At 53.1% G+C, this 57,671-nt stretch carries 45 protein-coding genes and 1 pseudogene (2 of these 46 running past the window's edge); 21 read left to right on the top strand and 25 right to left on the bottom strand.

Annotation, left to right across the window (positions count from 1 at the left end):
• Positions 1-1,643 carry the 3' portion of a gamma-glutamyltransferase gene (gene ggt / locus OGV57_RS22100; RefSeq protein WP_048218792.1) on the top strand. 103 nt of this gene lie to the left of the window's left edge, so only the last 1,643 of its 1,746 coding nucleotides appear in the window; its start codon lies off the left edge, out of view; the stop codon is at positions 1,641-1,643.
• A gap of 44 nt (positions 1,644-1,687) precedes the next feature.
• On the opposite strand, the gene OGV57_RS22095 is transcribed toward ggt, so the two are convergent.
• The 6 genes from OGV57_RS22095 to yhhY form a co-directional block, all read right to left on the bottom strand.
• Positions 1,688-2,722: a phosphotriesterase family protein gene (locus OGV57_RS22095; RefSeq protein WP_003023461.1), complete on the bottom strand. Its 1,035-nt coding sequence runs from the start codon at positions 2,720-2,722 to the stop codon at positions 1,688-1,690.
• Positions 2,719-3,690: a DMT family transporter gene (locus OGV57_RS22090; RefSeq protein WP_286531731.1), complete on the bottom strand. Its 972-nt coding sequence runs from the start codon at positions 3,688-3,690 to the stop codon at positions 2,719-2,721. The genes OGV57_RS22095 and OGV57_RS22090 overlap by 4 nt, the downstream gene beginning before the upstream one ends.
• A gap of 53 nt (positions 3,691-3,743) precedes the next feature.
• Positions 3,744-4,505: a glutamine amidotransferase gene (locus OGV57_RS22085; RefSeq protein ID WP_046671270.1), complete on the bottom strand. Its 762-nt coding sequence runs from the start codon at positions 4,503-4,505 to the stop codon at positions 3,744-3,746.
• Between the two features lie 15 nt (positions 4,506-4,520).
• Positions 4,521-5,735: a PfkB family carbohydrate kinase gene (locus OGV57_RS22080; RefSeq protein ID WP_003023466.1), complete on the bottom strand. Its 1,215-nt coding sequence runs from the start codon at positions 5,733-5,735 to the stop codon at positions 4,521-4,523.
• A gap of 322 nt (positions 5,736-6,057) precedes the next feature.
• Positions 6,058-6,942, bottom strand: a complete 885-nt coding sequence (locus OGV57_RS22075) for a hypothetical protein (protein ID WP_003846191.1) — start codon at positions 6,940-6,942, stop codon at positions 6,058-6,060.
• Positions 6,943-6,988: 46 nt separating this feature from the next.
• Positions 6,989-7,477 (bottom strand): N-acetyltransferase, encoded by a 489-nt coding sequence (gene yhhY, locus OGV57_RS22070; protein ID WP_003846192.1) that lies wholly within the window; start codon positions 7,475-7,477, stop codon positions 6,989-6,991.
• Positions 7,478-7,893: 416 nt separating this feature from the next.
• On the opposite strand from yhhY, the gene OGV57_RS22065 reads away from it, so the two are divergent.
• The 5 genes from OGV57_RS22065 (at position 7,894) to gntU (ending at position 12,887) form a co-directional block, all read left to right on the top strand.
• Entirely contained in the window at positions 7,894-8,931 is a 1,038-nt protein-coding gene (locus tag OGV57_RS22065; protein WP_054528860.1) for an oxidoreductase, read from the top strand.
• A 123-nt stretch (positions 8,932-9,054) separates the two neighbouring features.
• On the top strand, positions 9,055-9,750 hold the full coding sequence (gene yhhW, locus OGV57_RS22060) for a quercetin 2,3-dioxygenase (RefSeq protein ID WP_054528859.1): 696 nt from the start codon (positions 9,055-9,057) through the stop codon (positions 9,748-9,750).
• Positions 9,751-9,879: 129 nt separating this feature from the next.
• On the top strand, positions 9,880-10,875 hold the full coding sequence (gntR, locus tag OGV57_RS22055) for a gluconate operon transcriptional repressor GntR (protein ID WP_003023473.1): 996 nt from the start codon (positions 9,880-9,882) through the stop codon (positions 10,873-10,875).
• Positions 10,876-11,016: 141 nt separating this feature from the next.
• Positions 11,017-11,547, top strand: a complete 531-nt coding sequence (gene gntK, locus OGV57_RS22050; protein ID WP_003023475.1) for a gluconokinase — start codon at positions 11,017-11,019, stop codon at positions 11,545-11,547.
• Complete coding sequence (gene gntU / locus OGV57_RS22045) at positions 11,547-12,887, top strand: gluconate transporter (protein WP_003023477.1); 1,341 nt, start codon at positions 11,547-11,549, stop codon at positions 12,885-12,887. The genes gntK and gntU overlap by 1 nt, the downstream gene beginning before the upstream one ends.
• Before the next feature lie 95 nt (positions 12,888-12,982).
• On the opposite strand, the gene OGV57_RS22040 is transcribed toward gntU, so the two are convergent.
• Both OGV57_RS22040 and yhgN read right to left on the bottom strand, forming a co-directional pair.
• Complete coding sequence (locus OGV57_RS22040) at positions 12,983-13,429, bottom strand: lipoate--protein ligase family protein (protein WP_003837860.1); 447 nt, start codon at positions 13,427-13,429, stop codon at positions 12,983-12,985.
• A gap of 1,032 nt (positions 13,430-14,461) precedes the next feature.
• Positions 14,462-15,055, bottom strand: coding sequence for an NAAT family transporter YhgN (yhgN, locus tag OGV57_RS22035; protein ID WP_003023480.1), 594 nt, complete (start codon positions 15,053-15,055; stop codon positions 14,462-14,464).
• Positions 15,056-15,246: 191 nt separating this feature from the next.
• On the opposite strand from yhgN, the gene asd reads away from it, so the two are divergent.
• From asd to glgP, 6 genes are all read left to right on the top strand, one after another.
• Positions 15,247-16,353, top strand: coding sequence for an aspartate-semialdehyde dehydrogenase (gene asd / locus OGV57_RS22030; protein WP_003837862.1), 1,107 nt, complete (start codon positions 15,247-15,249; stop codon positions 16,351-16,353).
• Between the two features lie 273 nt (positions 16,354-16,626).
• The gene (glgB, locus tag OGV57_RS22025) at positions 16,627-18,813 is read left to right on the top strand and encodes a 1,4-alpha-glucan branching enzyme (RefSeq protein WP_016151109.1); all 2,187 of its coding nucleotides are present in this window, start codon (positions 16,627-16,629) and stop codon (positions 18,811-18,813) included.
• On the top strand, positions 18,810-20,786 hold the full coding sequence (gene glgX, locus OGV57_RS22020; protein ID WP_003023487.1) for a glycogen debranching protein GlgX: 1,977 nt from the start codon (positions 18,810-18,812) through the stop codon (positions 20,784-20,786). Before glgB ends, glgX begins: the two co-directional genes overlap by 4 nt.
• Positions 20,787-20,800: 14 nt before the next feature.
• Positions 20,801-22,096, top strand: a complete 1,296-nt coding sequence (glgC, locus tag OGV57_RS22015; protein ID WP_003023489.1) for a glucose-1-phosphate adenylyltransferase — start codon at positions 20,801-20,803, stop codon at positions 22,094-22,096.
• Entirely contained in the window at positions 22,096-23,529 is a 1,434-nt protein-coding gene (gene glgA / locus OGV57_RS22010) for a glycogen synthase GlgA (protein WP_003023490.1), read from the top strand. The genes glgC and glgA overlap by 1 nt, the downstream gene beginning before the upstream one ends.
• A 19-nt stretch (positions 23,530-23,548) precedes the next feature.
• Positions 23,549-25,996, top strand: coding sequence for a glycogen phosphorylase (gene glgP, locus OGV57_RS22005; RefSeq protein ID WP_003023492.1), 2,448 nt, complete (start codon positions 23,549-23,551; stop codon positions 25,994-25,996).
• A gap of 90 nt (positions 25,997-26,086) precedes the next feature.
• Here the strand turns inward: glgP and glpD are convergent, their stop codons facing one another.
• Positions 26,087-27,595 carry a glycerol-3-phosphate dehydrogenase gene (glpD, locus tag OGV57_RS22000; RefSeq protein WP_032950409.1) on the bottom strand — a complete coding sequence of 503 codons (1,509 nt, stop codon included), beginning with the start codon at positions 27,593-27,595 and terminating at the stop codon, positions 26,087-26,089.
• Positions 27,596-27,793: 198 nt separating this feature from the next.
• Between glpD and glpE the strand changes: the two genes are divergently transcribed.
• From glpE to OGV57_RS21985, 3 genes are all read left to right on the top strand, one after another.
• Positions 27,794-28,120, top strand: a complete 327-nt coding sequence (gene glpE, locus OGV57_RS21995) for a thiosulfate sulfurtransferase GlpE (RefSeq protein ID WP_003023495.1) — start codon at positions 27,794-27,796, stop codon at positions 28,118-28,120.
• A 170-nt stretch (positions 28,121-28,290) separates the two neighbouring features.
• Complete coding sequence (glpG, locus tag OGV57_RS21990; RefSeq protein ID WP_003023496.1) at positions 28,291-29,121, top strand: rhomboid family intramembrane serine protease GlpG; 831 nt, start codon at positions 28,291-28,293, stop codon at positions 29,119-29,121.
• A 95-nt stretch (positions 29,122-29,216) separates the two neighbouring features.
• Positions 29,217-29,975, top strand: a complete 759-nt coding sequence (locus OGV57_RS21985; RefSeq protein ID WP_003023499.1) for a DeoR/GlpR family transcriptional regulator — start codon at positions 29,217-29,219, stop codon at positions 29,973-29,975.
• Between the two features lie 41 nt (positions 29,976-30,016).
• Here OGV57_RS21985 and malT read toward each other — a convergent pair whose 3' ends face one another.
• The gene (malT, locus tag OGV57_RS21980) at positions 30,017-32,722 is read right to left on the bottom strand and encodes an HTH-type transcriptional regulator MalT (protein WP_257663974.1); all 2,706 of its coding nucleotides are present in this window, start codon (positions 32,720-32,722) and stop codon (positions 30,017-30,019) included.
• 618 nt (positions 32,723-33,340) lie between these two features.
• On the opposite strand from malT, the gene malP reads away from it, so the two are divergent.
• Together malP and malQ are read left to right on the top strand one after the other, a co-directional pair.
• Positions 33,341-35,734, top strand: a complete 2,394-nt coding sequence (gene malP / locus OGV57_RS21975; protein ID WP_054528857.1) for a maltodextrin phosphorylase — start codon at positions 33,341-33,343, stop codon at positions 35,732-35,734.
• 9 nt (positions 35,735-35,743) lie between these two features.
• Entirely contained in the window at positions 35,744-37,831 is a 2,088-nt protein-coding gene (malQ, locus tag OGV57_RS21970) for a 4-alpha-glucanotransferase (protein ID WP_046671278.1), read from the top strand.
• Between the two features lie 96 nt (positions 37,832-37,927).
• On the opposite strand, the gene gntT is transcribed toward malQ, so the two are convergent.
• From gntT to gntX, 3 genes are all read right to left on the bottom strand, one after another.
• Positions 37,928-39,244, bottom strand: a complete 1,317-nt coding sequence (gntT, locus tag OGV57_RS21965; protein WP_003023507.1) for a gluconate transporter — start codon at positions 39,242-39,244, stop codon at positions 37,928-37,930.
• Positions 39,245-39,611: 367 nt separating this feature from the next.
• On the bottom strand, positions 39,612-40,187 hold the full coding sequence (nfuA, locus tag OGV57_RS21960) for a Fe-S biogenesis protein NfuA (RefSeq protein ID WP_003023509.1): 576 nt from the start codon (positions 40,185-40,187) through the stop codon (positions 39,612-39,614).
• A gap of 58 nt (positions 40,188-40,245) precedes the next feature.
• A complete protein-coding gene (gntX, locus tag OGV57_RS21955; protein WP_054528856.1) occupies positions 40,246-40,929 on the bottom strand; it encodes a DNA utilization protein GntX in 684 nt (227 codons plus the stop codon).
• A 37-nt stretch (positions 40,930-40,966) separates the two neighbouring features.
• Here gntX and bioH point away from each other — a divergent pair, with 37 nt between their 5' ends.
• Positions 40,967-41,737, top strand: coding sequence for a pimeloyl-ACP methyl ester esterase BioH (gene bioH, locus OGV57_RS21950; RefSeq protein ID WP_054528855.1), 771 nt, complete (start codon positions 40,967-40,969; stop codon positions 41,735-41,737).
• A 45-nt stretch (positions 41,738-41,782) separates the two neighbouring features.
• Here bioH and OGV57_RS21945 read toward each other — a convergent pair.
• The 6 genes and pseudogenes from OGV57_RS21945 to greB form a co-directional block, all read right to left on the bottom strand.
• A pseudogene (locus tag OGV57_RS21945) lies at positions 41,783-42,526 on the bottom strand (Rpn family recombination-promoting nuclease/putative transposase); the annotation flags it as partial.
• Between the two features lie 161 nt (positions 42,527-42,687).
• Entirely contained in the window at positions 42,688-42,924 is a 237-nt protein-coding gene (gene feoC / locus OGV57_RS21940) for a [Fe-S]-dependent transcriptional repressor FeoC (RefSeq protein ID WP_003023516.1), read from the bottom strand.
• A gap of 11 nt (positions 42,925-42,935) precedes the next feature.
• Positions 42,936-45,254: a Fe(2+) transporter permease subunit FeoB gene (gene feoB / locus OGV57_RS21935; RefSeq protein ID WP_032950396.1), complete on the bottom strand. Its 2,319-nt coding sequence runs from the start codon at positions 45,252-45,254 to the stop codon at positions 42,936-42,938.
• An 18-nt stretch (positions 45,255-45,272) separates the two neighbouring features.
• The gene (feoA, locus tag OGV57_RS21930; RefSeq protein WP_003023519.1) at positions 45,273-45,500 is read right to left on the bottom strand and encodes a ferrous iron transporter A; all 228 of its coding nucleotides are present in this window, start codon (positions 45,498-45,500) and stop codon (positions 45,273-45,275) included.
• Positions 45,501-45,875: 375 nt separating this feature from the next.
• On the bottom strand, positions 45,876-48,209 hold the full coding sequence (locus OGV57_RS21925; protein WP_054528854.1) for a Tex family protein: 2,334 nt from the start codon (positions 48,207-48,209) through the stop codon (positions 45,876-45,878).
• Between the two features lie 98 nt (positions 48,210-48,307).
• Positions 48,308-48,781: a transcription elongation factor GreB gene (greB, locus tag OGV57_RS21920; RefSeq protein ID WP_003023524.1), complete on the bottom strand. Its 474-nt coding sequence runs from the start codon at positions 48,779-48,781 to the stop codon at positions 48,308-48,310.
• A gap of 225 nt (positions 48,782-49,006) precedes the next feature.
• On the opposite strand from greB, the gene ompR reads away from it, so the two are divergent.
• Both ompR and envZ read left to right on the top strand, forming a co-directional pair.
• Positions 49,007-49,726 (top strand): osmolarity response regulator transcription factor OmpR, encoded by a 720-nt coding sequence (gene ompR, locus OGV57_RS21915; RefSeq protein WP_001157751.1) that lies wholly within the window; start codon positions 49,007-49,009, stop codon positions 49,724-49,726.
• The gene (gene envZ / locus OGV57_RS21910; protein ID WP_003837891.1) at positions 49,723-51,075 is read left to right on the top strand and encodes a two-component system sensor histidine kinase EnvZ; all 1,353 of its coding nucleotides are present in this window, start codon (positions 49,723-49,725) and stop codon (positions 51,073-51,075) included. Before ompR ends, envZ begins: the two co-directional genes overlap by 4 nt.
• Before the next feature lie 56 nt (positions 51,076-51,131).
• Here the strand turns inward: envZ and nadS are convergent, their stop codons facing one another.
• The 3 genes from nadS to pckA all read right to left on the bottom strand — a co-directional run bounded on the left by nadS (position 51,132) and on the right by pckA (position 53,543).
• The gene (gene nadS / locus OGV57_RS21905) at positions 51,132-51,428 is read right to left on the bottom strand and encodes a NadS family protein (RefSeq protein ID WP_003837894.1); all 297 of its coding nucleotides are present in this window, start codon (positions 51,426-51,428) and stop codon (positions 51,132-51,134) included.
• A gap of 52 nt (positions 51,429-51,480) precedes the next feature.
• The gene (locus tag OGV57_RS21900) at positions 51,481-51,798 is read right to left on the bottom strand and encodes a type II toxin-antitoxin system RelE/ParE family toxin (protein WP_003847996.1); all 318 of its coding nucleotides are present in this window, start codon (positions 51,796-51,798) and stop codon (positions 51,481-51,483) included.
• A 122-nt stretch (positions 51,799-51,920) separates the two neighbouring features.
• Entirely contained in the window at positions 51,921-53,543 is a 1,623-nt protein-coding gene (gene pckA / locus OGV57_RS21895) for a phosphoenolpyruvate carboxykinase (ATP) (protein WP_003023529.1), read from the bottom strand.
• 378 nt (positions 53,544-53,921) lie between these two features.
• Here pckA and OGV57_RS21890 point away from each other — a divergent pair, with 378 nt between their 5' ends.
• On the top strand, positions 53,922-55,640 hold the full coding sequence (locus OGV57_RS21890; protein ID WP_046671282.1) for a DUF4153 domain-containing protein: 1,719 nt from the start codon (positions 53,922-53,924) through the stop codon (positions 55,638-55,640).
• A gap of 109 nt (positions 55,641-55,749) precedes the next feature.
• Here OGV57_RS21890 and hslO read toward each other — a convergent pair whose 3' ends face one another.
• The 3 genes in view from hslO to yrfG are tightly spaced (at most 24 nt apart) and all read right to left on the bottom strand, a layout consistent with a single transcriptional unit that may run on beyond the window.
• Complete coding sequence (gene hslO / locus OGV57_RS21885; RefSeq protein WP_003023531.1) at positions 55,750-56,628, bottom strand: Hsp33 family molecular chaperone HslO; 879 nt, start codon at positions 56,626-56,628, stop codon at positions 55,750-55,752.
• A 24-nt stretch (positions 56,629-56,652) separates the two neighbouring features.
• A complete protein-coding gene (hslR, locus tag OGV57_RS21880; RefSeq protein WP_003837900.1) occupies positions 56,653-57,054 on the bottom strand; it encodes a ribosome-associated heat shock protein Hsp15 in 402 nt (133 codons plus the stop codon).
• A gap of 10 nt (positions 57,055-57,064) precedes the next feature.
• A protein-coding gene (yrfG, locus tag OGV57_RS21875) for a GMP/IMP nucleotidase (RefSeq protein WP_003023533.1) crosses the window boundary here: on the bottom strand, positions 57,065-57,671 show its 3' portion. The gene runs 62 nt beyond the window's last position; only the last 607 of its 669 coding nucleotides appear in the window; its start codon lies beyond the right edge, outside the window; the stop codon is at positions 57,065-57,067.

Genomic DNA, 57,671 nt, shown 5'->3' with positions numbered 1-57,671 from the left:
ACGGTGTCGAGGAAGATGTGTTCCATCCCGTTCGCGCGCAACAGGGGATGGTGGCTTCCGTAGATGCTTTAGCCACCCAGGTTGGGGTGGATATTCTGAAACAGGGCGGGAATGCCGTTGATGCCGCTGTAGCCGTTGGCTACGCGCTGGCGGTGACGCATCCGCAGGCGGGCAATCTGGGCGGCGGCGGGTTTATGCTGCTGCGTACCAAAGACGGTAACACCACGGCGATCGATTTTCGTGAAATGGCTCCCGCTGGCGCGACCCGTGATATGTTCCTTGATGAACAGGGCAACGCCGATGCGAAAAAGTCACTAACGTCGCATCTGGCATCCGGTACGCCGGGTACCGTGGCGGGTTTCTCGCTGGCGCTGGAGAAATACGGCACGATGCCGCTGAACAAAGTCGTGCGCCCAGCAATGAAGCTAGCGGAAGAAGGCTTTGTGGTTAACGACGCGCTGGCTGACGATCTGAAAACCTATGGCAGCGAAGTGCTCCCTAATCACGAGAACAGCAAAGCCATTTTCTGGAAAGACGGCGAGCCGCTGAAAAAGGGTGACAAGCTGGTGCAAACGAACCTAGCGAAAAGCCTGGAGATGATTGCCGAGAACGGTCCGGATGCGTTTTATAAAGGGGCAATTGCCGATCAGATTGCGGAGGAAATGCAGAAAAACGGCGGGTTGATGACCAAAGAGGATTTAGCCAGCTATAAAGCCGTGGAGCGTACGCCGATTAGCGGCGACTATCGCGGATATCAGGTCTTCTCCATGCCACCGCCGTCCTCTGGCGGTATTCACATTGTGCAGATCCTCAATATTCTCGAAAACTTCGATATGAAGAAGTACGGGTTTGGCAGCGCTGATGCCATGCAGGTAATGGCTGAAGCGGAGAAATATGCCTACGCCGACCGCTCGGAGTATCTGGGCGACCCGGATTTTGTGAAAGTACCGTGGCAGGCGCTGACCAACAAAGCCTATGCCAAATCGCTTGCCGATCAAATTGATATCAACAAGGCTAAGCCTTCCAGCCAGATCAAACCTGGCAAGCTCGCGCCGTATGAAAGCAATCAGACCACCCATTTCTCGGTGGTGGATAAAGACGGTAATGCCGTGGCGGTGACGTATACCCTGAACACCACCTTCGGCACCGGCATTGTGGCGGGTAACACCGGCATTCTGCTTAATAACGAAATGGACGATTTCTCCGCCAAGCCGGGCGTGCCGAACGTTTATGGGCTGGTGGGTGGCGATGCTAACGCGGTTGGGCCGAAGAAGCGTCCGCTGTCATCAATGTCGCCGACTATCGTGGTAAAAGACGGGAAAACCTGGCTGGTTACCGGCAGCCCTGGCGGGAGCCGAATCATCACTACCGTGCTGCAAATGGTAGTCAACAGCATTGATTTTGGAATGAACGTCGCCGAAGCGACCAACGCGCCGCGCTTCCATCATCAGTGGTTGCCCGATGAACTGCGCGTTGAGAAAGGGTTTAGCCCGGACACCATTAAGCTGCTGGAGCAGAAAGGGCAGAAAGTCGCGCTGAAGGAAGCGATGGGCAGCACGCAGAGCATTATGGTAGGACCGGATGGTGCACTGTATGGCGCATCTGACCCGCGTTCCGTGGATGATTTAACGGCGGGATACTGATTTTTGATTAATAGCCCGGTGTCAGGCACCGGGCGTTTTGTTGGCTATGCCGTGAGCAACCGCGCTGGGTTATCAATACAGAGCCTGCGTAGAGTATCGTTGTCTACTCCACGGGCGGCCAGATAGGCGAGGAAAACATTCGGGACAAATCCCCAACCGTTCCCCCCATTTTTTGCCCACATCTGTTTGAGAAAAACATCATGGCTTAAAACTATCTGATCGGCGTAACCCAATTCAATCAGATGTGCTACCGCATCTGCGGTTTCCTGAACGCCTGGGGCGATACCTTCTTTTGGGAAAGTGATGTCCAGGCCAATCATGTCAAATTCAAGCCATACGCCGCGATCGAGCATTTTTCGTTGATAGGCAACATCTTTTCCCGAAGGATCTGAATGCGCCAGCGAGACTTTTGCCGGAGAGACGTTCATCTCTTCAAGGACAATATCCAGCACCTCATCACCCAGCCGCAGCCACCCTGGCATATGGATATTCATCGCAGTATGAGGATTATTACGTTGTGCCAGAGAAGCCGCTCGCAGACTGTTGCGTTCCGCCTGCGTAAAAGCGGGTGATACGCCAATTTCACCTATCATGCCGGCGCGAATATCCGTCTCGCCTATCCCCTGATTCAGTTCCTTATCAATAAGTGAGGCTAACAACTCGACAGGTTTGTGGATCCTGGCACTTTCAAACTTCTCCAGATAAGGTCCTGATGAAGCTACGATGTTCAAACCGGTTTTTAATGCCACTTCTCGCAATGACAAGACATCTCGACCGATAGATTCAGAACCTGTCGCGTCGACAATCGTCCTGCCTCCCAGTGACATAAAGTTGTTGATTTCAAAGATGACATCATCAATTTCCTTTCTGTCCATGTTATCGGCGCAGCAGTAGGGATCATGTTTCAATCCCCACTGCAGATCAGCGCTGACCTTTTTCCCCACGAGTTGCTGTGAGAATTCATAATGCGGTTCGTCAACAACCGATGATAAATCGTTAAACAGATGCTCATGCGGTAGCGTCAGACCCATATCCGTGTGCGCCACTGGGCCTGTCACGGTTTGCAGGAAACCTTTCATCCTGACACCTCCATTTTTTGCGCCATTTTGGATGCTCTGTATTCGGGGATGGTGGTAACAATTGCGCCTATTAGCGCAAACAGCGTCCCAATGATCGTGACCAGATAGACCGTATTACCCAGTGACGGGATAAGTTCATCAATCAACACTGAGCCAAGCAATTGACCCGCGGTAGAAGCAACACCGAGCATCAACAGCCCTAAGCCTCTGACCAGAATCGCCATCAGCCCGATGGACAGCAGACCCAGCGGGCCACCGAGATACATCCACCACGTATCGGGTAACTGGACGGTGACATGACCTAATGCGACACGTATCGCCAGCGCAGCGCCCAGCACACAAAAGCCGACGATGAAGTTCCAGGTAATGGAAACCAGCATAGAGCCCGTTGCCTCGGCAACTTTGGCATTTCCAGCGGGCTGCCAGCCAGCGAGTAATCCTGCCAAAAATGGAAGGATAGCGAGCAGGATAAAGGAGGTTGAATGCCACTGTGGTGACACGACAAAAATCGTGGCAATAACAGCGAACAATGCGCCAGTAACGCGCCATGGCGTGAAGTATTTCTTCTCGTCCACACCGACGCCAAAACGGTCGCACAGCAGGCCGGAAAGGAGGAGGGCGGAAATTAATGCAGTTTGAAACGTGGCAACGCCCAACGCGCTGGCTGATGCCCCTTCCGAAAATACAACCATCGCCCCGCATAATCCGGCAAACCAATTCCACAAAGGGATTTTCCGCGTTTTTATCAGAGCTGGGATCGACGCGAATTGCTGGCGTGTTTCTTTGCGCGCAATAATAATAAAAAACATGACGACCAGACCACTGGCGAACGAGATTACTGCGCAAGCATTTCCATCCTGCAACCAGTGTCCCAATTGTCCATTAACGGCAGACTGCATAGGGGAAAGCATATCGGCTAAGATAGTTGCAAGCATCAGTAAGGGGGTTGAGTACTTATTCTTGTTCATACATCAATCCTTATATTTTATAAAAGGAGTAACTTTCGTTACTCCATTGTTTTTTATTTTCTGGCGATGAATTGAAGCGTGTTAACCCACAGGTCGGTATAAAACGACCAGGACATAAATTGCTGTGTTCCCCAGTGCGGCGAACAGTCGCTCATGAAGCAGGCGGTTTTACCCTGTTGGTATTCACCGAACACTAACAGCGGGTCATTATTTATTGTTAAAACAACATCGGCATCTTCTCTGGAGACAACCTGGTTATATCCAAGAAATGCCGGGTAGTCGGTGAATCCGTTAACGACAGGATGTTCAGGGGAAATAGCCTCAGCGTAGATACCCTCTGGTTTTTCTACCCGGTCATCGCCGTCAAGCATAATAACTGGCAAAACCTCGGCAAGAATGGTGTTCTTGTAATTAGCTTTTGCCTCAATACCCATAAATGACAGATAGCCGCCAATCATGAGCAGTCCACCACCATTTTTGACATACTCTTTAATTGATTCCAGAGCATTGGGCTTTATTTTTAGCTGATAGAACGTCTCGTTTTGCAACAGGAACGTATTGCTGCCGATATCGCTAATGACAATGACATCGTAACGGTTTAGGTCATCAATGCTTTCTGGAAATGCGATTTGCACGGTGTGAGCAGGCATGTAATCAACTTCTACTCCGCCTTTCTTTAAGCATTCCAGTAACCATGTGGCACCCTCTTCATATTTACTGGAGGTAAAACTGTCATAGCCTTTTGAATGGATCATGTGAATATGCCAGGATTCTCCAATAAAGAGCACCTTTAGTTTTTTCTGTGTATTATTCATAGTCTGCTCCTTGATTTAGTGAGTCGAGATAGTTTGTTTGTAATGCGAACCTTGAATGCGATGAAGAACGGATTCGTTTTCTGGCATGTCAGAGGCATTGGGTGTTTCAACAGCAAGCGAGGCGAATGCACTGGCGTAGCACAATGCAGATGCCAGTGATTTTCCTTTAGCAAGGCCAGATGCGAGTGCACCATTGAAGGCATCACCCGCTCCTGCGGTATTTTTTACAACTGCCGGGAATGCCGGAGAATAGATGAATTGTGTTCCGTCATAAGCGAGGGAGCCTTTGCTCCCTAGGGTGATAATGGTATTTTTGACGCCTTTCTGATGAATAATCTTTGCCGCACTTTTTGCCGACTCAATATCATTGACGGACATGTTTGCCAACAGACCCGCTTCGGTTTCATTTGGCGTGATATAATCAATATTATCAATAATGGTATTGACCATTTCATTGTATGGTGCTGGATTTATAATGACAGGGATATCATTTTTCTGTGCGAGACGAATGGTTTGGTGAAGCGCTTCGTAATTTGTCTCCAGTTGTACGAGAACAATATCTGAATGAACAATGGCTTCTTTTTGTATGGTGATTTCATCAGGGGAAATTGTCATGTTAGCACCGGGGTAGATAGCGATGACGTTATCCCCGGTATCTCCATTCACCATAATAGTAGCTGTACCTGTTTGTGTTTCTTTGGTCTGATAGATAACGCTTTTATGGATTTTTGATGAGTTTATAAAATTAATGGCGTAATCACTGAAATGGTCTGACCCTACTTTAGTAATAAAATGTACATCAGAATCGGCATAGCTTGCAGCTAATGCCTGATTGCATCCTTTACCTCCGGGCGAAAAAATAAATTTATCGGCAAGTAATGATTCGCCTGTCGAGGGGAGCCTCGGTAGGTAACTGATAATATCAACATTGAACGAGCCAATAACACATACATTATTCTTCATGGCAGAGAGACCTTTTTTTATTTTCTGCGCTGATTCATATTTTTCCAGCACATAAGCAATTTCGTTTTTTGCAACGTTATCAAGAGAGTCAAGGGTAATAAATGCACCACCATGACAGCGAGTGAGATATCCCTGTCCGGCAAGTTCATTGAGATCTGAGCGAATGGTTTCCTTTGTTACCTTGAGACTTTTCGCCAGATTTGAAACTTTTACAACTCCCGAAATACTGATTTCTTTCAATATTCTATGATGGCGTTCAAATTTCATTTTTTACCTCACCGTGGTTAAGTTAGTCCCAGGGGAAGTATATTGTTGTGATTGTCACCATAAAGTGATGGCAGAAACCAAAAAAAAACAAAAATGTAATATTAATATTATTAAAGTTAAGATAAATAGCGATGAAGATAGTAAGTAAAATAACCCTATGATTCAGGTGGTTGTTACGCCTGAAGATGACGGCGGAGGCGATGGACTGCAATCAACAACTTTATGCCAGGATTGGATGGCAATTCCGCTTTTGGATGTAACGACGGGGAAATTAAGGATAATGACCTACAGCCTTCTGAACGTTGCAGGCCTTATTCGTCCGTTAAGGAACATACTGTTGCAGTGATTCAGACCAGTGAAATATTTGGCTGCTTTTATCCTGCAGGTTCACGACCTCTAAATCATAAAATCCCTGCGTCTTTGCCGACCGCAATTTCAGGATGTACTTACTCTCGCTGATGTCGTGCTGCCTTGTGCCGTCTTTATTCCAGTCTCCGGCGATATCCGAATAGTAATAAACAAGGTCAGAAAACACGTTGATTATCTTGCTGTCTTTGATGGTGTAGAGTTCCAGCACTTCATAAAACGCCCCGCCGCCGGAGTAGGCATCGGAGTAGCCACCGCGCACCCCGAACGCCAGAGTATCGGGAGCGATCCGGTACGGTGCCAGATCCAATTTTGTATAATAAGCCAGCGGTCTGACGGACTCATCATCGCTCTCTTTCTCGGCAGCTTTATTCCACGCTGAGATCTGGTTTAATGGTTTTTCCGAGCGGGCAATCGGCTGCAGCTGTTGGTTCTGCCAGGAGAAAACGCCGAGATATAATTTATTGGCGCGTCCGTTGTTGTAGTTTTCCGGACAGGTGTTATCCGCGTACTTTTTTGCCTGCCCGGCATCGGCCTGATTGTCAGCAAAACAGGCGACGCCAATGTATTTCCCGTCTTTTCCCCAGGCTTTGGCGCCAGTGAGGATCAGATTATTAGGATTTTCGTTCGGCGCAACCCAGCCAATCCACTGGTTCTCTGATAATCCCTGTGGAAGTTCACCAAATCCTTTCGCAGGTGTTGCCCCTGCCATTTGCTCAGCAAAAATCTGTTTACCTTCAGTATGTTGAATAACGCCGGGTACGGCATCGAGATTTTGTACGGTAGTGGCAAAAGCTGGGGAGAGCGAGGCCAGTAAAACCAGGGGAACAAACTTTTTCACTATTGCGTCCTTTCAATAAACAGGGCGATAAGACTCGCCCTTAAATTTATTTCACGCGTGCCATAAAATACGCATCCACGTACTCGCCGTTGCGCAGGCCGTATTTCTTACCTGTCCCTTCGATCTCAAAGCCATGCTTTTTATAGACCGCAACCGCAGGTTCGTTATCCACAAACACTGTTAACTCGATACGGTCGACGCGCAGCCAGTTGTCGCACATGTCGATCATCGTACGGAGAAGCGCGCTTGCAACGCCGCGATTCTGCCAGCGGGCATCAACGCAGATACCAAAATCGGCTACATGGCTGCGGCGGGGGCGCTGAGCAACGTCGATGCAGAGATGTCCGACGACGATATCATCAATGCACGCGACCAGTTGTTTGATTCCGACCCGTTCGGTTAGTCGCTCTTGCCACATCTCCATGGAAGGATGAGGAACCTGTAGCGTGTTGTGATACACCTCTGGCTGGGCATGGATCTGACGAATTGCGTCGTAATCTTTCGGTTCAGCGTGGCGTATCACTATCTCACTCATTCCTTATCTCCTTCAGGGTTAATTGAGTCTTTACCCTCGCTGAGAAAGAAAATTCCGTCAACTGCATTTTTTTGCAAAAAGAAGTAGACAAGTGCGAATGAGAATGATTATTATTGCTCTGCGTTCAGGGGAACCCCTACGGAGAACCTGAAAGCACGACATTGCTCACATTGCTTCCAGTATTACTTTAGCCAGCTTTTGCTGGCTTTTTTTTTGGGGTTTTGTTTCAGCCTGGCTTACTTGTCATTTTGTCCCCGGGATGATGCCGGATGGCGCTTGCGCTTATCCGGCCTACGGCTGAGACCTGGGTTTTGTAGGCCGGATAAGGCAACGCCGCATCCGGCAAAGAATCCAACATTCAGTCTCCAGCCGCTTTGCGCTATGGTGTAGATAATCATCTTCAAAAGGACTGTCTCATGACCTTACACTGCGCATTTATTGGTTTTGGTAAAAGTACCACTCGCTACCATTTGCCGTACGTCCTCAACCGCAAAAATAGCTGGCATGTCGCGCACATTTTCCGCCGTAACGCCAGGCCGGAAGAGCAGGCGCCGCAGTATTCACATATTCACTTCACCAGCGACCTCGACGAGATCTTAAACGATCCGCAGGTGAAGTTAGTGATCGTTTGTACCCATGCTGACAGCCATTTTGACTACGCCAAACGTGCGCTTGAGGCGGGTAAAAACGTGCTGGTTGAGAAACCGTTCACGCCGACGCTGGCAGAAGCAAAAGTGCTGTTCGAACTGGCGCAAAGCAAAGGGCTGACCGTTACGCCGTATCAGAATCGCCGTTTTGACTCCTGCTTTCTCACTGCTAAAAAAGCGATTGAGAGCGGCAAGCTCGGCGAAATTGTTGAGGTTGAAAGTCATTTCGATTACTACCGTCCCGAGGCGGAAACTAAGCCGGGACTGCCGCAGGACGGCGCATTTTATGGCCTGGGCGTACACACCATGGATCAGATTATCTCGCTGTTCGGACGCCCCGATCATGTGGCCTATGACATCCGCAGCCTGCGTAATAAAGCGAACCCGGACGATACCTTTGAAGCGCAGCTGTTTTACGGCGACCTGAAAACCATTGTTAAAACCAGTCATCTGGTGAAAATCGACTATCCGAAGTTTATCGTCCATGGCACCAAAGGCTCGTTTGTGAAGTACGGCATCGACCAGCAGGAAACCAGTCTGAAGGCCAATATCATGCCAGGTGAGCCTGGTTTCGCTGCTGATGATTCCATCGGAATGCTGGAGTATGTCAACGATGACGGCATCACAGTAAAAGAAGAGGTGAAGCCGGAGGTGGGGGATTACGGTCGCGTCTATGATGCGCTGTACCAGACGCTGACCGCCGGTACGCCTAATTACGTCAAGGAATCTGAAGTTCTAACCAACCTGGAGATCCTCGAACGCGCCTTCGAACAGGCATCTCCGGCGACGATAACCCTCGCCAAATAGCCTGCACAGACTCCTCTGGGTTTATTCATATTTTTTGAACAGAGGAGTCAATTTTCACCCTCTATGATCCCAGGCGGATTGAGTCCACACTTACTCCATCGAAAACATCTGGGGGTGAACACAATGATCTATTTACGCCAAGCTAACGACCGCGGCCATGCGAATCATGGCTGGCTCGATTCCTGGCATACCTTCTCTTTTGCCAACTACTATGACCCGAACTTTATGGGGTTCTCGGCACTGCGCGTGATTAACGATGACGTGATTGACGCAGGCCAGGGCTTTGGCACTCACCCCCATAAAGACATGGAAATCCTGACCTACGTGCTGGAAGGCGCGGTGGAACATCAGGACAGCATGGGCAACAAAGAGCAGGTTCCGGCCGGAGAGTTTCAGATTATGAGCGCCGGGACGGGGATCCGTCACTCGGAGTACAACCCGAGTAATACTGAGAAGCTGCATCTGTATCAGATCTGGATCATGCCGCAGGAAAACGGTATTACGCCGCGCTATGAACAGCGCCGTTTCGATGCCGCTCAGGGTAAACAACTGGTGCTGTCGCCTGATGCCCGCGATGGCTCACTGAAAGTGTACCAGGATATGGAGCTGTACCGTTGGGCGCTGGTCAAAGATGAGCAGTCGGTACATCAGATTGCCGCTGAACGTCGCGTCTGGATCCAGGTCGTTAAAGGCAACGTCACCATTAACGGAACCAAAGCGACCACCAGTGACGGTCTGGCAATCTGGGATGAACAGGCAATTTCTATTCATGCCGACAGCGACAGCGAAGTGTTATTGTTTGATCTGCCGCCAGTCTAACGTGCTGTAACCTGATGTAGGCCGGATAAGACGCGAAAGCGTTGCCATCCGGCTTTTCATCGTTTGTCATTAATTCCGTGCGTCCGTGGTAAACTGGGGGAATCTATCCCTTTTTAACGCTTCAGGACGATGAAAAAGAAAAGACCCGTACTTCAGGATGTAGCCGACCGCGTGGGCGTGACCAAAATGACGGTCAGTCGCTTTTTGCGTAACCCGGAGCAGGTCTCCGTGGCGCTGCGGGGCAAAATTGCCGCTGCACTTGATGAGCTGGGTTATATTCCCAATCGCGCTCCTGATATCCTTTCTAACGCCACCAGTCGCGCTATCGGCGTGTTGTTACCGTCTCTCACTAACCAGGTTTTTGCTGAAGTGTTACGCGGCATTGAGGCCGTCACCGACGCCCATGGTTATCAAACTATGCTCGCGCACTACGGCTATAAGCCAGAGATGGAACAAGAGCGCTTGGAATCGATGCTGTCGTGGAATATCGATGGCCTGATCCTCACCGAACGTAGCCATACGCCTCGTACGCTGAAAATGATTGAGGTCGCCGGTATCCCGGTGGTTGAGCTGATGGACAGCCAGTCTCCGTGTCTGGATATCGCCGTCGGTTTCGACAACTTCGAAGCCGCGCGCCAGATGACTGCCGCTATCATCGCCCGCGGGCACCGTCATGTTGCCTATCTTGGCGCACGTCTTGATGAACGTACTATCATCAAACAGAGGGGCTACGAGCAGGCAATGCGCGATGCCAACCTGGTGCCGTACAGCGTGATGGTGGAACAGTCTTCTTCTTACTCATCCGGTATTGAACTCATCCGTCAGGCGCGGCGCGAATACCCGCAGCTCGACGGCATTTTCTGTACCAACGATGATCTGGCGGTAGGGGCGGCCTTCGAATGCCAGCGTTTAGGGCTGAAAATCCCGGATGACATGGCGATTGCTGGATTCCACGGTCACGACATCGGACAGGTGATGGAGCCGCGTCTGGCGAGCGTGCTCACGCCGCGTGAACGCATGGGCAGCATTGGTGCTGAACGCCTGCTGGCGCGCATCCGTGGTGAAGCAGTCACACCTAAAATGTTAGATTTAGGTTTCACCTTGTCACCGGGCGGATCTATTTAAGCCAACAAGTTTGAAGTAGCTCACACTTATACACTTCGAGCACGAATGGATATTGCTTCTCTATTTATCCGGCTGGACAATGTTACCGATAACAGTTACCCGTAACAATTTCCAGATTCTTGTACCAGTGGGGGCAACGCTTTGAGCACGACTAATCATGATCACCACGTTTACGTTCTGATGGGCGTATCGGGCAGCGGTAAATCTGCTGTCGCCAGCGAAGTGGCGCATCAACTGCAGGCCGCGTTTCTTGATGGCGATTTTCTCCATCCGCGCAGCAACATCATGAAAATGGCTTCCGGTGAGCCACTCAACGATGATGACCGTAAACCGTGGTTACAGGCGCTGAATGACGCCGCCTTTGCGATGCAGCGTACCAACAAGGTTTCGCTGATCGTCTGTTCCGCTCTGAAAAAAGTCTATCGCGACCAGCTACGCGACGGTAACCCGAACCTCTCTTTCATCTATCTGAAAGGGGATTTTGACGTTATCGAAAGCCGTCTGAAAGCGCGTAAAGGCCACTTCTTCAAAACGCAGATGCTGGTGACCCAGTTTGAAGCGTTGGAAGAACCAGGTGCGAATGAAAACGATGTACTGGTGGTCGATATCGATCAACCACTGGACGGTGTGGTCGCCAGCACCATTGAGGTTATTAACCAGGGCAGTAAGTAGTGAGTACATTAACGCTTGTTTTAACAGCAGTAGGGTCCGTTTTATTACTGCTGTTTTTAGTGATGAAGGCGCGTATGCACGCCTTCCTTGCTTTGATGGTGGTGTCTATTGGTGCAGGTCTCTTTTCCGGTATGCCGCTCGATAAAATCGCCGCGACTATGGAAAAAGGGATGGGAGGCACGCTCGGTTTCCTGGCGATTGTTGTGGCGTTGGGGGCGATGTTTGGCAAGATTTTGCATGAGACCGGCGCAGTCGATCAAATTGCCGTCAAAATGCTGAAATCCTTCGGCCACAGCCGCGCACATTACGCGATTGGCCTGGCCGGGCTTATCTGTGCGCTACCGCTGTTCTTTGAGGTGGCGATTGTGCTGCTGATTAGCGTAGCGTTCTCGATGGCGCGTCACACCGGTACCAACCTGGTTAAATTAGTCATTCCGTTATTTGCAGGCGTAGCGGCGGCTGCGGCGTTTTTACTGCCGGGGCCAGCGCCGATGTTGCTGGCTTCGCAGATGCACGCTGACTTTGGCTGGATGATCCTGATTGGCCTGTGTGCCGCGATTCCGGGCATGATTATCGCCGGGCCGCTGTGGGGTAATTTCATCAGCCGTTACGTTGAGCTGAACATTCCTGATGACATTACCGAGCCGCATCTGGGCGAAGGTAAAATGCCGTCCTTCGGCTTTAGCTTGTCGCTGATCCTGCTGCCGCTGGTATTGGTTGGTCTGAAAACCATCGCCGCGCGCTTTGTGCCGGTTGGTTCTTCAACTTACGAATGGTTTGAGTTTATCGGTCACCCGTTTACCGCGATTCTGGTTGCTTGTCTGGTGGCGATTTACGGTCTGGCGATTCGCCAGGGTATGCCAAAAGACAAAGTGATGGAGATCTGCGGTCATGCGCTGCAACCGGCGGGGATTATCCTGCTGGTGATTGGTGCAGGTGGCGTGTTTAAACAAGTGCTGGTTGATTCCGGCGTCGGTCCGGCGCTGGGCGAAGCGTTAACCGGAATGGGTCTGCCGATTGCCATTACCTGCTTCGTGCTGGCGGCAGCGGTGCGTATCATTCAGGGTTCTGCGACCGTGGCGTGCTTAACGGCGGTCGGTCTGGTGATGCCGGTGATTGAACAGCTAAACTTCTCCGGCGCACAGATGGCGGCACTGTCTATTTGTATCGCAGGCGGCTCGATCGTGGTCAGCCACGTTAACGACGCCGGTTTCTGGTTGTTCGGTAAATTTACCGGCGCAACGGAAGCACAAACGTTGAAGACCTGGACGATGATGGAAACCATCCTCGGTACGGTCGGCGCAATTGTTGGTATGATTGCCTTCCAGCTGTTGAGCTGAGTCTTGTTGCCCGGTGGCGCTTGCGCTTACCGGGCCTGGAAATGAGCACACATCCACATCGTAGGCCGGGTAAGCGCAAGCGTCACCCGGCTTTTTTACAGCACCATCACGCCATCCTCGGTTTTCAACCAACGCGGCGCTTTCAGCGTGTCGGCGAAATAGCCCACCAAATCCTGCAGCAAATCACCCGCTACTCGCTCCATATCATCAGAAAGCGTTTTGCTCATCAGCAAATGCGTCAAAAGCTGGCAGTAACGCCCCATCTGGTCTGGCTCAGGCTCGAAAAGGGGAAAACGGGTCGGGAATGTATCTACCGTCAGACTGGCCTGCAGATGCTGCGGTACAGGCTCCGTTAAGGTCGGTTGCAATAATGCGAGACAGGCCGACAAACGTGCACAAATCGCCAGTTTTTCAACCGGGTCATGGCATTCAACCAGTCCTTCGACAAAACGCTCGCAGTTATCCGCCAGTTCGGTGAAATCCGTGGCATGGCTAAAGGGCAGGGTAAATAAAGAGTGTGAAAAGAGAGGGGTAGTCGCCATAGGGCAGCCTCCAGTATGTTTTATTTAAACCACCACCGGAGAGGCTAATCTCGCGGGTGGCAGAATCGAGCGGAGTTAGCCTTACCGGTCATACTGGATACCGGCGCGTCTTGCGACGCCCCCGCTCGACCCGCCATTGAGACGAAATCGGTCGCACGACATAGAAGTATATGTCGCCAGTATGATTTTCAGAAGGCTAATTCTGACACCTGATTTTGCAGGTGCAGCGAGAAGATAAGGCTAATCCACGATGCTGACAAGAGGGCATTCCGGAAGGCGCTTCGCAGAAATGAAAATACGTTATATCAGCGACTTAAAAGCATAAGGAATACCTGAAATTACAGCGCAATGCCGTTCAGTTAAGCATGTAGGGTGAACATGTGATTATTGCTCAGGTTTCCGTTCACCTCAGTGGTGTCATTTCTTTGAAGCGCTGATACCCGTGAACGTGCAAGGGAGGCTCACCGCCGCCTCCCTTGCAACCCAGGCTCCCGGCGGGAAAATCGTCGCTGCGCGAGTTATTCGTCTTATTCCGTCTGCCTGTCGGGTCGGGGCCGAGCCTGCGTCCCTGCAGGCCGTCCCCTTTGCCCGCATCCTTGCGGGCAGACCCGGTCAGCCGTCAACGCCTCATCGATTTTCAGCCGGACCGGTGTCATCGCTTCAACGCTCTGACTTCCAGTTAAATTTGTTTTGCTGTCCAAACCTGTTCAAATAAAAACGCAGATGGTCAGGTGTGGGCTGGTCCGGCTGAAAATTGCCGACGTGTTTCCGTAAGGCCGGGGGAGTCAGCATGGATGCTGGCTCAGGGCGCGTTTTACAGGGACGTTTCCTCGCGCCCGGCCCGGTAGCCTGGAGGAATAAGCGGAGGGTATTGCGCAGCAACAATTTTCCTGCCGGAGAGCCGGGATTGTTAAGGGGGTTGCGTAGCCCCCTTAACACGTTCACTGGTGACGAGATCTCAGAGAAGCAATGAACATAACGTGAACGGAACCGTTCTCCGGGTAACATGTCATCCGGTTCAAAAAGGAGAAATTACCCCTTCATCCACATCCGTACGCCGTCGAGGAACATCTGGGTGGCCATCATCACCAGAATCAGCCCCATCAGGCGCTCCAGCGCGTTCACCCCTTTCTCCCCCAGCAGACGCAAAAACAGCGACGACTGCAACAGAATCACAAACGTACCGCCCCAGGCGATCAGCAGGGCGATTACCAGATGCCCCATCTGATTAGGATACTGATGCGACAACAGCATTAGTGAAGCCAGGATTGTCGGACCGGCTACCAGCGGGATCGCCAGCGGAACGATAAACGGCTCTTCACCCGCCGGAAGCCCGGTGCTATTCCCGGTGGCGCTGGGGAAAATCATCTTAATGGCGATCAGGAACAAAATGATGCCCCCGGAGATAGAAACGGTTTCCGCGCGCAGGTTAAGAAATGCCAGAATTTTCTCGCCCGCAAACAGGAATATCAGCATCACCAACAGCGCAATGAACAGCTCGCGAATCATAATCGCGCGGCGGCGTTTTGGTTCGGTATGTTTCAATACGGACATGAAAATGGGCAGATTTCCGAGTGGATCCATAATCAGGATCAATAAAACTGCCGCTGAAATGATTTCATTCATAACTCAAATTCCCTGATAATTACCACGGACTTTCTGCTTGCTTGCGCAGCGGGATAAGTCGCATTACTGATGGCTTCGCTATCATTGATTAATTTCACTTGCGACTTTGGCTGCATTTTGTATGGTGAAGGATATGCCACCAGGACACTGGCATACATACACAGCACACATCTCTGCAGGAAAAAAACGCTATGAAAAATGTTGGTTTTATCGGCTGGCGCGGTATGGTCGGCTCTGTTCTCATGCAACGCATGGTTGAGGAGCGTGACTTCGACGCCATTCGCCCTGTTTTCTTTTCTACTTCCCAGCTCGGGCAGGCGGCACCGACATTCGGTGGAACCGCGACCGGCACGCTTCAGGACGCTTTTGATCTGGATGCGCTGAAGGCGCTCGATATCATCGTGACCTGTCAGGGCGGCGATTATACCAACGAAATCTATCCAAAGCTTCGTGAAAGCGGTTGGCAGGGTTACTGGATTGACGCGGCCTCTTCGCTGCGTATGAAAGACGACGCCATCATTATTCTCGATCCGGTTAACCAGGATGTCATCACCGATGGCCTGAATAAAGGTATTAAGACCTTTGTCGGCGGTAACTGTACCGTTAGCCTGATGCTGATGTCCCTCGGTGGCCTGTTTGCCAACGACCTGGTCGACTGGGTCTCCGTGGCGACCTATCAGGCGGCTTCCGGCGGCGGCGCGCGTCATATGCGCGAGCTGTTGTCTCAGATGGGCCATCTGTATGGCCATGTGGCCGAGGAGCTGGCGACCCCATCCTCTGCTATTCTCGACATCGAACGTAAAGTGACGACCCTGTCCCGTAGCGGTGAACTGCCGGTTGATAACTTTGGCGTACCGCTGGCCGGTAGCCTGATTCCGTGGATCGACAAACAGCTCGATAACGGTCAGAGCCGTGAAGAGTGGAAGGGACAGGCGGAAACCAACAAAATTCTCAACACGTCTTCCGTGATCCCGGTTGATGGTCTGTGCGTGCGCGTCGGCGCGCTGCGCTGCCACAGCCAGGCGTTCACCATCAAACTGAAAAAAGATGTGTCTATTCCGACCGTGGAAGAACTGCTGGCGGCGCACAACCCGTGGGCGAAAGTAGTACCAAACGATCGTGAAATCACCATGCGTGAGTTAACCCCGGCGGCCGTTACCGGCACGTTGACCACGCCAGTAGGTCGTCTGCGTAAGCTGAATATGGGACCGGAGTTCCTGTCAGCCTTTACCGTAGGTGACCAGCTGCTTTGGGGTGCTGCGGAGCCATTGCGCCGCATGTTACGTCAACTGGCGTAATGGTTTGTTAATGACCAAAGGGTGCTGAGTCACCCTTTTTTTTGCGTAATACAGGAGTAAGCGCAGATGTTTCATTTTTTACCAGGAGTAAGATAAAGCATTGGCTATTCTTTAAGGGTGACTTAGTACCGGAGGTATTAAGTTGTTGCCTGAAGGTGGGACGACGCAGAGAGGATGCACAATTGTGCTGCGCCGTTCAGGTCAAAAAAAGTGTCGCTACCTGATGTCGAAAATCAGTTGGAAGGGGTGACACCATAAAACAGGATGACAACCATGTCCGTTCGTATCGATAGAGACGTGATTAATGCGCTAATTGCAGGCCATTTTGCGGATCCTTTTTCCGTACTCGGTATGCACCAAACTGACGCTGGACTTGAAGTCCGCGCCCTATTACCTGACGCCACCGAAGTGTGGGTGATCGAACCCAAAACCGGACGCAAAGTCGGCAAGCTGGACTGCCTCGACTCTCGCGGTTTTTTCTGTGCAGTACTTCCCCGCCGTAAAAATTTCTTTCGCTATCAGTTGGCCGTTGTCTGGCATGGACAGCAGAATCTGATTGATGACCCTTATCGTTTTGGCCCATTGATCCAGGATATGGATGCCTGGCTGTTATCTGAAGGTACGCACCTGCGACCTTACGAAACGCTGGGCGCGCATGCGGATACCATGGATGGCGTAACCGGCACGCGCTTCTCTGTCTGGGCACCTAACGCTCAACGCGTGTCAGTGGTTGGGCAGTTCAACTACTGGGATGGCCGTCGCCACCCGATGCGCCTGCGCAAAGAAAGCGGTATCTGGGAGCTGTTTATCCCCGGTGCGCAGCATGGTCAGCTGTATAAATATGAGATGATCGATGCCAACGGTAAGCTGCGAATCAAAGCGGACCCTTACGCCTTCGAAGCGCAAATGCGCCCGGAAACCGCGTCGCTTATCTGTGGTCTGCCGGAAAAAGTGGTGCAAAGCGAGGAGCGTAAAAAAGCCAACCAGTTTGATGCGCCAATCTCTATCTATGAAGTGCACCTGGGGTCATGGCGTCGTCATACCGATAACAACTTCTGGCTGAGCTACCGCGAGCTGGCGGATCAACTGGTGCCTTACGCCAAGTGGATGGGCTTTACCCACCTTGAACTGTTGCCGATTAACGAGCATCCGTTCGACGGTAGCTGGGGTTACCAACCTACCGGCATGTATGCGCCGACCCGTCGATTTGGTACGCGCGATGACTTCCGCTATTTTGTGAATGCCGCGCATCAGGCGGGGCTGAACGTCATTCTTGACTGGGTGCCGGGCCATTTCCCGTCGGACGACTTTGGTCTGGCAGAGTTTGATGGCACCAGGCTGTATGAACACAGCGATCCGCGTGAAGGCTATCACCAGGACTGGAACACGCTGATCTACAACTACGGTCGCCGTGAAGTCAGCAACTATCTGGTGGGCAACGCCCTGTACTGGATTGAGCGCTTTGGTATCGACGCGCTGCGCGTGGATGCCGTGGCATCGATGATTTATCGCGACTACAGCCGTAAAGAAGGGGAATGGATCCCAAATGAATTTGGCGGTCGTGAAAACCTCGAAGCCATTGAGTTTTTACGCAATACCAACCGTATTCTTGGCGAACAGGTGCCTGGTGCGGTGAGCATGGCGGAAGAGTCCACTGATTTTGCTGGCGTTTCAAGACCGCAGGACATGGGCGGTTTAGGGTTCTGGTATAAGTGGAACCTCGGCTGGATGCACGACACGCTGGACTACATGAAGCTGGATCCGGTTTATCGCCAACATCACCACGATAAGCTGACCTTCGGCATGCTGTACAACTACACCGAGAACTTTGTCCTGCCGTTGTCGCACGATGAAGTGGTGCACGGCAAGAAATCGATTCTCGACCGCATGCCGGGCGATGCGTGGCAGAAGTTTGCCAACCTGCGCGCCTACTACGGCTGGATGTGGGCCTTCCCAGGCAAGAAACTGCTGTTTATGGGCAACGAGTTTGCGCAGGGACGTGAATGGAACCATGACGCGAGCCTCGACTGGCACCTGCTGGAAGGCGGTGATAACTGGCATCACGGCGTACAGCGTCTGGTGCGCGATCTGAACCTCACCTATCGTCATCACAAAGCGCTGCACGAGCTCGACTTTGACGCCTATGGCTTTGAGTGGCTGGTGGTGGATGACAAAGAACGTTCGGTGCTGGCTTTCGTGCGTCGTGACAAGGTCGGCAATGAAATCATCGTGGTCAGTAACTTTACGCCTGTGCCCCGCCACGGCTATCGCTTCGGTATCAATCAGCCGGGGAAATGGCGTGAGATCCTCAATACCGATTCGATGCATTACCACGGCAGCAATACTGGCAACGGCGGTGCGGTGCACAGTGATGAAATCGCCAGTCATGGTCGTCAGCATTCACTGAGCCTCACGTTGCCGCCGTTGGCAACGATCTGGCTGGTTCGGGAGGGGGAATGACGCAACTGGCAACCGGCAACGCCACCCCCCATGGTGCAACGTATGACGGCCATGGCGTTAATTTTACTCTCTTCTCAGCCCACGCTGAACGCGTTGAATTATGCGTATTTGACGAGGACGGTTGCGAACTCCGCTACGACCTGCCGGGGCGTAGCGGCGATGTCTGGCACGGCTATCTGGCCAACGCCCGGCCCGGTCTGCGCTATGGCTATCGCGTCCATGGCCCATGGCAACCGCAGCAGGGCCACCGGTTTAACCCAGCCAAGCTGCTGCTCGACCCTTGCGCCCGTCGGGTAGAGGGCGAGTTAAAAGATAACCCGCTGCTGCACGGCGGGCTAAATGAACCGGATCACCATGATAATGCCACCATCGCGCTGAAGGGCGTGGTGGTGTCCGACCATTATGACTGGGAGGATGATGCCCCGCCGCGCACGCCGTGGGGCAATACCGTAATTTACGAAGCGCATGTCAAAGGGTTGACGTATTTGCATCCTGACCTGCCGGAAGAGATTCGCGGAACCTACAAAGCGCTGGGTCATCCGGTGATGATCGACTATTTCAAGCGTCTCGGCATTACCGCGCTGGAGCTGCTGCCGGTGGCGCATTTTGCCAGCGAACCGCGACTTCAGCGGCTGGGCCTGTCGAACTACTGGGGCTACAACCCGGTGGCCATGTTCGCGCTGCATCCGGCCTATGCCTGTTCGCCGGAGAGTGCGCTTGATGAGTTTCGCGACGCGGTAAAAGCGCTGCACAAAGCGGGGATTGAGGTCATTCTCGATATCGTTTTGAACCACAGCGCCGAGCTGGATCTCGAAGGGCCTGTCTTCTCGCTGCGCGGAATTGATAACCGTAGCTATTATTGGATCAGGGACGATGGTGATTACTACAACTGGACCGGTTGTGGGAACACCCTCAATTTGAGCCATCCCGGCGTTGTGGAATACGCATGTGAATGCCTGCGCTATTGGGTTGAAACCTGCCATGTAGATGGTTTTCGTTTTGATTTGGCTTCCGTCATGGGGCGTACACCTGCGTTTCGTCAGGATGCGCCGCTGTTTACCGCGATCCAAACCTGTCCGCTGCTCTCACGCGTGAAGCTGATTGCGGAACCGTGGGATATTGGTGAAGGCGGGTATCAGGTGGGGAATTTCCCCCCTCCGTTTGCCGAGTGGAATGACCATTTCCGCGATGCGACGCGACGCTTTTGGCTCCAGCGTAATCTCTCGTTGGGCGAGTTTGCCGGGCGTTTTGCCGCATCCAGCGATGTGTTTAAACGCCAGGGCCGCAAACCCAGCGCCACGGTCAATCTGGTGACCGCGCACGACGGTTTTACGCTACGCGACTGTGTGTGCTTCACAAATAAGCACAATGAAGCGAATGGTGAGGAAAATCGCGACGGCACTAGCAATAACTACAGCGACAATCATGGTAAAGAAGGATTAGGCGGCACGCTGGACCTGATTGAGCGGCGGCGCGACAGCATTCATGCGCTGTTAACCACGCTGTTGCTCTCCCAGGGGACGCCGATGTTGCTGGCGGGCGATGAGCATGGTCATAGCCAGCACGGCAACAATAACGCTTACTGTCAGGATAACGCCTTAACGTGGCTGGACTGGCAACAGGCAAACAGTGGGCTAACCACATTTACCGCCGCGCTGATTCATCTGCGCCGGCAAATCCCAGCATTAACAGGGGATTGTTGGTGGGAAGAGGGCGATGGCAATGTTCGTTGGCTGAATAAGTACGCACAACCCTTAAGTGCGGATGAGTGGCAAAACGGCCCGAGGCAGATGCAAATCCAGCTTTCAGACCGTTTTCTGATTGCAATAAACGCCACGCTTGAGGTGACAGATATCGTTTTACCTGAAGGGGAATGGCATGCCATTCCCCCATTTGCCGGAGAGGATAATCCGGTGCTTACGGCTGTCTGGCAGGGACCTGCGCACGGACTGTGTGTGTTCCAGAGAAGATAAAAAAGGAGTTAGTCATGGTGAGTTTAGAGAAGAACGATCGTGTAATGTTGGCGCGCCAGCTGCCATTAAAATCTGTTGCCCTGATCCTGGCCGGTGGCCGCGGTACCCGCTTAAAAGATTTGACCAACAAACGTGCCAAACCTGCTGTGCACTTTGGCGGTAAGTTCCGCATTATCGATTTTGCCTTATCCAACTGTATTAACTCCGGGATCCGCCGTATTGGCGTGATCACCCAGTACCAGTCCCATACGCTGGTGCAGCATATTCAGCGCGGCTGGTCGTTCTTTAGCGAAGAGATGAACGAGTTTGTCGATTTGCTGCCTGCCCAGCAGAGAATGCAGGGTGAAAACTGGTATCGCGGTACGGCGGATGCGGTGACCCAAAACCTGGACATCATTCGACGCTATAAAGCGGAATACGTGGTGATCCTCGCGGGCGATCATATTTATAAGCAGGACTACTCACGCATGCTGATCGACCACGTCGAGAAGGGCGCGCGTTGCACCGTGGCCTGTATGCCAGTGCCTATTGAAGAGGCCAGCGCGTTTGGCGTGATGGACGTGGACGACACCGATAAAATTATCGAGTTCGTTGAAAAACCCGCCAATCCGCCAGCCATGCCAGGCGACCCGACCAAATCTCTTGCCAGTATGGGGATCTACATTTTCAACGCCGATTATCTGTATGAACTGCTAGCGGAAGATGATCTCGATGAAAAATCCAGTCACGATTTTGGCAAAGACATTATCCCGAAAATCACCGAAGCTGGCATGGCGTATGCACATCCATTCCCGTTGTCCTGCGTGCAGTCTGACCCGGAATCCGAACCGTACTGGCGCGATGTGGGGACGCTGGAAGCCTACTGGAAGGCGAACCTTGATCTGGCTTCGGTGACGCCTGAACTGGATATGTACGACCAGGACTGGCCAATCCGAACGCACATGGAATCGCTGCCACCGGCGAAATTTGTGCAGGACCGTTCCGGTAGCCACGGAATGACGCTGAACTCGCTGGTTTCTGGCGGATGCATAATTTCAGGTTCGGTAGTGGTGCAGTCCGTTCTGTTCCCGCGAGTGCGGGTGAATTCATTCTGTAACATTGATTCGGCAGTGTTGTTACCTGAAGTGTGGGTGGGACGTTCGTGCCGCTTACGTCGTTGCATTATCGACCGCGCCTGCGTTATTCCTGAAGGCATGGTGATAGGTGAAAACGCGGAAGAAGATGCGCGTCGTTTCTACCGTTCAGAGGAAGGCATTGTGCTGGTCACGCGTGAAATGCTGCGCAAACTGCAGATCAAACAGGAGCGATAATGCAGGTTTTACACGTTTGTTCAGAGATGTTCCCCCTGTTAAAAACCGGGGGACTGGCGGATGTTATTGGGGCGTTACCTGCCGCGCAAATTGCGGACGGCGTGGATGCCCGCGTGTTGCTCCCGGCGTTTCCAGATATTCGTCGCGGCATTCCCGATGCACAGGTCGTGACGCGTCGCGATACCTTCGCTGGACGTATCACGCTGCTTTTCGGGCATTTCAACGGCGTGGGTATTTACCTGATTGACGCGCCGCATCTTTACGACCGTCCCGGTAGCCCGTATCACGACACCAACCTGTTCGCTTATACCGATAACGTCCTGCGTTTTGCGTTGCTTGGCTGGGCCGGATGTGAAATGGCCTGCGGCCTTGACCCATTCTGGCGCCCGGATGTGGTGCATGCGCACGACTGGCATGCCGGTCTGGCCCCGGCGTATCTGGCGGCGCGCGGCCATCCGGCGAAATCGGTGTTCACCGTACACAACCTGGCGTATCAAGGCATGTTTTATGCAAAGCATATGGATGACATCCAATTGCCATGGTCGTTCTTTAATGTGCACGGGCTGGAGTTTAACGGCCAGATTTCGTTCCTGAAGGCAGGGTTGTACTACGCAGACCACATTACGGCAGTGAGTCCAACTTACGCGCGGGAGATTACCGAGCCGCAGTTTGCCTATGGTATGGAAGGTCTGTTGCAGCAGCGTCATCGGGAAGGACGGCTTTCCGGCGTGCTGAACGGCGTGGATGAAAAAATCTGGAGCCCGGAAACCGACCTGCTGCTGGCGTCGCGCTATACGCGTGACACGCTGGAAGAAAAGGCGGAGAACAAACGTCAGCTACAGATCGCGATGGGACTTAAGGTTAACGACAAAGTGCCTCTGTTTGCCGTAGTCAGCCGTCTGACCAGTCAGAAAGGGTTGGATCTGGTGTTGGAGGCTCTGCCGGGTCTGTTAGAGCAGGGGGGGCAACTGGCGTTACTTGGCGCGGGCGACCCAGTATTACAGGAAGGTTTCCTCGCCGCGGCGGCGGAACATCCGGGCCAGGTGGGCGTGCAGATTGGCTATCACGAAGCCTTCTCGCACCGCATCATGGGTGGGGCCGATGTGATATTGGTTCCCAGCCGTTTTGAGCCATGTGGCTTAACGCAATTGTATGGACTGAAGTACGGCACGCTGCCGCTGGTGCGGCGCACCGGTGGGCTGGCTGATACGGTCTCTGACAGTTCGCTGGAAAACCTGGCGGACGGTATCGCCAGTGGGTTTGTATTTGAAGATAGTAATGCCTGGTCGCTACTACGTGCGATCCGGCGTGCTTTCGTATTGTGGTCCCGGCCTTCGCTGTGGCGGTTTGTACAACGCCAGGCCATGACCATGGATTTTAGCTGGCAAGTCGCGGCGAAGTCATACCGTGAGCTTTACTATCGCTTGAAATAGATATCCAGGAATCACCTATATGAATGCTCCATTTACTTATGCATCGCCCACACTCAGCGTAGAGGCACTTAAGCATTCTATCGCCTACAAGCTGATGTTCACGATTGGTAAGGACCCGGTCATTGCCAATAAACATGAGTGGCTGAACGCCACGTTGTTCGCGGTGCGCGATCGTCTCGTGGAGCGCTGGCTGCGTTCTAACCGTGCGCAATTATCCCAGGAAACTCGACAGGTTTATTACCTGTCTATGGAGTTTTTGATTGGCCGCACGCTTTCCAATGCACTGTTATCGTTGGGTATTTATGACGATGTCAAAAATGCGCTGGAAGGTATGGGGTTGGATCTTGAAGATCTGATCGATGAAGAAAACGACCCAGGCCTAGGCAACGGTGGCCTCGGGCGCCTGGCGGCCTGCTTCCTGGACTCGCTGGCAACGCTGGGACTGCCGGGACGCGGCTACGGTATTCGCTATGACTACGGCATGTTCAAGCAAAACATTGTTGATGGCCGACAGAAAGAGTCGCCGGACTACTGGCTGGAATACGGTAACCCATGGGAGTTCAAACGCCACAATACGCGCTACAAAGTGCGCTTTGGCGGACGTATACAGCAGGAAGGCAAGAAAACGCGCTGGATAGAAACCGAAGAGATCCTCGCGGTTGCCTACGACCAGATTATCCCCGGTTACGACACCGATGCCACCAATACGCTGCGCCTGTGGAATGCCCAGGCCAGTAGCGAGATCAACCTCGGTAAATTTAACCAGGGCGACTACTTTGCGGCGGTGGAAGATAAAAACCACTCCGAGAACGTCTCCCGCGTGCTCTATCCGGATGACTCCACCTATTCAGGACGCGAGCTGCGCTTGCGCCAGGAGTATTTCCTGGTCTCCTCCACGGTGCAGGACATTCTGAATAGGCATTATCAACTGCACAAAACCTACGATAATCTGGCGGATAAAATCGCCATTCACCTCAACGACACCCATCCGGTGCTGTCGATCCCTGAGCTGATGCGTCTGTTGATTGATGAGCACAAGTTCAGTTGGGATGATGCGTTTGAAGTGTGCTGTCAGGTTTTCTCGTATACCAACCACACTTTGATGAGCGAAGCGCTGGAGACCTGGCCGGTGGATATGCTGGGCAAAATTCTGCCGCGTCATCTGCAAATCATTTTTGAGATTAACGACTACTTCCTGAAAACGCTGCAGGAGCAGTATCCGAACGATACCGGTCTGCTGGGGCGGACGTCGATTATCGATGAATCTAACGGCCGCCGGGTGCGTATGGCATGGCTGGCGGTCGTGGTGAGCCACAAGGTTAATGGTGTGTCTGAACTGCACTCCAACCTGATGGTGCAGTCGCTATTTGCTGACTTTGCGAAGATCTTCCCGACCCGCTTCTGCAACGTTACCAACGGCGTGACGCCGCGTCGCTGGCTGGCGCTGGCTAACCCGCCGCTCTCCGAGGTACTGGATGAGAATATTGGCCGCACCTGGCGTACCGATCTCAGCCAGTTGAGCGAGCTTGAACAGCACTGCGATTTCCCGTTGGTGAACCAGGCGGTACGCCGAGCGAAGCTGGAGAACAAAAAACGTCTGGCCACGCTCATTGCCCAGCAGCTTAACGTGGTAGTGAATCCGAAATCGCTGTTTGACGTACAGATCAAGCGTATTCACGAATACAAACGTCAGCTGATGAACGTGCTGCATGTGATCACCCGCTACAACCGCATTAAGGCCGATCCTGACGCCGAGTGGGTGCCGCGTGTGAATATCTTCGCCGGTAAAGCGGCTTCGGCCTATTACATGGCGAAGCACATCATTCATCTGATCAACGATGTCGCGAAAGTGATCAATAACGATCCGCAAATTGGCGACAAACTGAAAGTGGTGTTTATCCCCAATTACAGCGTCAGCCTGGCGCAGGTGATAATTCCTGCTGCCGACCTGTCTGAGCAGATTTCACTGGCCGGGACCGAAGCCTCCGGGACCAGTAATATGAAATTTGCGCTGAATGGCGCGTTGACCATTGGTACGCTGGATGGTGCCAACGTCGAGATGCTGGAACATGTGGGCGCAGAAAATATCTTTATCTTTGGTAATACGGCGGAAGAGGTTGAAGCCTTGCGTAGTCAGGGCTATAAGCCGCGTGAATATTACGAGAAAGACGAGGAGTTGCACCAGGTGCTGACGCAGATCGGCAGCGGTGTATTCAGCCCAGAGGAGCCGGGACGCTATCGCGACCTGGTGGACTCATTGATCAACTTTGGCGACCACTATCAGGTGCTGGCGGATTATCGCAGTTACGTTGATTGTCAGGATAAGGTTGATGAACTGTATCGTCACCCGGAAGAGTGGACTACCAAGTCGATGATTAATATCGCCAACATGGGTTACTTCTCATCGGACAGGACGATCAAAGAGTACGCCGAAAACATCTGGCATATTGATTCGGTGCGGTTGTAAAACACGAGGCCGGGGGCGCTGCGCTTGCCCGGCCTACGTTTATGCACTTTTGTAGGCCGGATAAGGCGTCGCCGCCATCCGGCATTTTTATCAGGACGCCAGCGACAGCTGGTGCTTCTCAATGTATTCTGCCAGCCACTGGGTCATGCGCGACTGCTGCTCAGCGTTCAGCCACATACCTTCTTTCGTGCGACGCCACAACGCATCTTCTGCACGACGAACCCATTCGTGATCGACCAGATATTTCAGCTCGGCTTCATAAAACTCATGGCCAAAGTCTTCACCTAACTCGGCAAGCGAGGTGGCTTCGCCGATGACCCATTCGGTGTTGCTGCCGTAGGTGCGAGAATAATGGCGCGCCAGCGACTCGGTCAGGAACGGGTAGCGACGGCGCAGTTTGGCCGCGTAGTCTTCGCGATCGCCGCCAATGTCACCGCCTGGCAGAATGCACTCTTTGGTCCACGCTGGGCCGATGCCCTGATAGTACGACGCCAGTTTTTCCATCGCATGTTCAGCCAGCTTACGATAGGTCGTCAGCTTACCGCCAAAGACCGACAGCAGCGGCGCTTTGCCGTTTTCGTCGTGGATATCCAGCGTGTAATCACGGGTGATTGCCTGCGGTGAGTCAGACTCGTCATCGCACAGCGGACGCACGCCCGAGTAAGTCCAGACGATATCATCACGGCCCAGCTGCTTCTTAAAGTGCGCGTTGTAAACCTTCAGCAGGTAATTGATCTCGCTTTCATCAATTTTCACCGCTTTCGGATCGCCTTTGTATTCAACGTCTGTCGTCCCGATGATCGAGAATTCGTCCATCCATGGGATAACAAACACAATGCGTTTATCTTCGTTTTGCAGAATATAAGCTTGCTTCTGGGTATGGACGCGCGGCACCACGATGTGGCTGCCTTTAATCAGGCGAATACCGTACGGCGATGGCAGGTGCATACCGTCGTCAAAGAACTCTTTCACCCACGGACCGGTGGCGTTGACTAGGCCACGCGCCTGCCAGGTGTGTTTTTTGCCGGTATCGATATCTTCAGCTTCAACAATCCACAAACCGTTTTCACGGCGAGCAGAGGTGGCGCGAGTGCGGGTTAATACTTCTCCGCCTTTGCGTACGACCATTTGGGCGTTTGCCAAAACCAGTCGTGCATCGTCTACCCAGCAGTCAGAATATTCGAAACCGCGCACAATCTCAGGTTTCATTACAGAATCTGCGCCAAAACGCAAACCGATAGAACTTGGCAAACTGGTGCGTTTGCCCAGATGATCGTACATAAACAAACCAATGCGGATCATCCACGCCGGACGCAGGTGCGGGCGGTGGGGCAGACGAAAGCGCATCGGGAAGGCGATGTGTGGTGCCATTTTCAACAGCACTTCACGTTCGGCCAGCGCTTCGCTCACCAGACGAAATTCGTAGTGTTCCAGGTAGCGCAGGCCACCGTGGATGAGTTTGGAGCTAGCGGAAGAGGTGGCGCAGGCTAAATCCTGCGCTTCCAGCATCAGCACGGATAAACCGCGTCCAGCGGCATCTGCCGCGATACCGGCACCGTTGATGCCTCCTCCTATCACAATCAGATCTTTGGTTTCCATGCTGGCCTCTCGCACTTTCGTTATAGCTCATTAATGTTCGTTATCGAGCATAATAGCAAAGAATCGCGCCATTGGTAACATCGGATAAACAATTTACAGTGATACATATAACATTATGGCGTTTAACTGCCGTCGGGACGTACACTAAGCAGTAACATGTCCGAAAAGCGTCACCTGCCATAAAAAGAAGAGAGAGCAATGGATCAGTTTGAATGTATTAATGTCGAAGAAGCGCATCAGAAGCTGCATCAGGGGGCGGCGGTGTTAGTGGATATTCGCGACCCGCAAAGCTATGCAATGGGCCATGCCCCACAGGCATTTCATTTGACGAACGACACGCTGGGATCATTTATGCGCGAGCATGATTTCGACACTGCCGTGTTGGTGATGTGTTATCACGGCAACAGCAGTAAAGGCGCGGCGCAATATCTTCTGCAGCAGGGCTATGACGCGGTTTACAGCGTTGACGGCGGCTTCGATGCCTGGCATCGACATTTTCCGGCAGAAGTGGCATACGGTTCGTAAGGCTATACCCAAATTAATTCGAGTTGCATCGCGACGGCGACGCAGCGAATCTCCGGGAGCGTACGAACAGTACGTGACCGGAGTGAGCGAGGAAAGCCAACAAAGATGCAGCTCGAAGTAAGAAGGGTATATATACTGTCCTCTTTTGTGTGGAATAAGCGACAGCAACCATGTTGATGATTACCTCTTTTGCTAACCCCCGCGTGGCGCAGGCATTTGTTGATTATATGGCGACACAGGGCGTTATCCTGACGATTCAACAACATCAGCAAACGGATGTCTGGCTGGCGGATGAGTCCCAGGCTCAGCGCGTGCACGCTGAACTGGTGCGGTTTCTGGAGAATCCGGGCGATCCGCGCTACCTCGCAGCAAGCTGGCAGTCGGGTCAGACCGACAGCGGTCTGCGCTACCAACGTTATCCGTTCCTGGCCACATTGCGCGAACGCGCAGGTCCGGTAACCTGGTTGGTGATGGCCGCGTGTGTGTTGGTGTTTATCGCGATGAACGTGCTGGGCGACCAGGCTGTGATGCTCTGGCTGGCATGGCCGTTTGACCCTTCACTGAAATTTGAATTCTGGCGTTATTTCACCCACGCTTTTATGCACTTCTCGCTGATGCATATTCTGTTCAACCTGCTGTGGTGGTGGTATCTCGGCGGTGCGGTTGAAAAGCGTCTGGGCAGTGGAAAACTGATTGTTATTACCGTGATCAGCGCCCTGTTGAGCGGCTATGTTCAGCAGAAATTTAGCGGCCCGTGGTTTGGTGGATTGTCTGGCGTGGTGTATGCGCTGATGGGCTACGTGTGGTTGCGCGGCGAGCGCGATCCGCAGAGCGGTATTTTCCTGCAGCGTGGTTTGATTATCTTTGCCTTGATCTGGATTGTTGCCGGCTGGTTTGATCTATTCGGCATGTCGATGGCGAATGGTGCTCATATCGCCGGGTTGGCCGTGGGTTTGGCAATGGCGTTTGCCGATACTATAAATGTACGAAAACGAACTTGATTCAAGTTTTGTGGTGCCGGAAGGCGGTGTGCGTTTGGACCAATTTGTAGGCCGGATAAGCGTCAGCGCATCCGGCAAAATTTCAGGGAACAATAATGAAGCAAACACAACGACATGACGCGATCATCGAGCTGGTAAAAAAACAGGGATACGTCAGTACTGAAGAGCTGGTGGAGCATTTCTCCGTCAGCCCGCAGACGATTCGCCGCGATCTCAACGATCTGGCCGATCAGAACATGATTTTGCGCCATCACGGCGGCGCGGCGTTGCCATCCAGCTCGGTTAACACCCCGTGGCATGACCGTAAAGCAACGCAGACGGCGGAAAAAGAGCGCATTGCTCGCAAAGTTGCCACGCAGATCCCGAACGGTTCTACGCTGTTTATTGATATCGGAACCACGCCGGAAGCGGTGGCTCACGCGCTGCTCAATCACAGCAATTTACGCATTGTGACCAACAACCTCAATGTGGCGAATACGCTGATGGCGAAAGAGGATTTCCGCATAATCCTCGCCGGTGGCGAACTGCGTAGCCGCGACGGCGGTATTATGGGCGAAGCGACCCTCGACTTTATTTCTCAGTTCCGTCTGGACTTCGGCATCTTAGGCATCAGCGGTATCGACAGCGATGGTTCGCTGCTGGAATTTGATTATCACGAAGTTCGCACCAAACGCGCGATCATTGAGAATTCACGTCATGTGATGCTAGTGGTGGACCACTCGAAGTTTGGGCGTAACGCGATGGTGAATATGGGCAGCATCAGCATGGTGGATGCGGTGTATACCGACACGCTGCCGCCTGCTGGTGTGATGCAGGTGATTGCTGACCATCATATTCAGTTAGAGCTGTGCTAAGGTAATTCCAGGCCTGATAAGCGTCGCGTATCAGGCATTAACTAAACGCCGTATCCCATCATTTTCAGCAGCTTCTGCGCATGTTGCACCGCATCCTGGCGGTGTGCGACGCCGAGCTTTTGGTACAAATTGCGGATGTGCGTCTTGATGGTCGTTGCCGCGACGGCCAGCTCTGCGGCGATCTGCTCGTTGCTGTAGCCCGAATAAATTAGTCCCAGAACCTGCCATTCGCGCTGGGTCAGCGGGCTGGTGCGGATAAGCTCCGGTACTTCCGGGTGAGTCAGCAGACGCTCAACGAACCCTTCATCGAAGTGGGCGAATTTATGGCGATGATGCTGGTTAATTTCACGCAAAATGCGCTGGGCGCGGTGCTGATCGAGTTCCGGTAAGGTATTGAGCTGAATCAGCTGGCGCAGTTGTTGCGCCATGGCCTCGCCTTCGATAACAAAGTGGCTGATAAACCCGGTGCGGTTCGCCAGCTGTAGGGCCTCGAGTAACACACGCTGGGCGTCATTTTTGCGCCCTGCCTGCCAGTAGAGCTGATTAAGCAGCAGCAGGTTACGGTTCAGATCGCTCATCAGGCGCAGATTGCGTGCATTTTCATTCAACTCTTCCAGCACAATTTCAGCCGGCTCAAACTCACCCAACAGGATTTGCGCGCGAGCGATGTTGCGCCACTGGCTTTGCAGGAAGTGGTTATTGGCGAATTCTGGTTTCGGCGTGTGGCGCAGCCAGTTGGCGGCAGAGTTTTTGTCGCTCACCATTTGCCAGTAAATCACCCGCACCTTATCGGCGTTGGAGATCCAGTCGCTGTGATAGTGACCGTTGCCCAGCAGGTTTTCCAGACGGTTGAGCAGGCTGCGAGCGTTATCAAGATCGCCCCGCGCAAGTGAACACTGAACCAGCAGCGTCAGACACTGTAGCTGTTGCTGCGGCTGGAAAGTGGAAAGCAGTTCAATACCGCTACGGGCAGAGGCTTCTGATTCATCCAGACGCGCCCATGCCCACAGTAGCTGCGCACGAATGCGCACCAGGAACTCGTGCATTGGCAGCTGTTCCAGGTGCTGCTCTTTGATCAGCTGGAACGCTTTTTCCTGAGTCTCCCAGGCGGCCTGTAAAAAGCCTTGGGCAAACAAAATTTCGCTTTGCTGGATAAGGCTCCACAGTGCGTAATGCCAGACGTCATGATGACGTGCCATTTGCTCGGTTTGCTGCATTAACGCCAGAGAGCGCGTGAGATCGCCCTTACAATGCAGGACTTCGCCGTGCACCGAGGTGGCGACGATACGACTATAGAACCAGGCGATGGGTAATTCATCCAGCGCCAGTTTTGCCAGGCGTTCGGCTTCGTCAGGGTTGCCATCGTTAATCGCTACCTGCGCCCGTAAAGCGTTGAATTCGGCGTGCAGCGTTGGCTCCATGTCGCCTTTTATTTCCTGCTCTGCGCGCGCCAGCAGGGTGTTAACCTCTCCGTAGCGGTGCTGGCTCTGCATCAGCCAGGCCTGTAGCAGAACCAGACGCGGATTTTCCAGCAGGCTTTCCCACGGCAGGGCTTTCAGCGACTCTTCCAGTAACGTCAGCTCGCTGTGGTTAAACAGTCCCCACGCATGATTAAGCAGGATATCGCGCAGCATATGGGCGTCACCGGCCGCCAGCGCGTGGTGGATAGCTTCGCTGGGGAAGCCTTGCGCCATCCAGCTTTCGGCGGCGGCGCGGTGTATTTCGGGCAGTTCGTTCGCCAACTCCCATTGGCAGCGCTGGCGTAAAAAGCTGCCAAACAGCGGGTGATAGCTGAACCACTCGCCAACGTCATCCATCCGCTGCAGGAATAACCCCTGGCGCTCAATTTCTTCCAGTCGCATCTGGCCATTTTCTTCCCCGGTAACGCGGACGATCAGCGCATCGTTCATGGAACGCAGAATGGCGCTTTTCAGCAGGAAGTGACGGGTGCCGAGGTCGACGCTGTCCAGCACTTCATCAACCAGATAATCGGACAAATGGCTGGCGTTGATCCCGGCGAGGCGTCGTGCCGACTGGTGAGCAGAGTTATTGTTCTGGCGGGCGGAAAGGGCGAGCAGCTGTAACGCTGTGGCCCAGCCAGCAACGTCATCGCACATCCGGCTGCTTTCTGCCGCTTCAATGGGAGAGGACAAACGTCGGTCGAAAAATTGTTTGGCTTCCTGATGGTTAAAGGCCAGCTGTTGGCTGCCTATTTCCAGCAGTTGATCGCGTACCCGCAGGTTGGCAATACCCAACTGCGGCAGGTTGCGCGACAGTACGACCAGCGTGAGGTTTTCAGGTTGGTGGCGCAGGAAGAAACGCATCGCTTCGTGAATAGCCGGATTGGAGATCAGATGATAATCATCCACCACCAGGTAGAGCGGACGGTGCCACTCGGCCAGTTCGATAAATAGCTGGGCAAACAGTGACGTCAGACTGGCGTACTGGCGCTTTTGCACCATCGCTTCGCTGGTGGTGCAATGTCCACCCGTTGCCTGTTGGATGGCGGCGATCAGATAGCTGGCAAAGCGCTCTTGTTGATTATCGCCTTCATCCAGAGAGTACCAGCCTAAGTCGTTCTTCCCCGCCGCCCATTGTGAAACCAGCGTTGTTTTTCCATAACCAGCAGGACTTGTTATCAGGGCAAGCCTGAAATTGTTCACGCCGGAAAGTTTAGCCAACAGGCGCTCACGAACCACCGTATGGTCGAGTCGAACCGGACGACTTAATTTAGACGGAATCAACATAAGTTAGTCACTTCACTGTGTGAAAATAGGGAAGAATGATTTTTTTTGCGCTTCGTAATTAATAGATATAAGGTCGGCCAGATTGGTGTTTTATGCAAGCTAAGCGGACTTTTTGTGTGTCTGATTTTGCACTATGTCACAAATCTATACATCTATTGCAATAATTGTTTTAAAGAGTCGCAACAGGCGTGGCGACTGGATCCGTTGTAATTTTTAATGTGTCGGAAAATCCCTCTGTTTTTATATAGTTACTCAGGCGACTAATCAAAATCGACGAATTTTGTGGCCGACTTAAAATTTTTATGTGAATTATCTTACCCGGCATAGATATTTCAGGTTAGAAACTATTTCTCTATTTACATTTTGTTTCTCATCGTCACTCCATTATTTGAGATTGTCGATTAATCCTTTGTTATTAATGCGTCATCCAAAGGGCGTTATGCACGGTTTGCGCGAATTTACGGGTGATTACGCCCCCTTTAAGTGGCGGAGATCACACTTTTATGCTCATCCCCGCTCCTCCTCCCTCCCTAATCCGTGCCAGGATGAGGAATGTCAACAACGAGCCAGGCAAACTAGCGATAACGTTGTTTTATTACCTAAGGATCTGGAACCCCTATGTCACAGCCTACTTTCAACAAAGATCAATTTCAGGCTGCCCTGACGCGTCAGTGGCAGCGCTTCGGTTTACTGTCGGCTCAAGAAATGACGTCGCGCCAGTGGTGGCAGGCAGTGAGTGGGGCGTTGGCTGAGTTACTCAGCGCCCAGCCTGCGGTGAAACCGGCAAAAAATCAGCGTCACGTTAACTACATCTCGATGGAGTTTTTGATTGGCCGTCTGACCGGCAATAACTTACTCAACCTCGGCTGGTATCAGGAGGTGAGCGATGAGCTGAAAGCACATGACGTCAACCTGACCGACCTGCTGGAAGAAGAGACCGATCCGGCGTTGGGTAACGGTGGATTGGGACGCCTGGCAGCCTGCTTCCTCGATTCGATGGCGACTGTCGGCCAGTCGGCGACGGGGTATGGCCTCAACTACCAGTACGGCCTGTTCCGTCAGTCCTTTGCCGATGGGCAACAGATGGAAGCCCCGGATGACTGGCATCGTGGCAGCTACCCGTGGTTCCGTCACAACGAGGCGCTGGATGTGCAGGTTGGGATTGGCGGCAAGGTCAGCAAAGAAGGCCACTGGGAGCCTGGTTTTACCATCACCGGTCAGGCCTGGGATCTGCCAGTTCTCGGCTACCGTAACGGCGTAGCGCAACCGCTGCGTCTGTGGCAGGCCAGCCACGCGCATCCGTTTAACCTGACCAAATTTAACGACGGTGATTTCCTGCGCGCAGAGCAGCAGGGCATCGACGCCGAAAAACTGACGAAAGTGCTGTACCCGAACGATAATCACACCGCGGGTAAAAAGCTGCGCCTGATGCAGCAGTACTTCCAGTGTGCCTGTTCTGTAGCTGACATTCTGCGCCGCCATCATCTGGCAGGGCGTAAACTGCATGAGCTGGCTGATTTTGAAGTTATTCAGCTCAACGATACTCACCCGACCATTGCCATTCCTGAGCTGCTGCGCGTGCTGATTGATGAGCACCAGATGAGCTGGGACGATGCGTGGGCCATTACCAGCAAAACCTTTGCTTACACCAACCACACCCTTATGCCAGAGGCGTTGGAGTGCTGGGACGAGAAGCTTGTGAAAGCGCTACTGCCGCGCCATATGCAAATCATCAAAGAGATTAACGAGCGCTTTAAGACGTTGGTCGATAAAACCTGGCCGGGTGATGCTGAAGTCTGGGCGAAGCTGGCGGTGGTGCACAACAAACAGGTGCGCATGGCTAACATGTGCGTGGTCAGCGGCTTTGCTGTTAACGGTGTGGCGGCGCTGCACTCCGATCTGGTGGTGAAAGATCTGTTCCCTGAATACCACCAGCTCTGGCCGAACAAATTCCATAACGTCACCAATGGGATTACCCCACGTCGCTGGATTAAGCAGTGCAACCCGGCGCTTGCCGCACTGCTGGATAAAACGCTGAAAAAAGAGTGGGCCAACGACCTCGACCAGTTGATTAACCTGGAAAAATATGCCGACGACGCGAAGTTCCGTCAGCAGTATCGCGACATCAAGCTGGCGAACAAAGAGCGCCTGGTGAAGTTTATTAAAGCGCGTACCGGTATTGAAATAACGACTAACGCTATCTTTGATATTCAGATTAAACGTCTGCATGAATACAAGCGTCAGCACCTCAACCTGCTGCATATTCTGGCGTTGTACAAAGAAATCCGTGAGAACCCGCAGGCAGATCGCGTGCCGCGCGTATTCCTGTTTGGCGCAAAAGCTGCTCCAGGTTACTACCTGGCGAAAAATATCATCTTCGCCATCAACCAGGTTGCACAAACTATCAATAACGACCCGAAAGTTGGCGACAAGCTGAAGGTCGTCTTCCTGCCGGATTATTGTGTTTCGGCGGCGGAAATGCTGATCCCGGCGGCGGATATCTCTGAGCAGATTTCAACCGCAGGGAAAGAGGCTTCCGGTACCGGTAACATGAAGCTGGCGCTGAATGGTGCGTTAACCGTTGGTACGCTGGATGGCGCAAACGTCGAAATCGCCGAGAAGGTGGGTGACGAGAATATCTTTATCTTTGGTCATACCGTGGAAGAGGTGAAGGTGCTCAAAGCCAAAGGCTACGACCCGGTGAAATGGCGTAAAAAAGACAAAGTGCTGGATGCTGTCCTGAAAGAGCTGGAAAGCGGGAAATACAGCGACGGCGACAAGCATGCCTTTGACCAGATGCTGCACAGTATCGGCAAGCAGGGCGGCGACCCGTATCTGGTGATGGCGGACTTCGCGGCCTACGTTGAAGCTCAGAAGCAGGTTGACGTGTTGTATCGTGACCAGGAAGCCTGGACCCGGGCGGCGATTCTGAATACCGCACGTTGCGGCATGTTCAGCTCGGATCGCTCCATCCGCGATTATCAGGCTCGTATCTGGCAGGCGAAACGTTAAGGAATCGCGATGGAAAGCAAACGTCTGGATAATGCCGCGTTGGCGGCGGGGATCAGCCCCAATTACATTAATGCCCACGGTAAACCGCAGTCTATTGGTGCCGAAACCAAACGGCGTTTGCTTGACGCCATGCATCGCACCACCGCTGCCACTCAGGTGGCGGTAACTCCGGTGCCGAATGTCATGGTCTATACCGCCGGTAAGAAAATGCCGCTGGCGGTTGAGGGAAGCGGAGAGTTTAACTGGCTGCTGACCACCGAAGAGGGCGTGCAGCACAAAGGGCATGCCGTCGGCGGTAAATCTTTCACTCTTCCGGCGAAGCTGCCGGAGGGGTATCACACGTTGACCCTGACCCAGGGCGAGCTGCGTACCCATTGTCGTATCATCGTGGCGCCAAAGCGCTGCTATGAACCGCAGGCGCTGTTAGCCGGGCAGAAGCTGTGGGGCGCATGCGTTCAGCTCTACACCCTGCGATCAGAAAAGAATTGGGGGATTGGCGACTTTGGCGATCTCCGCGCCATGCTGGTCGATGTGGCGCAACGCGGCGGCGCATTTATCGGGCTTAATCCTATTCACGCGCTGTATCCGGCTAACCCGGAGAGCGCCAGCCCGTACAGCCCGTCTTCACGCCGCTGGTTGAACGTGATTTATATTGATGTGAACGCCGTAGACGATTTCCGCCTGAGTAAAGAGGCGCAGGCGTGGTGGCAGAAACCCGCGACTCAGCAAGCTCTGCAACGTGCGCGCGATGCCGAGTGGGTTGATTATTCTGCCGTTACTGCACTGAAGATGACGGCGCTACGTATGGCGTGGAAAAGCTTCTCTGTACGTGATGATGAGCAGATGGCGGCCTTTCGCCAGTTTGTGTCTCAGGAAGGGGACAGCCTCTACTGGCAGGCAGCCTTTGATGCGCTGCATGCGCATCAGGTGAAAGAGGACGCATTGCGCTGGGGATGGCCGGTGTGGCCGAAAGCTTTCCAGTCAGTGGACTCGCCAGAGGTAAAACGCTTCTGCGAAGAACATCGTGACGATGTGGATTTCTACCTGTGGTTACAGTGGCTGGCGTATACCCAGTTTGCTGACTGCTGGAAAACCAGCCAGAGTTTTGCGATGCCGATTGGACTGTATCGCGATCTGGCGGTTGGCGTGGCCGAAGGTGGGGCGGAAACCTGGTGTGACCGCGAGCTGTATTGCCTGAAAGCCTCGGTTGGTGCGCCGCCGGATATTCTCGGTCCACTCGGACAAAACTGGGGGCTGCCGCCGATGGATCCGCACATCATTACGGCACGCGCCTACGAACCGTTTATCGAGCTGCTGCGTGCCAATATGCAGAACTGCGGTGCGCTGCGTATCGACCATGTTATGTCGATGCTGCGTCTGTGGTGGATCCCCTACGGTGAAACTGCCGATCACGGTGCTTACGTGCACTATCCGGTCGATGACCTGCTTTCAATTCTGGCGCTGGAGAGTAAACGTCATCACTGCATGGTAATTGGTGAGGATCTGGGTACTGTGCCGGTGGAGATCGTCAGCAAGCTGCGCGACAGCGGTGTGTACTCCTACAAAGTGCTTTATTTCGAGAATGACCATGAGAAAAATTTCCGTACGCCGAAAGCGTACCCGGAACAATCAATGGCAGTCGCGGCGACGCATGACCTTCCTACGCTTAAAGGTTATTGGGATAGCGGCGATTTGACGCTGGGTAAAGCACTGGGCCTGTATCCGGATGAAGTCGTGCTGCGCGGGCTGTATCAGGACCGAGAGCTGGCGAAACAGGGGCTGCTGGACGCGCTGCACAAATATGGCTGCCTGCCAAAACGTGCCGGTCACAAGGCATCCCTGATGTCGATGACGCCGATTCTTAATCGCGGCATGCAACGCTACATCGCTGACAGCAACAGTGCGCTGCTGGGCCTACAACCGGAAGACTGGCTGGATATGGCTGAACCGGTCAACATTCCGGGGACCAGCGACCAGTACAAAAACTGGCGGCGTAAGCTCACCGCCACGCTGGAGCAGATGTTTGCCGATGAGAGAGTGAATAAGCTGATTAAGGATTTGGATAAGCGGCGAAAAGCGGCCGCGAAGAAGAAGTAGTGTTATTTTGCCGGATGGCGACGCAGAGTGCGTCTTATCCGGCCTACGATGACAGCGGTAGGCCGGGTAAGCGAAGCGCCACCCGGCACCGTTTTATCAGACCACCATACCCAGCAGCAGACACCCTACCAGACCGCAGACAGAGATAATGGTTTCCAGCATTGACCATGACTTGATGGTTTCACCGATGGTCAGGTTGAAGTACTCCTTGAACAGCCAGAAACCTGGATCGTTCACGTGGGAGAAGATGACAGAACCGGAACCAACCGCAATAACCATCAGCTCAGGGCTTACGCCGGTTGTTGCAATCAGCGGCGCCACTATCCCACCAGCGGTGATCGCTGCAACGGTTGCGGAACCCAATGCGATACGCAGTACTGCAGCGATAGACCATGCCATCAGCAGCGGAGACACGTTAGAGCCGTGCATCATTGAGGCGATGTATTTGTCCACGCCGCTATCAACCAGAACCTGTTTGAAGGCACCGCCGCCGCCGATGATCAACAGCATCATCGCAATGATTTTGATTGAAGACACCAGCGTGTCGTTAATCTGATCCATCGAACGTCCGCGGTTCAGACCAAACGTGAACATCGCAATCAGCACTGCAATCAGCGTTGCCATGACCGGATCACCGAGGAATTCAGCAACAGTCAGGAAAGCATGACCTTTCGGCAGAATCATCTCCGCCACGGCGCGCATCGCCATCAGAATAACCGGGACCAGAGAGGTCCAGACGCTGACGCCAAAGCCTGGCATCTCTTCTTCAGTGAAGGTTTTTGCGCTGTACAGACCTTCCGGGATTGGCTTATCAATGCCTTTCAAGAAACGTGCGTATACCGGACCGGCGAGAATAACGGTCGGGATTGCCAGAATCGTACCAAACAGCAGGGTTTTACCCATATCTGCGTGGAAAATGGTGGCAATAGCGGTTGGACCCGGGTGCGGTGGCAGGAAGCCGTGCGTTACGGACAGTGCCGCAGCCATTGGCACGCCAACGTACAGCAGCGGGATATTGGCAGCAGCGGCAATGGTGAACACCAGCGGCAGCATCAGTACGAAACCAACTTCGTAGAACAGGGCAAAACCAACGGTGAAGCCGGTTAATACCACCGCCCATTGAATATGTTTTTTGCCGAATTTAGCAATCAGGGTGGTTGCGATGCGCTGTGCGCCGCCGCAGTCCGCCAGCATTTTGCCCAGCATGGCGCCAAAACCCATAATCAGGGCGAGGCTGCCAAGGGTTCCACCGACGCCGGCTTTAATTGAACCGATGACTTTATCCAGTGGCATCCCTTGCATCAATCCGACAGCAAGCGCCACCAGGACGAGAGCGATGAAGCCGTTCATTTTGAAACGGATCATCAGGAGGAGTAACAAGATTACACCGATAGCAACGATGACTAATGGCATGATTTACCTGGCCTTAACTTTGTTATGGGTAACGTCAGTGTTTAGATGACAAATTCCGATTGTCCCGACCGGGAACAGAGTATTCTCAGCACCAATGCTGGTTGCCTGCAAAACTAATCAGTTTAGCTGGCTATTATGTGTGTGTTAGGTGCTGATACGAATGATACGGGTAACATGTGGCGCTTGAAAATCACCTGGGCAGGCAAAATTTAAATTATGAGAGGCTGGTCAAATTATGCGGGGGATTATTACAGGGTGCGTGCAGAGAAATGTAAGGGCGTAGGCCGGATAAAGCGTTTACGCTGCCATCCGGCATCGATGCCCGGTGGCGACGCGGATGCGTCTTACCGGGCCTACAAGTCTGGCGTTAGTAGTAAGAGTGCTCGCCGCGCTGGTGTTCGGTTAAATCGCGAACGCCTTTCAGTTCAGGGAATTCAGCCAGCAGCTGCTTCTCGATACCTTCTTTCAGCGTCACATCGACCATTGAACAGCCGTTACAGCCGCCGCCAAACTGCAGAATGGCGTAGCCTTCATCGGTGATTTCCATCAGAGATACGCGACCACCGTGGCCAGCCAGCTGTGGGTTGATCTGCGATTGCAGCATGTACTCCACGCGTTCCATCAGCGGTGCATCATCGGCAACTTTACGCATCTTGGCGTTTGGTGCTTTCAGGGTCAGCTGGGAGCCTAACTGGTCGGTAACGAAATCGATTTCTGCATCTTCCAGATACGGTGCGCTCAGTTCATCAACATATGCGGTCAGCAGGTCAAATTTAATGGCGGTGTCGGTTGCTTCCACGGCGTCCGGCGGACAATAAGAAACGCCGCATTCAGCGTTAGGCGTGCCGGGATTAATCACAAATACGCGGATTTGTGTCCCTTCTTCCTGATTTGCCAGCAGTTTGGCAAAGTGCGCTTGTGCAGCATCGGAAATATGGATCATAGTAATGGCCTAATAGTTGACTATTTTACTTGGTTATAATACGCCCATCATCGAGGCTCTACAAGGTTCGACACAGGCACCATACCTGGACAGTCGCCGCGCCGTTGCGTAAAAGCAGCTGCGCGATTTCCGCGACGGTACTTCCGGTAGTGACGACATCATCCACAATAACCATATGGAGTCCCTGCACCGGCAATTCAAGGCGAAAGGCATTTTTCAGGTTACGTTTACGTAATCGGGCGCTGAGATGGTGCTGTGTGGCGGTTGCCCGAACCCGCGAGATGGTCCGGCTGTCCCAGTCGCAACCCAGCCAGCGTGCAAGCGGACGGCACAGTAAATCGCTCTGATTAAACCCTCTGCGCCAGTGTCGGCGTTGCCAGAGCGGGACGCTGACCAGCCTGTCCGGCAGAGGAAGGGCGCTGACGCGCCGGGCCTGTAGTACCTCCAGCAACAGCAAACGCGAAAGAGCGGAGGCTGTTTCGCTGCGTCGCGAAAACTTGAGCTGGTGGATAAGCCCGCTCAACGGCGGAACATAGTCGCTGACGGTGACCAGCCGCTGCCACGGCGGCGGTTTTTGCAGGCAGCGCCCACAGGGAATGACGGTATGAGCGGCAGGGAGTCCACATTGGGGGCATAGGCTGGCGTGTTGGCGCGTTGCCCGCGTACAGACTGAGCAGATCCCCCAATGCCCTAACGTCAGGGGCATTCGGCATAGCCAGCACAATCCCGGTACTGTTAGCATAGATGCATCCTTTCAGGCTAAAAGAGAACAATAACTGATGAATGACATCTGGTGGCAGACCCAGGGTTCGGGAAATTGCCATCTTGTGCTGCTGCACGGATGGGGACTGAATGCGCAAGTGTGGCATTGCATAAGCGAGGAACTGAGTTCGCATTTTACGCTGCATCTTGTCGACTTACCGGGATTTGGTCGTAGCCAGGGTTTCGGTGCAATGTCGCTGGAAGAGATGGCTGAGCGGGTATTGAAACAGGCACCGGAGAAAGCTATCTGGCTCGGCTGGAGTCTGGGCGGGCTGGTCGCGAGTCAGGTAGCCCTAACGCATCCTGAGCGTGTTCAGGCGCTGGTGACCGTCGCGTCTTCCCCTTGCTTTAGCGCGCGGGAAGAGTGGCCGGGTATTAAGCCAGAGGTGCTGGCAGGCTTCCAACAGCAGCTGAGCGAAGATTTCCAGCGTACAGTTGAGCGTTTTCTGGCATTGCAAACGATGGGTACGGAAACCGCGCGTCAGGATGCGCGAGCGTTGAAGAAAACGGTGCTGGCTTTACCCATGCCGGACGTCGAGGTGCTTAATGGCGGGCTGGAGATCCTGAAAACAGTCGATCTGCGAGAACCGCTGTGCGCGGTGGAAATGCCTTTCCTGCGGTTGTACGGCTATCTTGACGGGCTGGTGCCGCGCAAAGTCGTCCCGATGCTGGATGCACTGTGGCCGCAGAGCGAGTCTTTGGTGTTTGCTAAGGCGGCGCATGCACCGTTTATCTCGCATCCGGCGGAGTTCTGCTCAGCGCTGGTGGCGTTAAAACAACAGCTATAGCCAATGTTGACTTGCCCGGTAGCGTCGCGCTTGCCGGGCCTGAAATTAATGCGATTGCGCAGGCAGGTCTTTAGCGCTAAGCCCGGTAATTCTGAGTATTGTTAATCTGTCGATACCATCCGCTAGCATGGTCGTCGCGATGCGCAAAGCTTCCTCTCGTTTGCCTTGTTGTAGACCTGTTTGTAACCCCTCTTGTAATCCTTTCCGATGGCCTTCCTGAAGACCATTAAAATGTCCTTCCTGTCGTAGCCTCTCAGCGATTGTCATCAATCTCTCCTTGTGTTGGGGTAAACGTTCGGCGACTTCATGAATAAATTCCCCAAAATGCACGGTGTCTCCGGCTTGCATCAGGTAATTAAACAAGGCTTTCAACTGGTTGTCATTAGCGTGTCCTTTAACAAGCAGGATGGCCAGTTTTTCTACCAGCCCCATCAAATCGCGTTTACGGATATGTTTTTGGATGAGTTCCAACAGCGCCATCCGGCGATGCTGCATAATCTCGTCATCGGGCACAACGGTGATATCGATCAGTGGAAACGCGGTGCTATAAAGCTGTCTGGCGGACTCCGGGTCATCAAACTCGTCCAGCCAACAAAGTGAATAGGGGTATGGGCTTGCTGCACCATGATAAAAAAGTAGGGGGATTACCAGAGGCAGCTTCTTATGTCCCGCATCCAGATGACGCTGCATTACCGCAATGGCATAGCGTATTAGCCGAAATGCCATGTGAGCATCGGCGCTGCTTTGATGTTCAATAATGGTGTAAATGTAACCATCACCTTCGCGGGTAGCTGGCTGGAGGATAGATCTTTTTTGCTGAAATAATGAAATCTATGTGGAATCCATTACGCAAAAAAGCCGGATATCTGCATAAACGAATTATCCGGCCTGGACGTTTGCATCATTTGTAGGCCGGATAAGCGTAGCGCCATCCGGCAAATAGCATCTGATTAGCGCAAAGCCCACCATTCGCGCAGGCAGGCTTTACCTTCCGGGCAACTTTTGCAGCTTCCGGAAAGACACCCGTCGGCATCTTCCTGAATCCGCACCGCTTTGCCCATCTTTTCTAACTGATTCAGCATGGCGTCAATCATGGGCTGCGGGGTATGCAGCGTGTGGCTTATTTGTGTCGCCTCCATGCGCCCCCGCAAAGCCAATAAATCACGAACCTGAATAAGTGATGCCATTGTCGATAACCTTAGTGGCAATCGCCAGTCGTGCTGGAACAGCAGGAACTCGCCGTTCTGTTGGTTGCCAGCAGTGCGAGGTCCACGCGGCTGCGAGCTCGACGCAGCAGGCCCAGCAACACGATGTTAAACAGGATGACCGCTAAAATGCACACCAGGCTGTAGGTCGGGTGCTCTTTGTAGCTGACCGTCTGATAAAACAGCGTTGACAGTGAATAAGCGATATTCAGCCCCCACAGAATCGAGAAACTCATCCAGCCACGGCTGGATTCACGTGCGATAGCGCCCATCACTGAAATGCACGGCACATACAGCAGAACAAAGATCAGGTAGCTGTACGCGGCGGCGGCGCTGCCAAATTTCTCGCCCATCACGCCCATTGCGCCCGTCGCCATTTCGCCGTCGCCCTTGCTGGCTTCGATAGGGTTAGCCAGTACGCTCAGGCTAAAGGTGTCTTTCAGGCTTTGCCAGGTTTCATCCACTGCGCCGATCAGCTCGTCACCGAGGTGGAAATCTGCCGGGTTGAACTCTTCTTCCTGAATGTTTTCCGCGGTATAGAGCGTGTTCAGCGTACCCACCACCACTTCTTTCGCCATCGCGCCGGTGAACAAACCTACGGTTGCCTGCCAGTTATCTTCGTGAACGCCAATCGGTTTAAACACAGGAGTAATAACACGGCTAACGGAGGCCAGAGCAGAGTCGTTGATGTTATCGACGATTTTCCCGCTCAGCGAGAAACTGTTAAACGCGCTGAGGAAAATGCTGACGATGATGATGACTTTACCTGCACGCAGAACGAAGCCTTTCAGCCGTTGCCAGGTCTGAATAATCAGACTCTTGATGTGCGGCACGTGGTATACCGGCAGCTCCATCACGAACGGCGTTGCTTCACCACGCATGATGGTGTGTTTGAGCATCAGGCCCGTCAACACAGCCATCACGATACCCAGTACGTACAGCGAGAAGACCGCCAGTGCGCCGTTCTGACCAAAGAACGCCGCGGCAAAGACGGCGAAAATCGCCAGACGTGCGCCGCAGGACATAAACGGCGCCATCATGATGGTCATCAGACGCTCACGCGGGGCGTCCAGCGTACGTGCGCCCATCACGGACGGTACGTTACAGCCAAAGCCGACGATCAGCGGGACGAACGATTTGCCCGGCAGTCCCAGCGCCTGCATCAGACGGTCCATCACAAACGCGGCGCGCGCCATGTAGCCGGAGTCTTCAAGGAAGGAGAGGAACAGGTACATCATGCCGATTTGCGGTACCAGCGGCAGCACGGTGTTAATCCCGCCGCCAAGGCCCTGGGCCAGGAAGATGGTTAGCCAGTCCGGGAAGTGCAGCGTGTAGCCAATCCACTGAATACCATGGATAAAGAGTGCTACGGAGCCAACGTCAAACAACGGTTGCAGCGCGCCACCGATGTTAATGGCGAGCAGGAACATCAGGTACATCACGAACAGGAAAATCGGTAGCCCGAGGAAGCGGTTGAGAACGATTTTATCTACCGCGGTGGTGAAACGGCTCGGTTCTGCCGTCAGAGTATTGCTGACGGTATCGCAGATAGCGGCAATGCACTGATAGCGCGCATCGGCGATATGTAGCGCCGGATCGTCCATTGTCTCGCTCAGGCGTGCGATAGATGCATCGAGATCTTGCGCGGCATCACCCGCATAGGCGCGGCTGTAGATATCGCCTTCCAGCATCTGCAGACCCAGCCAGCGGCGCTGTTTGAGCGGCATATCTTTGGCCATCGCGTCGGCGAGGGAGTCCGCTTCCTGCAGCAACGGCTGGGCATAATGGACCAGCTCGACGGTGTCGTTTTCTTTGTAGCGATCGATCGCCAGCTTCAGCGCTTCAATGCCGCGGGCGCGGGTGGAAACCAGCGGAACCACCGGGCAGCCAAGACGTGCTGAGAGGGCGTCGATATCAATACGGATTTGCTGCTTTTCAGCGATATCCAGCATATTCAACGCGACGATGCAGGGGATGCCCAACTCAAGCAGTTGCAACGTCAGGTAGAGGTTACGTTCAAGGTTTGAAGCATCGACCACGTTGATCAACAGATCCGCGTCGCCGCTTAAAATATAGTGGCAGGCAATCTGCTCATCGAGAGAGGTCTGGGATGAGATTGTCGTCAGAGAATAGGTGCCGGGTAAATCCACCAGCGTGACCTGATGGTCCGTTGTGGCGAAATGACCTTCTTTACGCTCCACGGTAACGCCAGCCCAGTTGCCTACACGCTGGCGCGCGCCGGTGAGTTGGTTGAATAAAGTTGTCTTGCCGGAATTAGGATTACCAATTAAACCAATGGTTAGTTTTTTCATTTTTATAGACTCACTGTATTAACAGGAAACCGCTTCCACTTCTAATAACGCCAAATCCTTTTTACGCAATACCAGACTTACGCGACGCGTTTCGATATGGATAGGATCGCCGAGCGGGGCGACGCGTACCACGTTGAAGGAGGAGCCGGGCAGCATGCCAAGTGACAACAGTTTCTGACGATAAGCCGGGCTGATTTCACGGGCAAAGCCGGTAATTTTCCACGCACTGTCAGGAGTGAATTGCATAGGGACCTACTTATATCTCGCTAACTGGATGATTACCTCATGGGGCGACAGGGCGGCATGAGACCAGATGATTAGCCAACGTAAGGAAAGAGTAAATAATCAACAAAACAATGATAATGAGAATGGTTTCTATCATCAATAGAATAAATGTGACGGAATGTACAATTGGATAATAATTTGAGCCAATTTTGATATTCCTCAATATTTATTCTGGTAGGGAAAGAATGGTTCGCGGAGGTAATTATTGAGAATCTTAATGTTTAATTAAGGTTTCATCTGTTAATAAAGTGATAAATATATTGTGGTGAAAAGCGGGGGATATATTAAATATGCCGGATAAGGTATTGATTCCGTCATCCGGCACACGGTTTAAACTTAGCGCTTTTTACCCATTGCCGCCGCCAGCGCATCCATCATCGCGCTGTTGCCCGCAGGCTGGGTGTCACGACCACGCGGTTTCGCCGCTTTTGGCGCTGGGCGATTGCCCTGAGTGCGATCGTTATTCCCGCCGCCGCGACGCGCATTGGTTTCACCCGGCTGCTCGTCCAGACGCATGGTCAGCGCGATACGCTTACGTTGCAGGTCCACTTCCAGCACTTTCACCTTCACAATGTCGCCCGCTTTCACCACGGTGTGTGGATCGTCGACGAACTTATTCGACAGCGAAGAGATATGCACCAGGCCATCCTGATGAACGCCGATATCAACAAACGCGCCGAAATTGGTGACGTTGGTGACCGCCCCTTCCAGGATCATTCCCGGCAGCAGATCGTTCATGGTTTCGACACCATCGGCAAACTGCGCGGTTTTAAATTCAGGACGCGGATCGCGACCCGGCTTTTCCAGCTCTTTGATGATGTCGGTGACGGTCGGCACCCCGAAGCGTTCGTCAGTAAAATCGGCGGCTTTCAGATTGCGCAGTTCGTTGCTGTTGCCCATCAGGTCACGCAGCGATTGCTCGGTAGCGGCCAGAATGCGTTCCACAATCGGATAGGCTTCCGGGTGAACGGTGGAGGCATCCAGTGGGTTATCGCCATGGTTGATGCGCAGGAAGCCTGCGCACTGTTCAAAAGCTTTTGGCCCCAGACGGCTGACTTTCAGCAGTTGCTGACGGTTCTGGAACTGACCGTTCTCATCGCGCCAGGCAACGATGTTTTGCGCCATCATGCGTGTCAGGCCGGCCACGCGGGTCAACAGCGGAACGGAAGCGGTATTTAGATCGACGCCGACGGCGTTCACACAGTCTTCCACCACCGCGTCCAGCTTACGCGCCAGTTGTGTCTGGCTAACGTCGTGTTGATACTGGCCCACACCGATGGATTTCGGATCGATTTTCACCAGCTCAGCCAGCGGATCCTGCAGACGACGGGCGATAGACACTGCGCCACGCAATGAAACGTCGAGATCCGGGAACTCCTGCGCCGCCAGCTCGGAAGCCGAGTAAACCGATGCCCCGGCTTCGCTGACGATCACTTTCTGCGCGGTGACTTTCGGGAACTGTTTCTGCACGTCGAGGAAGAAGCGCTCGGTTTCGCGCGACGCTGTACCGTTACCAATCGCCACCAGCTCAACGTTGTATTTTTCACACAGCGCCGCAACGGCAACGGCGGCTTTGGCGGCCTGACCGGTGTGTGGATAAATGGTGTCGGTCGCGACCAGCTTACCGGTACCGTCAACAACCGCCACCTTCACGCCGGTACGCAGGCCGGGATCGAGGCCCATGGTGGCGCGTAGGCCGGCCGGAGCCGCCATCAGCAGGTCATGCAGGTTACGGGCAAAGACGTTGATTGCTTCATCTTCCGCGCGTTCGCGCACGGTGCCCATCAGTTCGGTTTCGAGGTGCATCAGCACCTTAATTCGCCATGTCCAGCTTACAACGCCTTTACGCCAGCTGTCTGCCGGTGCGTTGTTCAGTCGCAGGCCAAGGTGATCCTGAATGATTTGCTCGCCGTGGCTCTCTTTCGGTGGCTCATCGAACTGCGGATCGGCATTCAGCGAAAGCTGAAGCACGCCCTCGTTACGGCCACGGAACATGGCCAGCGCACGGTGGGATGGCACGGTAGAGATCGGTTCGTGGTGATCGAAGTAGTCGCGGAATTTCGCGCCTTCCTCTTCTTTACCGCTTACCACGGTGGAAACCAAATGCGCGTTCTTCCACAGATAGTCACGCACTTTCGCCAGCAGCGCGGCATCTTCAGCGAAGCGTTCCATCAGGATGTAACGTGCGCCGTCGAGGGCCGCTTTGATATCCGCCACGCCGTTGTCGGCGTTGAGATATTTAGCGGCTTCTGTTTCCGGGTCGTGAGACGGCTCGTTCCACAGCAGGTCTGCCAGCGGCTCAAGGCCTGCTTCAATGGCGATCTGCCCACGGGTACGGCGCTTAGGTTTGTACGGCAGATAGAGATCTTCGAGTTCGGTCTTACTTAACGTGCCGTTGATCGCTTTTGCCAGGTCGTCGGTCAGTTTGCCTTGCTCGCCGATAGATTTCAGGATTGCCTGACGGCGGTCTTCCAGTTCACGCAGATATCCCAGACGGGTTTCCAGATTACGCAGTTGCGTATCGTCCAGACCGCCGGTGATTTCCTTACGATATCGTGCGATAAACGGCACGGTGTTCCCTTCGTCAAGCAGGCGAACGGCAGCTTCTACCTGTTCAGCACGAGCCTGAATTTCACCTGCGATAATGCGGCAGAAAGAATCATTCATCATGGATAGCTTCGTCTATAGGATAAAAAATCAGGGGATAGTTATACGGATTGACTGACAAAAATGCCAGCCATCTGCCGGGGCTTCGGATTGTTCCGGTCTCACTTAACGTATTCAATCTCGTTCACGTACCAGCTGGCTTCGCCACCAGGGGTGTTTACTACTGCGAGATCGCCGACTTCTTTTTTCAGCAGCGCTCGCGCCATTGGTGAGTCGATAGAGATGTAATCTTTACGACCGAAGATCTCATCGTAGCCAACAATACGGAATTTGCGGATGTCGCCATCGTCATTTTCAATCTCAACCCATGCGCCAAAGAAGACTTTGCCCTCCTGCTGCGGGGAGTAATCGACGATTTTCAGATTCTCCATGCACTTGGTCAAATATCGGACGCGGCGGTCGATCTCACGCAGGCGCTTTTTATTATACTGGTAGTCGGCATTTTCGCTGCGGTCACCCAGACTCGCGGCCCAGGTTACTTTTTTGGTGACTTCCGGGCGCTCTTCACGCCAGAGATAATTCAGCTCTTGTTTGAGTTTTTCATACCCTTCACGGGTTATCAGGGGCGTTTTCATCTTATTGTTTTACCTTCGACTCTGTGATGATGCGCACAATTAGTATTACGTGAGCATATCAACAGAATAAATAATGTATTGCGAGAAACATTGTATACTTAAGCTGCTGTTTAATATGCTTTGTAACAATTTAGCCTGGAATTCATACCAGAATTCGCTGGTGACTCACGTTAGCTTTCTTAAGAATATACACTTAATTGTTGCGAACCTTTGGGAGTAATAACAATGCAAGAGAACTATAAGATTCTGGTGGTCGATGACGACATGCGCTTACGTGCGCTTCTGGAGCGTTATCTGACCGAGCAGGGCTTCCAGGTTCGAAGCGTCGCAAACGCTGAGCAGATGGATCGTCTGCTGACCCGTGAGTCTTTCCACCTGATGGTGCTGGATTTAATGCTGCCGGGAGAAGATGGCCTGTCTATTTGCCGTCGCCTGCGCAGCCAAAGCAACCCGATGCCGATCATTATGGTTACGGCGAAGGGCGAAGAAGTGGACCGTATCGTTGGACTGGAAATCGGCGCTGACGATTACATCCCGAAACCGTTTAACCCGCGTGAGCTGCTGGCACGTATTCGCGCAGTCCTGCGCCGTCAGGCGAATGAACTGCCGGGCGCGCCTTCTCAGGAAGAAGCGGTCATTGCGTTTGGTAAGTTCAAACTGAACCTCGGTACGCGTGAAATGTTCCGTGAAGATGAGCCTATGCCGCTCACCAGCGGTGAGTTTGCGGTGCTGAAAGCACTGGTTAGCCATCCGCGTGAGCCGCTGTCCCGCGACAAGTTGATGAACCTCGCCCGTGGTCGTGAATATTCTGCGATGGAACGTTCTATCGACGTCCAGATTTCCCGTCTGCGTCGCATGGTGGAAGAAGATCCGGCGCATCCACGCTACATTCAGACCGTATGGGGTCTGGGCTACGTCTTTGTTCCGGACGGTTCTAAAGCATGAGGCGAATGCGCTTCTCGCCACGAAGTTCGTTTGCCCGCACGTTATTGCTCATCGTCACCTTGCTGTTTGCCAGCCTGGTGACGACTTACCTGGTAGTGCTGAACTTCGCGATTCTGCCGAGCCTCCAGCAGTTTAATAAGGTCCTGGCCTACGAAGTTCGTATGCTGATGACCGATAAACTACAGCTGGAGGACGGTACGCAACTGGTGGTGCCGCCCGCATTCCGTCGGGAAATTTATCGTGAGCTGGGTATTTCCCTCTATTCCAACGAGGCCGCTGAAGAAGCCGGACTGCGTTGGGCGCAACACTATGAATTCTTAAGCCATCAGATGGCGCAGCAGTTGGGTGGCCCAACGGAAGTCCGCGTTGAGGTAAACAAAAGCTCGCCGGTTGTGTGGCTGAAAACCTGGCTGTCGCCCAACATCTGGGTACGTGTGCCGCTTACGGAAATTCATCAAGGCGATTTCTCACCGCTGTTCCGCTATACGCTGGCGATTATGCTGCTGGCTATCGGTGGCGCGTGGCTGTTTATCCGTATCCAGAACCGACCGTTGGTGGATCTTGAACATGCGGCGCTGCAGGTGGGGAAAGGTATCATTCCACCGCCGTTGCGGGAGTATGGCGCTTCAGAGGTGCGCTCCGTAACCCGAGCCTTTAACCATATGGCCGCAGGTGTGAAGCAGTTGGCCGATGACCGTACGCTGTTAATGGCGGGCGTGAGCCACGATTTACGTACTCCGCTGACGCGTATTCGTCTGGCAACGGAAATGATGGGCGAAGAGGACGGTTATCTTGCGGAGTCCATCAATAAGGACATCGAAGAGTGTAACGCCATCATCGAGCAGTTCATCGATTACCTGCGTACCGGTCAGGAGATGCCGATGGAGATGGCGGATCTGAACTCGGTGCTGGGTGAAGTGGTTGCGGCAGAAAGCGGCTATGAACGTGAAATCGAAACTGCGCTGCAGCCTGGCGCCATTCAGGTGAAGATGCACCCGCTGTCGATCAAGCGTGCGGTTGCCAATATGGTGGTTAACGCCGCCCGCTACGGCAACGGCTGGATTAAGGTCAGTAGCGGTACGGAGACGCATCGCGCCTGGTTCCAGGTAGAAGATGATGGTCCGGGCATCAAGCCGGAGCAGCGTAAGCACCTGTTCCAGCCATTTGTCCGCGGCGACAGCGCGCGCAGTACCAGCGGCACGGGGCTGGGTCTGGCGATTGTGCAACGTATTATCGATAACCATAACGGCATGCTGGAGATTGGTACCAGTGAACGTGGTGGGTTGTCGATTCGTGCATGGCTTCCGGTTCCTTTCACTCGCGCGCAGGGTATCACGAAAGACGTATAAGAAAGGGAGGCGAAATGCCTCCCTTTGTTTACGGGATACAGAGTAAAACCTCTGGCTTAAATTGCTTTTAATTGATTAATTATAAATGGATTTTTTTGAATTAATAAAAGCAGTTTTCTTGGTGCACCAGTCGGCTGGCGTCGTTTCGTTTCCCAGCTTTTAACCAGGTCATAACTCACGCCAACAGCTATGGCAAAATCCTGTTGGCGTAACCCTGTTGCTTCGCGGATGGCTTTAACATCAATTTCGCTAAAGGTATGTACATGTTCAGGCTTAGGTGTTTCTTCACCTTTCTCTATACGCACCATTTCTTCTGCACTGGCCAGCAAATCGGCAAATAATTCGTCTTTCATTTTGGCCTCACCACACCGGATAGCGGTGTCCTGATGATTAAAATTCCCATGATTAAATCAGCATATTGGATAAGTGCATTAAAACTCTTTTTTGCTCTTCGGTTAAATCATCCTGTTCATTTTTAGGATAGAGCAAAGCGAGATAGATTCGACCTTTGCGCGTCACGTTGTAATAGATAACCCTAATACCGCTGCGTTTGCCCATACCAGAGCGACTCCAGCGAATTTTTCTGAATCCACCTGTACCAGCGATAGTATCTCCAGCCTCAGGGTTCTCTATAAGCGCCTCTTGAAAAGCGCGAAACTCATCGTCAGGCAAAAGTAACGGACGGCGTTTACTAAATCCTTGTAGCTCAATAAATGTGAACATAGCGCGTCCTGCGCATGGGGTTGATAGTACAGATTATAGGTGTACCGAGTACATTTTAAAAGATAAACACAATAAAAAACCCCTTACCCTCTCGGATAAGGGGCTATATAACGAATCAAAAATTACAGCTTCGGTCCGGCGCTAACCAGCGCTTCACCCGCAGGGGTGTCGGTGTATTTCTCGAAGTTCTCGATAAACAGTTTCGCCAGTGCATTGGCTTTTTCCTGCCACTGCTCTGGAGACGCGTAGGTATTACGCGGATCGAGAATGCGCGTATCCACGCCCGGCAACTCGGTCGGGATAGCCAGGTCAAACATCGGCAGACGGAACGTTTCTGCGTCATCCAGCGAACCGTTCAGGATGGCGTCAATAATCGCACGGGTATCTTTGATAGAGATACGTTTGCCAGTACCGTTCCAGCCGGTGTTAACCAGATACGCCTGCGCACCTGCCGCCTGCATACGTTTCACCAGCACTTCTGCATACTGCGTTGGGTGCAGAGACAGGAATGCTGCGCCGAAGCAGGCAGAGAAGGTTGGGGTCGGTTCGGTAACGCCGCGTTCGGTACCGGCCAGTTTGGCGGTGAAGCCAGACAGGAAATGGTACTGAGTTTGGTCTGCTGTCAGGCGAGAAACCGGCGGCAGCACGCCAAATGCGTCGGCAGTCAGGAAGATCACTTTGGTCGCATGACCCGCTTTTGACACTGGCTTAACGATATTATCGATGTGATAAATCGGGTAGGAAACGCGGGTGTTTTCAGTTTTGGAACCGTCGTCGAAGTCGATGGAACCATCTTCGCGCACGGTGACGTTTTCCAGCAGCGCGTCACGACGAATTGCGTTGTAGATTTCTGGCTCGGCATCTTTAGACAGTTTGATGGTCTTCGCGTAGCAACCGCCTTCGAAGTTAAATACGCCGTCGTCATCCCAGCCGTGTTCGTCATCGCCAATCAGGCGGCGTTTCGGATCGGTGGACAGCGTTGTTTTACCGGTACCGGACAGGCCAAAGAAGACTGCCACATCACCTTTTTCCCCGACGTTTGCCGAGCAGTGCATGGAGGCAATGCCTTTCAGCGGCAGCAGGTAGTTCATCACGGAGAACATACCTTTCTTCATTTCGCCGCCGTACCAGGTGCCGCCAATCAGCTGGATACGCTCAGTCAGGTTGAAAGCCACGAAGTTTTCAGAGTTCAGACCCTGCTCTTTCCATTGTGGGTTGGTGCACTTAGCGCCGTTCATCACGATGAAATCCGGTTTAAAATCAACCAGCTCTTCGTCGCTTGGGCGGATGAACATGTTTTTGACGAAATGCGCCTGCCAGGCAACTTCGGTAATGAAGCGCACGGAAAGACGGGTATCGGCGTTAGCACCGCAGAATGCATCAATGATAAACAGGCGCTTGCCGGAAAGTTGCTGGGTAACTAATCCTTTCAGATGCTGCCAGGTTTCCGGGGAGAGCGGTTTGTTGTCGTTCTTACCTTTACCTTTGTCGGACCACCAGAGCGTGTCGCGCGTGGTGTCGTCACGGACAATGTACTTATCCTTTGGCGAACGTCCGGTAAAGATACCGGTATCAACGGCAACGGCGCCGAGATTCGTTAACACGCCACGTTCATAACCTTCCAGGTTTGGATCAAGTTCTTCCTGGAAAAGCGTGTCGTAGTCTGGATTGTAAACGATATCCTGAACGTCATTGATACCATAAGCCTTGAGATCTTGCGGGGTTAAACTGTTGTTCACACGCATTTCACTGCTCCTTAGCCAATATGTATTACCTGGAATAGTAAGGTTTTTTAGGGATTGCTAACCGCGACAAGGCTCATAGATTTACGCATCCGGGAAAATCACGGGTTACCGAATACGCTGCGACTCCTGTCACAAAGAGGCGGATATTATGGCAGGAAACCCTTTTTTGTTGTGGAAAATGTTCTTAAAACGTTAATGAAGAGTGTTTTTGGCGGGAATCTTGTGAGTGTAATCGCATTCACGTAAGAAAATAACGTAACTCATACATATACAATATCGATTCACTTCCCGTCGCGTTAGTCTGAAATCAGCCTACCAATGCTCAAAATTGTGAAGTTGATGCGATAATTAGCTTTTCCCTTCATTCTGGAAACTGACATGGATAGTGCTGAAATTTCACGTACAACGCGTTTGGGCATGATATTTATCGGCCTGCTGCAGGGGGCATTATGCTACCTGCTGATGACATATCTGGTGCCCCATAACGACGGCTGGCTGTTCTATGGCATGCCTGCGACGATTGCGATCACCTCGGCACTTTTGCTTACTGTCGTTTCTTTCAAACAACGCGCGCTGTGGTATTGGATGGCGCTGATCTTTGTTGTGGTGCTGGCGATGAGCGTCTGGCTAAAGTGGCAAGTCGAGGACAGTGATAAGTGGCGGCAACATGAAGTTTTTATGTTCTACGGTTGGCGCTTACTGCTGATGGCGATGCTTGCCTTGCCCTGGATTCAGTACTCGCTTCATGTCTCTCGTGAGCAGGCGCGTTACCCGCATTTTTATCGGCAATTGTGGCTTAATGCGTTGACGTTGCTGATTGTCTTTGTCGCCAACGGTCTGTTCTGGCTGGTGCTCCTGCTATGGAGCGAGATGTTTAAGCTGGTCGGTATTCCCTTCTTCAGCACGCTCTTCTTTGATACCGACTGGTTTGGCTATGTGGCCTTTGGTCTGATTACCGCACTGGCAGTGGTACTGGCTCGTACACAGTCGCGTTTGGTCACGGCGGTACAAAAATTACTGACGTTTATTGCCACCGGTCTGTTACCTCTGGTCGCGCTGTTGGCGCTGATGTTCATACTGACCTTGCCCTTCACTGGACTGGAGGCTATTTCGCAACGCGTGTCTGCGGCCGGGTTGATGTCAACGCTGACGCTGCTCCTGTTGCTGTTGATGGCTATCGTGCGTGAACCGCAAAAAGAGGCGTTACCCTATCCTGGCGCGTTACGCTACCTGATCAAATGCTCTCTGATTGTCGCGCCCATCTATATGCTGATTGCTGGTTGGTCACTGTGGGTGCGAATACAGCAGTACGGTTGGACGCCTGAGCGTTTGTATGGCGTGCTGGTGGTCGTGGTACTGCTGGTATGGTCGTTTGGCTATCTGGCCAGCATTTTACGCCGCGGGCGCAATCCGCTTGAGCTTCAGGGGCCGGTCATTCTTGGCGTTTCGTTGCTGGCGTTGGGGCTGTTGGTTCTGCTGTCGTCGCCGGTTATTGATGCCTGGCGTATCAGCGTTAACAGCCATATGGGGCTGTATCACAGCGGGAAAATTAAACCGGATCAGGTCAGCCTGTATATGTTGGATCACAGCGGAAAACCGGGGCGCGCAGCGTTGGAAGCATTACAAAAAGATGTGGCGTTTAATCAAGACAGTAAGCGCAGACGCGACTTGAATTCTCTGCTGCAAGGGAGCCGGGATCCGGTTAAAGAGCTAACCGCAACACAGTTAGTATCGAAGGTTGTGATTGCTCCGGGGAGCGAGAAGCCAGACGATGCGTTCTGGACGTTTGTCAAAGCACAGGGGTATCGCATCACCTCTTGTGCTGAGCAGAATGCGTGCGTATTGGTGAGTCAGGACCTCAATGCGGATGGTCATCCTGAGCAGGTGCTATATGCTTTTGGCGATGGGGAGAGTCTGGTCTTCGGCATGCAGAAAAACAAATGGGATTTGTTAGCTGTTGCCAGGCTACCTGAAGGATTCAATAAGGATAAATTGCTGCAGGCGGTGGCGAATCAGCAACTGGGTTCAGCCCCCAGAATCTGGCGGGATATCACTATTGATGGCAAAAGACTGCCGATGACTTATTACACCGAGTGAGTGTGTTGCCGGCAGCGTTTATGCCGGATAGCGGCGCGAACGCCTTATCAGGCCTACGACAGTTTTTCCGTAGGCCTGATAAGCGCCGCGCCTTCAGGCAAGACGGTGATTAATGCACCTGTGGATCGGCAGGGGAGGCGTTGCTGCGGATCTCTGCAATATCCATGGCGTTAAACAGATAGTGGCTACCGCAGTAATCGCAGTGCATATCTATCTCGCCTTCTTCCGCCAGAATGCTGTCAACTTCTTCGTCCGGCAACGTTTTCAGTGCGCCTGCGCAGCGTTCGCGTGAACAGGTGCATTTGAACTCAACGTCCTGCGGATCGTAGAGAGTAACCTCTTCTTCGTGGTATAAGCGCCACAGCACTTCGTTGGCCGGCAGCGTCAGCAGCTCTTCGGCCTTGATGGTTTCGGTCAGGGCGGTCAGGTGATCGAAATCATCTGCCTGTGCGTTTTGCGCCGGCATCACTTGCAGCAGCATTCCGCCAGCAGCGGGTTTGCCATCAACGTCGCCAGTGCGGATGAACAGGCGTGTCGGCAGCTGTTCGGAACGCATGAAGTAGTCTTCCAGACAGGCTGCCAGCGTGTCACCTTCCAGACCGACCACGCCCTGATAACGCTCGCCTTCTTCCGGGGTAATGGTGATCACCAGGTAGCCGTTGCCCACCAGGGTTTTCAAATCGGCATCTTCAGGAATATCACCCTGCATGCGGGCCACGCCGCGCATCTGCTGATTGTTGTTGCCGTTGATGACGGCCAGGCTCAGCGGACCATCACCCTGCAACTGCACAGTGATATCACCGGCAAACTTCAGCGTAGCGGTGAGCAGGCTGGTGGCAACCAGCAGCTCAGCCAGTACGTTTTTGACCGGCTGCGGGTAAGTATGATTTTCGAGGATCTGTTGCAGGGTTTCCGAAACGGTCACCAGCTCGCCGCGCACGGCAAAGTTTTCAAACAGATAACGATGTAATTGGTCATGTTGCGGCATAATCATCTCTCTTGCAGGTGACAGTCACTCGCTGTCGCCATGTTTAAATCGTAACAGGTCGCGGCGCTCTTTCTTGTCCGGTCGCCTGTCCGGGTGCGGCATGGTTAACGCGTTAAGTTTACGCGCCAGCGCCATTTTTTCGCGTTTTTCCACGCTTTCCGCGGTTTCTTCATACAGCGTAACGGCTTCCGTTGCCGGGCGACGCTGCTCGGTAATGGCCTTGATAATGACCGTTCGCTCGTCATTTCCCTGGCGAAGGGTGAGGGTGGCGTTCAGCTCGACAATCTTGCTCGGCTTACTGCGCTGGCCGTTGTAGTGCACCTTACCGCCTTCAACCATTTCGCGGGCTAGCGCACGCGTTTTGTAAAAGCGTGCAGCCCACAGCCATTTATCCAGCCTGACTTCAGCAGAGGGCTTTTCTTTCATGGCGTCTCCTTCACATCAGTGAGGGGATCAGTCGGCGGTAGTCATTCAGTGACGGATGGCGTGCGTACTGCTTTTCGGCGATGCCGGAGTCGGGATTGGTCACGCCGAGGCAGTAACGAATACCGTACAGAGCAGCGGCGTCGAGAATGGGTTCGCTGTCGTCAATAAACAGCGTCTTCTCTGCACTCATTCCCGTTTCTTCAGCCACAGCGTGCCATAACCGCTGATCCTCTTTGGGATAACCAAATGTGTGGGTGGAAAGTAATAAATCAAGGTGTGAGGCCAGACCGGTATGCTCCAGCTTCACCGCCAGATTATGCGGATGCGCGTTGGTGAGCAAAATACGGCGCTTGCCGCTGGCTTTTAAGGCATCAAGAAACGGTACGGTATCTTCACGCAAAACGGCGCGTGGTCCCTGTTCCGTTGTCATGGCGCAAATATCCAGATCCAGGCACTCGCTCCAGTAATCCAGGCAGTACCAGTTTAGCGTATGCTGCACGGCATGATACTGCTGACGAATATAGTCCTGGGCTTCCTGGGGAGAGATACCCTGCTTCGCGCCATAGGTTTCCGGCACCAGTTTTTGCCAGAAATAGTTATCGAATGCCAGGTCGAGC

The sequence above is a fragment of the Citrobacter sp. Cf087 genome, from assembly GCF_030334285.1.
GTDB lineage: Bacteria > Pseudomonadota > Gammaproteobacteria > Enterobacterales > Enterobacteriaceae > Citrobacter > Citrobacter freundii.
The sequence above is the reverse complement of the archived record's forward strand: the minus strand, read 5'-3'. Positions and strand labels throughout refer to the sequence as shown.

Excerpts from the sequence above, each read along its gene's own strand:
- OGV57_RS21925 (WP_054528854.1), bottom strand. The coding sequence starts at position 48,209 with ATGATGAATGATTCTTTCTGCCGCATTATCGCAGGTGAAATTCAGGCT.
- OGV57_RS22095 (WP_003023461.1), bottom strand. The coding sequence starts at position 2,722 with ATGAAAGGTTTCCTGCAAACCGTGACAGGCCCAGTGGCGCACACGGAT.
- hslO (WP_003023531.1), bottom strand. The coding sequence starts at position 56,628 with ATGCCGCAACATGACCAATTACATCGTTATCTGTTTGAAAACTTTGCC.
- glpD (WP_032950409.1), bottom strand. The coding sequence starts at position 27,595 with ATGGAAACCAAAGATCTGATTGTGATAGGAGGAGGCATCAACGGTGCC.
- malT (WP_257663974.1), bottom strand. The coding sequence starts at position 32,722 with ATGTTGATTCCGTCTAAATTAAGTCGTCCGGTTCGACTCGACCATACG.
- pckA (WP_003023529.1), bottom strand. The coding sequence starts at position 53,543 with ATGCGTGTGAACAACAGTTTAACCCCGCAAGATCTCAAGGCTTATGGT.
- gntR (WP_003023473.1), top strand. The coding sequence starts at position 9,880 with ATGAAAAAGAAAAGACCCGTACTTCAGGATGTAGCCGACCGCGTGGGC.
- glgB (WP_016151109.1), top strand. The coding sequence starts at position 16,627 with ATGTCCGTTCGTATCGATAGAGACGTGATTAATGCGCTAATTGCAGGC.
- glgP (WP_003023492.1), top strand. The coding sequence starts at position 23,549 with ATGAATGCTCCATTTACTTATGCATCGCCCACACTCAGCGTAGAGGCA.
- nadS (WP_003837894.1), bottom strand. The coding sequence starts at position 51,428 with ATGAAAGACGAATTATTTGCCGATTTGCTGGCCAGTGCAGAAGAAATG.
- OGV57_RS21900 (WP_003847996.1), bottom strand. The coding sequence starts at position 51,798 with ATGTTCACATTTATTGAGCTACAAGGATTTAGTAAACGCCGTCCGTTA.
- yhhW (WP_054528859.1), top strand. The coding sequence starts at position 9,055 with ATGATCTATTTACGCCAAGCTAACGACCGCGGCCATGCGAATCATGGC.
- glgC (WP_003023489.1), top strand. The coding sequence starts at position 20,801 with ATGGTGAGTTTAGAGAAGAACGATCGTGTAATGTTGGCGCGCCAGCTG.
- OGV57_RS22080 (WP_003023466.1), bottom strand. The coding sequence starts at position 5,735 with ATGAAATTTGAACGCCATCATAGAATATTGAAAGAAATCAGTATTTCG.
- yhgN (WP_003023480.1), bottom strand. The coding sequence starts at position 15,055 with ATGAATGAAATCATTTCAGCGGCAGTTTTATTGATCCTGATTATGGAT.
- OGV57_RS21985 (WP_003023499.1), top strand. The coding sequence starts at position 29,217 with ATGAAGCAAACACAACGACATGACGCGATCATCGAGCTGGTAAAAAAA.
- ompR (WP_001157751.1), top strand. The coding sequence starts at position 49,007 with ATGCAAGAGAACTATAAGATTCTGGTGGTCGATGACGACATGCGCTTA.
- glpE (WP_003023495.1), top strand. The coding sequence starts at position 27,794 with ATGGATCAGTTTGAATGTATTAATGTCGAAGAAGCGCATCAGAAGCTG.
- feoB (WP_032950396.1), bottom strand. The coding sequence starts at position 45,254 with ATGAAAAAACTAACCATTGGTTTAATTGGTAATCCTAATTCCGGCAAG.
- nfuA (WP_003023509.1), bottom strand. The coding sequence starts at position 40,187 with ATGATCCATATTTCCGATGCTGCACAAGCGCACTTTGCCAAACTGCTG.
- OGV57_RS22085 (WP_046671270.1), bottom strand. The coding sequence starts at position 4,505 with ATGAATAATACACAGAAAAAACTAAAGGTGCTCTTTATTGGAGAATCC.
- gntX (WP_054528856.1), bottom strand. The coding sequence starts at position 40,929 with ATGCTAACAGTACCGGGATTGTGCTGGCTATGCCGAATGCCCCTGACG.
- gntT (WP_003023507.1), bottom strand. The coding sequence starts at position 39,244 with ATGCCATTAGTCATCGTTGCTATCGGTGTAATCTTGTTACTCCTCCTG.
- greB (WP_003023524.1), bottom strand. The coding sequence starts at position 48,781 with ATGAAAACGCCCCTGATAACCCGTGAAGGGTATGAAAAACTCAAACAA.
- yhhY (WP_003846192.1), bottom strand. The coding sequence starts at position 7,477 with ATGAGTGAGATAGTGATACGCCACGCTGAACCGAAAGATTACGACGCA.
- feoA (WP_003023519.1), bottom strand. The coding sequence starts at position 45,500 with ATGCAATTCACTCCTGACAGTGCGTGGAAAATTACCGGCTTTGCCCGT.
- malQ (WP_046671278.1), top strand. The coding sequence starts at position 35,744 with ATGGAAAGCAAACGTCTGGATAATGCCGCGTTGGCGGCGGGGATCAGC.
- glpG (WP_003023496.1), top strand. The coding sequence starts at position 28,291 with ATGTTGATGATTACCTCTTTTGCTAACCCCCGCGTGGCGCAGGCATTT.
- asd (WP_003837862.1), top strand. The coding sequence starts at position 15,247 with ATGAAAAATGTTGGTTTTATCGGCTGGCGCGGTATGGTCGGCTCTGTT.
- feoC (WP_003023516.1), bottom strand. The coding sequence starts at position 42,924 with ATGGCATCACTTATTCAGGTTCGTGATTTATTGGCTTTGCGGGGGCGC.
- bioH (WP_054528855.1), top strand. The coding sequence starts at position 40,967 with ATGAATGACATCTGGTGGCAGACCCAGGGTTCGGGAAATTGCCATCTT.
- glgX (WP_003023487.1), top strand. The coding sequence starts at position 18,810 with ATGACGCAACTGGCAACCGGCAACGCCACCCCCCATGGTGCAACGTAT.
- OGV57_RS21890 (WP_046671282.1), top strand. The coding sequence starts at position 53,922 with ATGGATAGTGCTGAAATTTCACGTACAACGCGTTTGGGCATGATATTT.
- OGV57_RS22065 (WP_054528860.1), top strand. The coding sequence starts at position 7,894 with ATGACCTTACACTGCGCATTTATTGGTTTTGGTAAAAGTACCACTCGC.
- hslR (WP_003837900.1), bottom strand. The coding sequence starts at position 57,054 with ATGAAAGAAAAGCCCTCTGCTGAAGTCAGGCTGGATAAATGGCTGTGG.
- glgA (WP_003023490.1), top strand. The coding sequence starts at position 22,096 with ATGCAGGTTTTACACGTTTGTTCAGAGATGTTCCCCCTGTTAAAAACC.
- OGV57_RS22040 (WP_003837860.1), bottom strand. The coding sequence starts at position 13,429 with ATGGCGACTACCCCTCTCTTTTCACACTCTTTATTTACCCTGCCCTTT.
- envZ (WP_003837891.1), top strand. The coding sequence starts at position 49,723 with ATGAGGCGAATGCGCTTCTCGCCACGAAGTTCGTTTGCCCGCACGTTA.
- malP (WP_054528857.1), top strand. The coding sequence starts at position 33,341 with ATGTCACAGCCTACTTTCAACAAAGATCAATTTCAGGCTGCCCTGACG.
- OGV57_RS22090 (WP_286531731.1), bottom strand. The coding sequence starts at position 3,690 with ATGAACAAGAATAAGTACTCAACCCCCTTACTGATGCTTGCAACTATC.